This window comes from Pseudotenacibaculum sp. MALMAid0570, assembly GCF_040151415.1.
GTDB lineage: Bacteria > Bacteroidota > Bacteroidia > Flavobacteriales > Flavobacteriaceae > Polaribacter.
In genome coordinates this window covers 1-56,843 of the sequence record NZ_JBDKWF010000049.1, presented here as the reverse complement: position 1 = coordinate 56,843, position 56,843 = coordinate 1, and the positions used below count along the sequence as shown (strand labels likewise).

The following is a 56,843-nucleotide window of genomic DNA, read 5'->3' as shown; positions in this document are numbered from 1 at the left end:
AGAAATAAAATATCCATCAGGATTCCAAGAGTGTAAATCTTCAAAGCTAGCATTGTAAGGATATACTTTTATATAAGCTCCTCTTTTCGCTAAATTTCTTAATATGTTTTTCTTAATTCCAATATCTAATGCAGCAATTTTAACTTCCGCATTTTCATCTCCAACAAAATAGGGTTCTTTAGTAGATACTTTTGAAGCCAACTCTAAACCTTCCATACTAGGAACTTCAGCTAATTTTGCTTTTAGTTCTTCTATATTATCAACTTCTGTAGAAATAATAGCATTCATAGCTCCATTATCTCTAATATATGCTACTAATGCTCGCGTATCGACATCAGAAATTGCTACAAGATTGTGCTCTGTAAACCAATCTTTCAAGTTTCCATTAGAATCAACTCTAGAATGTTCAAAACTAAAGTTTCTTACAACTAATCCAGAAATTTTTATTCCATCAGACTCTACTTCACGGTAATTAATTCCATAATTTCCAATGTGTGCATTGGCTGTTACCATAATTTGCCCAAAATAAGAAGGGTCTGTAAAGATTTCTTGGTACCCAGTCATTCCAGTGTTAAAACAAATCTCTCCAGTTGCAGTTCCTTCTATTCCTACAGATTTTCCGTAGAAAATAGTTCCGTCTGCTAATAAAACTAGTGCTTTTTTTCGTTGTTGGTATTTCATTTTTTCTCTGATAAAATTCCTCCTATTGAGGAACAAAGTTTTGCAAAAATAATGATTGTGTCTTTTTCTGTTTTAAACAATTGCAAAAGTTTTTAACTATTATTGGTTAACAATGTTAAATAATAGCTTCAAGTCTCTTTCTTTCTTATATGAAAGCTTTTTCTCTTTGACCATTTTTTTAATTTTTGCTACTTGTTCTTTAGTAAAAAGTTTTAAAATATTTTTTTTCTTTAGTTTAATAGTTTTAGGAGATTGTCCTTTATTTAAAGTAAAGTACAATTCCTTAATAACGTATTTGTCGGGTGTTACCTTTTCCTTAGACAATGGATCAACTGAACCGTTAACTACATCTAATTTGTACTTTTTAAGAAAACTGATTTCTCCTTCGGAAAGGAAAGCATAGTATTCTCCATCTATTTTTTTAAAGCTGTTTCCTAAAAAAACCACCTCCTTGACAAGAGAGTCATCTATAGCAACTAATTTCCCATCAGCTTTCTTTACTATAAACTGTCCTGTTTTAACATTAAATGTTCCTTGCGAATATTTCCCTACTTTATTACCAATGGTTTTAACGATAATTGGTTTGAAATCTTTAGCCGTTAAAAATGTAGAACCTTTTATGTTTTTATCTTCTCCATTGCTCAAAGAATTTACATGCCCTGTGTTTGATATTACGTTATCCAAAGGCAAGTTTTGTCCAAAAATGTTGAATGAGAGAAAGCAAAGAAAAAGTATAGATATTATAACTCGCATGATGATAGCTTTTTAAGGTTGAATAGTAAATATAAAAAAAAGGGATAAACGTAAACGCCTATCCCTTTTATATTTTTGAATGCTAACATTCTATTCTTCAGATTTTTCTTCTGTTGGAGTTTCAACTGTTTCTGTTGTTTCAGCAACTTCTTCAACCACAGCTTCAGCAGATTTCTTTCTTCTACCTCTACGGGTAGATTTTTTAGCTTTTTTACCTTTAGGGCTGTATAATTCGTTGTAATCAACTAATTCTATCATAGCCATAGGAGCATTATCTCCTTGACGATTTCCTAATTTGATGATACGAACATAACCTCCTGGTCTGTCTCCAACTTTTACAGAGATTTCTTTGAATAATTCTGTAACAGCATATTTGTTTCTAAGGTAACTAAATACAATTCTTCTATTGTGTGTAGTATCTTCTTTTGACTTGGTAATTAACGGCTCAACGAATTTACGTAATGCCTTAGCTTTAGCCTCGGTAGTGTTAATTCTTTTGTGCTCTATTAATGAACAAGCCATGTTAGCTAACATCGCTTTTCTATGCGCTGTTTTTCTTCCTAAATGATTAAACTTTTTTCCGTGTCTCATGACCGATGTGTTTTAGCTCCCATCTTGCTTCAATCCTCTTTACTGGGAGAGCAAAATATGGAAGGGTTAATCTTAATTATTATTAATCTCTGTCTAATTTATATTTACTTAAATCCATTCCGAAGTTTAAGCCTTTTACATTCACTAACTCTTCTAATTCAGTTAATGATTTTTTACCAAAGTTTCTGAACTTCATTAAGTCGCTTTTGTTAAAAGAAACTAAATCTCCTAATGTATCTACTTCTGCAGCTTTTAAACAATTTAAAGCTCTTACAGAAAGATCCATATCGATTAATCTAGTTTTTAATAACTGACGCATGTGCAATGATTCTTCATCATACGTTTCAGTTTGTGCAATCTCATCTGCCTCTAAAGTAATTCTCTCATCAGAGAATAACATGAAGTGGTGAATTAAGATTTTAGCAGCTTCAGTTAACGCATCTTTAGGATTGATAGAACCATCAGTATCGATATCAAAAATTAACTTTTCGTAGTCAGTTTTCTGCTCTACACGGAAATTCTCGATAGCGTATTTTACGTTTTTGATTGGCGTATAAATAGAATCTGTAAAGATAGTTCCGATTGGTGCTCCTGCTTTTTTATTTTCTTCAGCTGGTACAAATCCTCTACCTTTTTCTATAGTAAGCTCCATGTTTAATTTCACGGTGCTATCCATGTTACAGATTACTAATTCTGGATTTAACACTTGAAATCCTGAAATAAATTTCTGTAAATCACCAGCAGTTAATTGATCCTGACCAGAAACGTTAATAGATACAGTTTCTCTATCAGATTCTTCAATCTGCTTCTTAAAACGAACTTGTTTTAAGTTTAAGATGATTTCTGTTACGTCTTCTACAATTCCTTTGATTGTTGAAAATTCGTGCTCTACTCCATCAATTCTTAATGAAGTAATCGCAAAACCTTCTAAAGAAGACAATAATACCCTTCTTAAAGCATTTCCTACTGTTAAACCAAATCCTGGTTCTAGAGGTCTGAATTCGAATCTTCCAGAAAAATCTGTAGATTCAATCATAATTACTTTGTCGGGCTTTTGAAAATTTAAAATTGCCATATTTTTTCTTCGTTTTGATTGTTATTTAGTTGCGCGGTTTATAAGTGTGAAGAAGTACGAACAAACCCTTTGGCTAAATACCAATATGATTAATTTATTATTTAGAATATAATTCTACGATTAATTGCTCTTTGATATTTTCAGGAATTTGTAATCTTTCAGGAGATTTTACAAATGTTCCTTCTTTTTTATCAGCGTTCCAAGTTAACCACTCGTACACAGCACTGTTAGATGCTAATGCATTTTCAATTGCTTGTAATGATTTAGACTTCTCTCTTACTGCAACAACATCACCTTCTTTTAATGAATAAGAAGGAATGTTTACGATTTCTCCGTTTACAGTAATGTGTCTGTGAGAAACTAATTGACGTGCTCCTCTTCTAGAATTAGAGATACCTAAACGGTATACTACATTATCTAAACGAGCTTCACATAATTGTAATAAAACCTCACCTGTAATTCCTTTAGAACGAGAAGCTTTTTTAAATAAGTTACTGAACTGACGCTCTAATATACCATAAGTATATTTAGCTTTTTGCTTTTCCATTAACTGAACAGCATATTCAGATTTTTTACCTCTTCTTTTCGCATTTCCATGCTGTCCTGGAGGGTAATTTCTTTTTTCGAAGTTTTTGTCTTCTCCGAAAATTGCTTCGCCAAACTTACGAGCAATTTTAGTTTTTGGTCCTGTATATCTTGCCATTTCTAATTGATTATGATAGGGATTATGAATTCAGGCTTATATCCTTCGATAATCTTCTTCCTATCTAAGTTAAAATTTAATTATACTCGTCTTCTTTTTGGTGGACGACAACCATTGTGAGGAATAGGAGTTACGTCAATGATTTCTGTAACTTCGATTCCGTTATTGTGAATAGATCTGATTGCAGACTCTCTACCATTTCCAGGTCCTTTCACATACACTTTTACTTTACGTAAACCTGCTTCGTGTGCAACTTTTGCACAATCTTCTGCTGCTAATTGAGCTGCATAAGGAGTATTCTTTTTAGAACCTCTAAAGCCCATTTTTCCAGCTGATGACCAAGAAATAACGTCACCCTTCTTATTGGTTAAAGAAATAATGATATTATTAAATGATGCAGTTACGTGAGCTTCTCCGATAGACTCAACGATTACTTTACGTTTTTTTGAACTTGTTTTTGCCATAATAATTTGGTTTTAGCAATAGCTTACTAGTAAATTGTGTTGTAAAACACGGCACACTAGCAGCATAAAGCTATTTGTAACTTATTTTTTCTTGTTAGCTACTGTTTTTCTCTTACCTTTTCTGGTTCTAGAGTTGTTCTTAGTTCTTTGTCCTCTTAAAGGAAGACCAACTCTATGACGAATTCCTCTCTGACATCCAATATCCATCAAACGTTTGATGCTTAATTGTACTTCAGAACGTAATTCACCTTCAATAGTGTAAGTTCCAACTTGTTCTCTAATTGCAGCAATTTGAGCATCTGTCCAATCTTGAACTTTAATGCTTTCATCTACTTTTGCGTTCGCTAAAACTTCTTTAGCTCTACTTTTTCCTATACCAAAGATGTAAGTTAAAGCAATAACTCCTCTTTTATTCTTTGGAATATCTATACCTGCTATTCTTGCCATTACCCTTGTCTTTGTTTAAATCTAGGATTCTGTTTGTTAATTACATATAATCTACCTTTTCTGCGTACTATTTTGCAGTCGGCACTTCTTTTTTTGATTGATGCTCTTACTTTCATCAGTTCTAATTTTTAATATCTGTAAGTAATTCTAGCTTTTGTTAAATCGTAAGGACTCATTTCTAATTTTACCTTATCTCCAGGTAATAATTTGATATAATGCATACGCATCTTTCCTGAAATGTGAGCCGTTACGATATGCCCATTTTCTAATTCTACACGAAACATTGCATTTGATAATGCTTCTGTAATAGTTCCGTCTTGTTGAATTGCTGGTTGTTTAGCCATATTACTTTGATGATTTTCTATTACTAGTTCCAGTCTTCATTAAACTATCATAATGACGGTTTAACAAATATGAATTCACTTGTTGAATGGTATCGATTGCAACTCCTACCATAATAATTAATGACGTACCTCCATAAAACAATGCCCAACTTTGTTGTACTCCAAACTGAACAACGATTGCTGGAAGTATTGACAATCCTGCCAAGAATAATGATCCTGGGAATGTAATTCTAGACAAAACAGTATCTAAACGATCTGCTGTATCTTTTCCTGGTCTTATTCCTGGTATAAATCCACCACTTCTTTTTAAATCCTCTGCCATTTTATTGGTAGGAATAGTAATAGCGGTGTAGAAATAACTAAATACAATAATCAAAAAGGCGAATAGTACATTGTACCATAAACCATTGATATCTTGTAATTCTGCTAATGCAGGGTATTTCTGACCAATGTATGCTGGTAAAAACATAATTGCTTGTGCAAAAATGATTGGCATTACACCAGCTGCATTTAATTTCAATGGAATGTATTCTCTAGATCCAGCTACATTTTGGATATTCCCTGCAACTGTTCTTCTTGCATATTGTACAGCAATTTTACGAACAGCGGTAACTAGATATACACTCAATAAGATTACAACAAACCAGATAATGATTTCTATCAAGATCATCATAATTCCTCCAGCTCCAGCATTTGTTGTTTTAGCAAAAAACTCTTGCAAGAAAGCAGCAGGGAAATTAGCAATAATACCTACAGTAATTAATAATGAAATACCATTACCAACTCCTTTGTCTGTAATACGCTCTCCAAGCCACATTGCAAAAATGGTACCTGCAGTTAATAAAATCATTGATGAAATCCAGAAAGTTGGCCCAGTTACTAAGAAAGCTTCAGCTGGTAATCCAAACTGAGTTTTAATAGCAGTAATATACGTTGGTCCTTGAACCATTGTAATAAGGATGGTCAACCATCTTGTGATTTGTGTAATTTTCTTTCTACCACTTTCTCCATCTTTTTGTAGTTTTTGTAAATAAGGAACTGCAATTCCCATTAATTGTACTACAATAGATGCAGAAATGTAAGGCATAATTCCAAGTGCCATAATAGACGCTCTTGAAAATGCTCCTCCCGTAAATGCGTTTAATAATCCTAAAAGACCTCCTTGAGTACTATCTTTTAATGCTGCTAACTGTAATGGATCTATCCCAGGTAATGGAACTCCAGCCATAAAACGGTATACAGCGATTAAACCAAGAGTTAAAAGAATTTTATTCTTTAACTCTTCTATTTTCCAGATATCTTTTAACGTATTTATAAAATTCATCATTTACGTAATCTTATAAAGTAACAGCTTCTCCTCCAGCAGCTTCGATAGCCGCTTTTGCAGTTGCAGTAAATTTATGAACAGTAATATTTAATTTAGCCTTTAACTCTCCTCTTCCTAAGATCTTTACTAGATCATTCTTTCCTACAACTCTGTTAGCAACTAAGATATCTAAAGTAACTGTATCAGTAATTTTCTTGTTATCTACTAATTCTTGTAATTTGTCTAAGTTGATTCCTGCATATTCCTTACGGTTGATATTTTTGAAACCAAACTTAGGCACACGTCTTTGAAGTGGCATCTGACCTCCTTCAAATCCAACTTTTCTAGAATAACCTGAACGAGATTTAGCACCTTTGTGACCTCTGGTAGCTGTACCGCCTTTTCCAGAACCTTCACCTCTTGCTATTCTTTTCCCGCTTTTAACAGATCCTTCTGCTGGTTTTAAGTTATGTAAACTCATCGTATATCTTTATTAAATTTCCTCTACGGAAACTAAATGTTTAACTTTATTTACCATACCAATAATTGTAGGCGTTGCATCATGCTCTACAGTTTGGTTCATTTTACGTAAACCTAATGCCTCTAAAGTTCTCTTTTGATTTTGAAGGCGTCCGATTTGACTTTTTACTTGTGTAACTCTAATTTTTGCCATCGTTTTAGATTTATCCGTTAAATACTTTCTCTAAAGAGATTCCTCTTTGTTTTGCAATAACTGCAGCACTTCTCAATTGTAATAAAGCATCAAAAGTTGCTTTTACTACGTTATGAGGGTTAGAAGATCCTTGAGATTTTGATAATACATCATGAATTCCAACAGACTCTAATACTGCACGTACAGCACCACCTGCGATAACTCCGGTACCATTTGAAGCTGGCTTGATAAATACTCTAGCTCCTCCAAATTTTCCTTTTTGTTCATGAGGTAATGTTCCGTTTAAAATTGGAATTCTTACCAAATTCTTTTTTGCGTCTTCAACTGCTTTTGCAATCGCTGAAGAAACGTCTTTAGATTTTCCTAATCCGTGACCAACTACTCCGTTACCATCTCCAACAACAACAATTGCAGAGAATCCGAATGCTCTACCACCTTTTGTTACTTTGGTAACACGTTGTACACCTACAAGTCTATCAACAAGCTCTAATCCGCTTGGTTTAACTCTTTCTACGTTTTTATATTTATGATACATAATAATAGACTAATTAAAATTTTAAACCAGCTTCTCTAGCAGCGTCTGCTAAAGTTTTAACTCTACCATGGTATAAGTAACCATTTCTATCGAAAGCAACAGTTTCTACTTTAGCTTTAGTAGCTAATTCAGCAATTGCTTTACCAACAGCAGCAGCTGCTTCTTGTTTAGTACTTGCTTTAATATCTTTATCTCTTGATGAAACTGAAGCAATTGTTACTCCGTTTACATCGTCTACTAATTGAGCATAGATTTCTTTATTACTTCTAAACACTGATAATCTTGGTTTAGCTTCAGTTCCAGAAACGATTTTTCTGATTCTATGCTTAATTCTAGTTCTTCTTTCAAGCTTTGATAATGCCATAACTCTATAAATTATGCAGATTTACCTGCTTTTCTTCTTAATTGTTCACCTACAAACTTAACTCCTTTACCTTTATATGGCTCTGGCTTACGGAAAGAACGAATCTTAGCCGCAACTTGACCAACTAATTGTTTATCATAAGAAGTTAATTTAACGATTGGATTTTTTCCTTTTTCAGAAATAGTTTCCACTTTTACTTCTGGAGCTAATTCTAAAACTATGTTATGAGAAAAACCTAATGCTAAATCTAGTTTTTGACCTTGATTTGAAGCTCTGTAACCAACTCCTACTAATTCTAACTCTTTAGTAAAACCTTTGCTTACACCTTCAATCATGTTATAAATCAAAGCTCTCATCAAACCGTGTTGCGCTTTGTGAGTTTTGCTTTCAGATGCTCTTTTTAAAGTGATAGTAGCATCTTCAATTTCTAATGCAATTCCTTCAGAAATAGTTTGAGTTAATTCTCCTAACTTTCCTTTTACTGTAATTACATTGTTGTCTACGTTTACATCTACACCTTGTGGAATGCTAACTGGATTGTTTCCTATTCTACTCATTTCTACAATTTTTTAGTAAACGTAACATAATACTTCTCCTCCAACATTCTCTTGACGTGCTTTCTTGTTAGTCATCACACCTTTAGAAGTTGAAACGATAGCAATACCTAGTCCGTTTAATACTCTTGGCATTTCTTTTGCGCCAACGTATTTACGTAAACCTGGTGTACTAATTCTTTGAATTTTTCTGATTACGGACTCTTTTGTGTCTCTGTCATACTTTAAGGCAATTTTGATAGTTCCTTGTACAGAATTATCATTGAATTGATAACTTAAAATATACCCTTGATCAAACAAAATTTTAGTCATCTCCTTCTTCAAATTTGAAGCAGGAACCTCAACTACTCTGTGTCCGGCAGAGATTGCATTTCTAACTCTTGTTAGAAAATCTGCGATTGGATCTGTGTACATTATAAACAGTTTGCGATTTCGGTTTTCAATTACCTCTATTTACCTACAGATTTCTCTGTGATAATTGAACCTAAAATCAATTAATAATTATATACTCAAAAAAATAGAGCGTGCAAAAATACACATTCTATTTTTAATTTTGAGCTTTTTGTTTGATTTCTACCAACTTGCTTTTTTCACACCTGGTATCAATCCTTGATTTGCCATCTCACGGAAAGTCACACGAGAAATTCCGAATTGACGCATATACCCTTTAGGTCTTCCAGTTAATTTGCATCTGTTGTGCATTCTAATTGGAGAAGCATTCTTTGGCAACTTTTGTAAACCTTCATAGTCTCCAGCTTCTTTTAAAGCTTTTCTCTTTTCAGCATACTTAGCAACCATTTTTGCTCTTTTTACCTCACGGGCTTTCATTGATTCTTTAGCCATCTCTTAATTTTTTTTGAATGGTAATCCTAATTCTTCTAATAGTGACTTTGCTTCTTTATCAGTAGCAGCAGATGTTACGAATGTAATATCCATACCGTTGATTTTTTTCACTTGGTCAATATTGATCTCTGGATAGATAATTTGCTCAGTAATTCCTAAATTGTAATTACCTCTACCATCAAATCCATTAGCTTTGATTCCGTTAAAGTCTCTTACACGAGGTAAAGAAGCTGTAATCAATCTATCTAAAAACTCATACATTTTGTCTCCACGTAAAGTAACTTTTGCCCCAATTGGCATTCCTTTACGTAATTTAAACGACGCAACGTCTTTCTTAGAGATTGTTGCAATTGCTTTTTGACCTGTAATTGTAGTCAACTCTTCAATAGCGTAATCAATTAATTTCTTATCAGCTATCGCAGCACCAACACCTTTACTTACTACAATCTTTTGTAGTTTAGGTACTTGCATTACGTTGTTATAACTGAATTCTTCAGTAAGAGCTTTTACTACTCTTTCTTTATATTCTGCTTTTAATCTTGGTACGTAACTCATGATTATATCGCGTTTTTAGTTTTTTTAGAAATACGTGTTTTCGTATCTCCTTCAACTTTATATCCTACTCTTACAGCTTCTCCATTTTCTACCAAACCTAAGTTTGAAATATGAATAGAAGCTTCTTTCTTTACAATACCTCCTTGTGGGTTTTGAGCATTTGGTTTCGTGTGCTTAGAAACTAAGTTTACACCTTCTACTAAAGCTCTGTTTCTATCTCTAAGGATTTGTAAAACTTTTCCTTCAGATCCTTTGTTATCTCCTGCGATTACTTTAACAGTATCTCCAACTTTGATTTTAAACTTTGTCATCATCTATACTTTTTAAAGCACTTCAGGTGCTAATGATACTATTTTCATAAATTGCTTCTCACGTAATTCACGAGCAACTGGTCCAAATACACGAGTACCTCTCATTTCCTCTGCAGGGTTTAAAAGCACACATGCATTGTCATCAAATCTGATATATGATCCGTCTTTACGACGTACTTCTTTCTTTGTACGTACAACTACGGCTCTAGATACTTGACCTTTCTTTACGGTTCCGTTTGGAGTTGCAGCCTTTACAGTTACTACAATTTTATCTCCAACGCTAGCATAACGTTTTTTAGTTCCACCTAAAACTCTAATCACTAAAACTTCTTTTGCTCCAGTGTTGTCTGCTACTTTTAATCTTGATTCTGTCTGTAACATATTATTTAGCTCTTTCTAGGATTTCTACTAATCTCCAACGTTTTGATTTACTCATAGGACGTGTTTCCATGATCCTAACCGTATCACCTTCGTTGCAATCATTCTTTTCGTCATGAGCAACGTACTTTTTCGTTTTTAATACGAACTTCCCGTACATTGGGTGTTTTACTCTCTTTACTTCTGAAACAACAATAGATTTCTCCATTTTGTTGCTAGAAACAACACCTATTCTTTCTTTTCTAAGATTTCTATTTTCCATCTTTAAAACTGACTTAGAATTATTGTAATTCTCTTTTGGTTAATTCTGTTGCAAGTCTTGCTACAGTTCTTCTTAAGCTTCTTAACTGCAAAGGATTTTCCAATGGAGTTATGGCGTGAGCCATCTTAAGATCAGTATAATTTTTTTGCAACGCTCCAAGCTTCTCTTGTAAATCAGCCGTTGATAATTCTTTAATTTCTGATTGTTTCATGTCTTTTAGAATTAAGCGTTATAATCAAAATCTCTTGCGATCACAAACTTCGTTCTTACTGGAAGTTTCTGTGCTGCTAAACGTAAAGCTTCTTTTGCAACATCCATTGGCACTCCACCAACTTCAAACAAAATTCTACCTGGCTTCACAACAGCTACAAAATGATCTGGTGCACCTTTTCCTTTACCCATACGTACCTCTAAAGGTTTCTTAGTAATTGGTTTGTCTGGGAAAATTTTAATCCAAAGTTGCCCCTCTCTTTTCATATAACGAGTTGCCGCGATACGAGCTGCTTCAATCTGACGAGAAGTTAATAGGTTTTGATCTAGAGATTTGATTCCAAACATTCCGTTAGAAAGTTGGTTTCCTCTTCCAGAAATACCTTTCATATTTCCTTTCGCCTTCTGTACCTTACGGTATTTTACTCTTTTTGGCTGTAACATCTTTTAATTTCTAATTTTTAAAAATTATTTTCTTCTACGAGGTTGACGTTTGTTATTACCTCCTTTATTACCACCTTGTTTCTTAGACAAGCCAACTAGTGGAGATAATTCTCTTTTCCCATAAACCTCACCTTTCATGATCCATACTTTCACACCAATTCTTCCGTATGTTGTATGTGCCTCAACAAGTGCATAATCGATATCTGCTCTAAAAGTAGATAAAGGAATACGTCCTTCTTTATAGTGTTCAGAACGTGCCATTTCAGCTCCGTTTAAACGACCAGAAATTTGTACTTTAATTCCTTCTGCATTCATTCTCATAGAAGCAGCAATCGCCATTTTAATTGCTCTCTTGTAAGAAATTCTATTTTCGATTTGACGAGCGATACTCGCAGCAACCAATTTGGCATCTAATTCTGGACGCTTGATTTCGAAAATATTGATTTGAACTTCTTTTCCTGTAATCTTTTTAAGCTCTTCTTTTAACTTGTCTACCTCTTGACCTCCTTTACCAATAATGATACCTGGACGTGCTGTAGTGATAGTAACGGTTACAAGTTTTAAAGTACGCTCGATAATTACACGAGAAACACTTGCTTTAGATAATCTAGCATTTACATACTTTCTTATCTTATCATCTTCAGCGATTTTATCACCGTAGTTCTTTCCTCCGTACCAGTTAGATTCCCATCCTCTGATAATTCCTAAACGATTTCCTATTGGATTAGTTTTTTGTCCCATTTCTACTAATGATTAATTACTGATATTTTTTGCACCTAACTCTAAAGTAACGTGATTAGATCTCTTACGAATTCTGTGAGCACGTCCTTGTGGAGCTGGTCTTAATCTTTTTAACATTCCTGCGCTATCTACACAAATAGATTTTACGAATAATCCAGCATCTTCAATACTTGCATCTTCATTCTTAGCTTGCCAGTTTGCAATAGCAGACAATAACAATTTCTCTAAGTTTCTTGATGCTTCTTTCGGGCTGAACTTTAAGATTTGCAAAGCTTTTTCAACTTCAACTCCTCTTACTTGATCCGCTACTAAACGCATTTTTCTTGGTGACGTAGGACAGTTAGTAAGCTTTGCAAATGCTCTTTGCTTTTTTGCTTCTTTTAACTGTTGTGCCATGTTGTGTTTACGACTTCCCATAATATCCTACTTATTTTTTTCCTTTATTTTTTGCACCAGCGTGTCCTCTAAAAGAACGTGTTGGTGAAAATTCGCCTAACTTATGACCTACCATATTCTCTGTAACATATACTGGTACGAATTGACGTCCGTTATGTACTGCAATAGTTTGCCCAACGAAATCAGGAGTAATCATACTTGCTCTAGACCAAGTTTTAATCACTGATTTTTTATTTGCTTCTACGTTAGCCAATACTTTTCTCTCTAACTTATAGTGAACGTAAGGTCCTTTTTTTAATGATCTTGCCATGACTTATTATTTCTTTCTACGTTCTATAATATATTTATTACTCGCTTTGGTCTTAGATCTTGTCTTATATCCTTTTGCAGGGATACCATTTCTAGATCTTGGGTGACCTCCTGAAGAACGTCCTTCACCACCTCCCATCGGGTGATCAACTGGATTCATTACAACTGCTCTGGTTCTTGGTCTTCTACCTAACCATCTACTTCTACCAGCTTTACCTGAAACAAGTAATTGGTGATCTGAGTTAGATACAACTCCAATAGTAGCCATACAAGTCAACAAGATTAATCTTGTTTCACCAGAAGGCAACTTTACTGTTGCATATTTACCATCTCTTGCCATTAATTGAGCAAATGAACCAGCAGAACGAGCCATAACAGCTCCTTGACCTGGGCGTAACTCAATACAAGAAATTGTAGTTCCTAAAGGAATTTCACTTAAAGGCATCGTATTTCCAATCTCTGGAGCAACTCCAGTTCCTGATACGATTGTTTGACCTACTTTTAAACCGTTTTGTGCAATCACATAACGTTTTTCACCATCAGTATAAACAACTAAAGCAATAAATGCTGTACGGTTTGGATCGTACTCAATAGTTTTTACTGTTGCAGGAATACCGGTTTTATCTCTTTTAAAATCGATAATACGGTATTTTTGTTTATGACCTCCACCGATGTTACGTGTAGTCATTCTACCCTGATTGTTTCGACCTCCAGATCTTTTTTTCGGAGCTAATAAGCTTTTTTCCGGCTTGTCAGTTGTAATGGTGTCGAACCCATTTACAACTCTAAAACGCTGACCTGGTGTTATTGGTTTTAATTTTCTAACTGACATTTCGTCTTTTCTTAAAGATTGTTATAAAAATCAATACTTTCTCCTTCGGCTAACTGAACGATAGCTTTCTTGTATCCACTTTTTGCTCCTGTTACTAAACCTTTTTTAGTGTATTTAGTATTTCTTTGCACAGGATAGTTTAAAGTTTTTACGCTCTCGATTGAAACTCCATAAGCTGTTTCTACAGCGTCTTTGATTTCAATTTTGTTAGCTCTTTTATCTACAACAAACGTATAGCGATTAAATAGTTCACTATCATTTGTAGCTTTTTCCGTAATAATAGGTTTAATTAAAATACTCATCCCTATTTGCTTAAATTGTTCTTAATTCCTTCTAAAGAGCTCTCAGAGATTACAATCTTATTGGCATTTAAAATACCGTAAGTACTTAATCTTGAGTTACTTACAACTTTAGAGCTTTTTAAATTGCGCGACGACAAATATACGTTATTATTTGACTCGCCCAACACAAACAACGACTTTTTAGAATCTAAGTCTAAAGCTTTCAATACGTTAACAAAGTTCTTTGTTTTTGGAGTATCAAAATTAAAGTCTTCAATTACTACTAAATTGTTGTCTTTTGCTTGAATACTTAAAGCTGATTTACGTGCTAAACGCTTTAAGTTTTTGTTCAATTTGAAAGAATAACTTCTTGGTCTTGGTCCGAAAATACGACCTCCACCTCTAAACACTGGAGATTTGATACTACCCGCACGAGCTGTACCAGTTCCTTTTTGTTTTTTAATCTTTCTTGTACTACCTGTAATCTCGCCTCTTTCTTTAGCTTTATGCGTTCCTTGTCTTTGATTAGCCAAGTACTGCTTTACATCTAAATAAATAGCGTGGTCATTAGGCTCTATTCCGAATACTTCTGCAGAAAGTTCAACTTTTCTACCAGTATCTTTTCCATTAATGTCTAAAACTGCTACTTTCATTATTTCTGAATAGTTATGTAAGAGTTTTTGTGACCAGGAATTGCTCCTTTTACAACAAGTAAGTTCTTCTCTGGAACTACTTTTAATACTCTTAAGTTTTGAACTTTTACTTTTTCACCACCCATTCTTCCTGCCATTCGCATTCCTTTGAATACTCTTGCAGGATATGAAGCCGCTCCAATAGATCCTGGAGCTCTTAAACGGTTGTGCTGACCGTGAGTTGCTTGTCCAACTCCACCAAATCCATGACGTTTTACAACCCCTTGGAATCCTTTTCCTTTAGAAACTCCTGAAACATCAACAAACTCTCCTTCTTCGAAGTGTTCTACTGTAATTGAGTCTCCTAATTTGTACTCTTCTTCAAACCCTTGGAACTCAACGACTTTTCTTTTAGCAGTTGTGCCAGCTTTCTTAAAGTGGCCGTCTAACGCTTTGTTAGAACTTTTTGCTTTTTTGTCATCGAAACCAAGTTGTAACGCATTGTATCCGTCAACCTCTTCGGTTCTGACTTGGGTTACAACGCATGGACCTGCTTCGATTACTGTACATGGAATGTTTTTTCCATTTTCATCGAATAAGCTGGTCATTCCGATTTTTCTTCCTATTAACCCAGACATATTTAATTAATTATTAATTGTTTACTTATTTATTTTCCTTCTTATTTCGTTTCAAAAAAAATGGGTCAAAATACTTTCAACCCTGAATGTATTTTTACCGTTTTTCCTTCGCGAAACCCTCCGGACATGTAAAATAGAGATATCTCATATGAGATATCTCTATTGAATATACTTATACTTTAATCTCAACTTCAACTCCACTTGGTAATTCAAGCTTCATTAAAGCATCAATAGTCTTAGATGAAGAACTATAGATGTCTAATAATCTTTTGTAAGCAGATAATTGAAATTGCTCTCTAGATTTTTTATTCACGTGAGGTGAACGTAAAACCGTAAAGATTTTTTTATTTGTTGGTAAAGGGATTGGACCATTTACTACAGCACCAGTACTCTTTACTGTCTTTACAATTTTCTCAGCAGACTTATCTACTAAGTTATAATCGTAAGACTTTAATTTTATTCTAATTTTTTGACTCATCTTTTCTTGAATTAACCTTTAGCGTTCGCAATTACTTCTTCTGAAATATTTGATGGAGTCTCAGCATAGTGAGAGAATTCCATCGTAGAAGTTGCTCTACCTGAAGACATTGTTCTTAATGCTGTTACATAACCAAACATTTCAGATAATGGTACAGTAGCTTTTACAACTTTAGAACCAGCTCTATCTGACATATCAGATACTTGACCTCTTCTTCTGTTTAAGTCACCAACAATATCTCCCATGTTTTCTTCAGGAGTTAATACTTCTAATTTCATAATAGGCTCCATAATAACAGCTCTTGCAGCTTTTGCAGCAGCTTTATAACCTAATTTCGCAGCCAACTCAAAAGATAACTGATCAGAATCCACAGGGTGGAAAGATCCATCTTTTAAGGTAATTTTCATTGAATCCATTTCGTATCCAGCTAAAGGACCATTCTTCATTGCTTCTTGGAATCCTTTTTCTACAGATGGTACAAATTCTTTAGGAACGTTACCTCCTTTAATGATTGACTCAAATTGTAATCCTTGAGTACCTTCATCAGCAGGCTCCATAGTAAATACAATGTCGGCAAATTTACCACGTCCACCAGATTGTTTCTTATAAACCTCTCTGTGATCAGCAGCAGCAGTAATTGCTTCTTTGTACTCAACTTGTGGTTGTCCTTGGTTTACATCAACTTTGAACTCACGTTTTAAACGATCTACAATAATATCTAAGTGAAGCTCTCCCATTCCAGAAATAATTGTCTGTCCTGAAGCTTCATCAGTACGTACTGTAAATGTTGGATCTTCTTCTGCTAATTTTCCTAAAGCTAAACCTAATTTATCCACATCAGCTTTTGTTTTAGGCTCAACAGCAATACCAATTACTGGATCTGGGAAGTCCATCGATTCTAATACGATTGGGTTCTTCTCATCAGATAATGTATCTCCTGTTTTGATAGATTTAAATCCTACAGCAGCTCCAATATCTCCAGCTTCGATATAATCGATTGCATTTTGCTTATTAGCGTGCATTTGGTAGATACGAGAAATACGTTCTTTTTTACCTGAACGGTTATTTAAAACGTAAGAACCTGCATCTAATCTTCCTGAATATGATCTAAAGAATGCTAAACGTCCTACGAAAGGATCAGTAGCAATCTTAAATGCTAACGCAGCAAACGGTTCTTTTGCATCTGGCTTACGAGAAATTTCTTCACCAGAGTTAGGATCTGTTCCAATAATAGCTTCTTTATCTAAAGGAGAAGGTAAATAACGACATACAGCATCTAATAAGAACTGAACACCTTTATTTTTAAATGCTGAACCACAAATCATAGGTATGATAGCCATATCCATAACCGCAGCTCTTAAAGCAGCATGTACTTCTTCTTCTGTAATAGAGTCTTCATCTTCCATGAATTTCTCTAATAAGTTCTCATCGTAACTTGCAACCTCTTCTATTAATAAAGCTCTGTATTCAGCAGCTTCTTCTTTTAATTCTTCAGGAATGTCAATAACGTCAAAAGTAGCTCCTTGAGTTTCCTCATGCCATACAATTGCTCTGTTCTTTACTAAATCAACAATTCCTTTAAAATCAGCTTCTTCACCAATTGGTAAAACGATAGGTACTGCATTAGAACCTAACATTTCTTTTACCTGTCTGTTTACATTCATAAAATCAGATCCTTGACGGTCCATTTTATTTACGAAACCAATTCTTGGTACTTTATAGTTGTCAGCTAATCTCCAGTTAGTTTCAGATTGAGGTTCAACTCCATCAACAGCAGAGAATAAGAACACTAATCCATCTAATACACGTAATGATCTGTTTACCTCTACAGTAAAATCTACGTGACCTGGAGTATCAATAATATTAAAGTGGTAACCTTTTGCTTCTGCAGTAGGTTTACCATTTTCAGTAGGAAACTGCCATTCACAAGTTGTAGCAGCAGAAGTAATTGTAATACCTCTTTCTTGCTCTTGCTCCATCCAGTCCATAGTAGCAGCTCCATCATGTACTTCACCAATCTTGTGTGATACACCAGTATAATAAAGAACACGCTCAGTAGTAGTGGTTTTACCAGCATCAATATGAGCGGCAATACCTATATTTCTTGTATATTTTAAATCTCTAGCCATTTCTATTAAAATCTAAAGTGAGAGAATGCTTTATTAGCTTCTGCCATTTTATGTGTATCAACTCTTTTCTTTACAGCAGCACCTTCTTCTTTAGCAGCAGCTAAAATCTCAGCAGCTAATCTTTGTGCCATTGTTTTTTCGTTACGCTTGCGCGCATATAAAATCATCCACTTGATTGCCATAGACACTTTACGATCTGGTCTAATTTGCATTGGAATTTGGAAAGTTGCTCCTCCTACACGTCTTGAACGAACTTCTACGTGAGGCATTACATTTGACAAACCATCTTTCCACACTTCAAGCGCAGTTTTTTCTTCGTCTTCTTTCTTTTGCTCTACGATATCTAACGCATCATAAAACACTTTGAACGCTACAGATTTCTTACCATCCCACATTAAGTTATTTACAAAACGTGTAGCTAACTGATCGTTAAACTTTGGATCCGGTAAAAGAACTCTTTTTTTGGCTCTTCTTTTTCTCATGTCTTTACATTAAAAAAGTTACTAATTAATTTACTTCTTTGGGCGTTTTGCACCGTACTTTGATCTACGTTGAGTTCTTCCCTCAACTCCCGCTGTATCTAAAGCTCCACGTACAACGTGATACTTTACACCTGGCAAATCTTTTACCCTTCCACCTCTAACTAATACTATCGAGTGCTCTTGTAAGTTGTGCCCTTCTCCTGGGATGTACGCGTTAATCTCGTTACCATTTGTTAACCTTACCCTTGCAACTTTACGCATTGCTGAATTAGGTTTCTTAGGCGTTGTAGTATATACACGCGTACAAACTCCACGTCTTTGAGGACAAGACGACAAAGCAGCCGATTTACTCTTCTTAGTTATTTTGGTTCTTCCTTTACGAACTAATTGTTGAATAGTTGGCATACTAAATTGTTACTATTTTTCGTTTGTACTTAAAATTTTACTCTTTTTTAAGAGTGCGCAAATGTACGATTAATTTCTTTCTATTCAAATACCAGCATGTTATTTTTTTGTAACACAGCTAGAAACATCATTTTTTTCTGATTTTACGCTACATTTGAAAGCTTTTTACAAACAATTTTGAACAAAAAAATTATACCATATATATATATCCTTTTTTTGACGTCGTCAATTCATGGAATTTTTTCCCAAGATTTATCACTATATTTAATTGGAAAAGACTCTACTGAAAATTCTGTTTTATCTCATATTGATTATCAAAAAAAGCATCGCTTAGAAAAGAGTATTTATGTCACTCTAGATTCTATTCATGAAATCCTAAAAAGAAAAGGTTATTTTACTTCAATAGTAGAGCAGGTAACTAAGGACAAACATAATTATACTGCTAAATTCTCTCTAGGCTCAAAAACAAAAAGAATTTTAATCCTTTTTCCTGAAGAAATAAAAAACACCTATAAAAACTACAGGTTTACACTTAAAGATTCTGTTTTCATTTCACCTTCAAAAGCTGAGGTCTTTATTAATTCTATACTCAACGAACTGGATGAAAATGGGATGTCATTTAACGAGGTATTTCTTGCGAATCCAAAACAGCAAAATGGTTTTTTTGCTTTTGATCTAAAAATAACCTCATCAAGACTTAGAGTAATTGATAAAATAATAACAAAGGGATATGAAGAATTTCCCGAACACTATTTTAAAAACTATTATAAGATTGGGAAAAACACTGTTTTTTCAAAAAAGAGATTAGAAGAAATCTCAAATCAAACCAAATCTTTATTTTTTTTAGACGAAAAAAAACCTCCTGAGGTTTTGTTCAAAAAAGATTCAACTATTCTTTATCTTTTTCTCAAAAAGAAAAACATCAGCAGTATTGACGGTAATTTAAGTTTTGCTTCTAAAGAAAATAACGATGGCGTCTTAATTAACGGAAATCTAGATTTAAAACTTAAAAACGTTCTAAATACTGGTGAGGATTTTGAATTGTTTTGGAATAGAATAAAAGAAGGAAATTCAGAATTTAGGGTTGGAACAAGGGTTCCTTATTTATTTAGATTACCGATATCATCAAGTTTACAATTCAATATTTACAGACAAGATTCTACTTTCCTGAACACTAAGTTTAATATAGCATTAGATTATGGAATTACTTCAAAATCTACATTATTTTTATCATACGCTTCTGAAAAGTCAGACTATTTATTGAATCAAGTAAGCAACTCAATTGATGATTTCTCCAACTATTTCTTCGGTGTTGGGTATTCATATTTTTTACCAAGTAAAAGAGCGTTGTTCAATGAAAAAATTTATTTTAAAACAAATGTTTCCCTTGGAAAAAGAAATCAAGACAACTTTAATAGTCGTCAGCTAAAAGTTGAATCTAACGCAACTTTTAACATCTACACATCGAAAGCCAGTTATATACACATCAACAATAAGATTGGATATCTTGATTCTAACAACTTCTTAACAAATGAAGTCTTCAGAATTGGAGGAATCAATTCCATAAGAGGGTTTAATGAACAGAGTATTTTTACAAATCGGTTTTCATCTACTAATATTGAATACAGATACCTGACATCATTTTCATCTTATTTATATACCATAAGTGATTTTGGAATTTTTAAAGAATCAATATCTAACAGCATGAAAAATGTTTTTGGAGTTGGTTTTGGCTACTTTTTCACGATGAAAAACAACGCCATAAATCTCGGATATGCTTTAGGGAAAAATTCGGACTCTACTTTTAATTTCAAAGATTCGAAATTCATTATATCTTGGAAATCTTTTTTCTAAAAAAACACTCTTAGGAGAACTTTAAATTTCATTTCTTTTTTCATGTGTTCTTTTTCAGTTAGAATTTTAAATTTCCTCAGGAAATACCGGTACGGAAAAAGAATTATTTCCTTACATTTTTAACACTTTTAATTATGTTTTTAAGATTTTATTATGTGTTAATTAACATTTGTCTTTGGTTTTTAACAGAAAATTAAGATATTTAACGCAAATAATTCAAATACTCAAATAAATGAAAACAAAGTTTAAAGGAATTTTGACGCTTTTTCTTGCGTTGATTGTGCAGGTTTCGTTTGCACAAGAAAAAACTGTTTCAGGAACGGTTTCTGATAGCTCTGGAGGCTTACCTGGGGTAAGCGTTTTGATTAAAGGAACGACTACAGGTGCTGAAACAGATTTTGATGGTAAGTATAGCATTAAAACTAAAGTTGGCGATGTTCTAGTGTATAGTTATCTAGGATACAAAACTGTGGAAAAAACGGTAGGCGCTTCTAACACCATAGATGTAAGTATGGAAGAAGATGCTAACGTTTTAGAAGAAGTAGTACTTACCGCATTAGGTACTGAAAAGAAAAAAGATGATGATCTTAGTTCAACAAGTGTTGTAAAAGTAGCTCAGCTTCAAAAATCAGGTGAAGCAGGGGTACTACAAGGATTATCTGGAAAGACTTCTGGTGTAAATATTACTAGAAACTCTGGAGATCCAGGTGCTGGTGCTTACATTCAAATTAGAGGTCAGAATACAATCTTAGGAGATAGTAGCCCACTTATTGTATTGGATGGAGCAATTATTTCTAACTCATCTATTGGAGGTGGTACAGCAGGTGTTGTACAACAATCTCGTTTAAATGACATCAACCCTGAAGATATTGAGTCTATTTCTGTATTAAAAGGTGCATCTGCTGCAGCTATTTACGGAACTGGTGCTGCAAATGGGGTATTAGTTATAAAAACTAAAAGAGGTAAAGGAATTCAAGGTCGCTGGAAAGTAGATGTGAAATCATCTATTTCTTTAGATCAAGTTAATAGAGAATGGGACAAGCAAGGTATCTATGGTCAAGGATGGAGAGGTGTTGATCACCTTACTGGATCTGGTCAATCTAATACTGGTTTCTCTTATGGAGCTAGAATTGCTGATAGATCTGGAGGACCTGATACTGTGAATACAACTGGAGCTTACTTCCAAGCAGATAATGGAACTCTTTACTATCCAATTACTCAAAAGAATTCTACTGAAGTATTTAATGATGCGAACAGAAATGCAGTTTTTAAAACTGGTGTTATATTAGAAAATAACTTAAGTCTTAGTTATACTGGAGAGAAGAGTAGAACTTTTGCTAGTATCTCTAATTGGGATCAAGACGGTATATACCGTGGAGCATCTGACTATAGAAGAACTAGTGTACGTTTAAACAACGATACTGATTTTTCAGACAAACTTACATTAAAGATGTCTGCATCTTATATTAATATAGAATCTAATCGTGTACAAACAGGATCAAACTTGAATGGTCTTTACTTAGGGTATTTAAGAACATCTCCTGATTTCGACATTAGAGATTATAAAGGAACTTATTTTAGTTCTACTGGTATTCCAACACCAAACTCGCATAGAGGTTATAGACAACATTTAGGTTCTTCAAGAACATTCAACCCAGCTACGGGTACGTTTAGCTATAATTCTCCTGCTTATAACAATCCATTATGGACAATTAATGAGCAGAAAAACCTTAACGATGTAAACAGATTTATCGTTGCTCCTGAATTAGTTTTCAAGATTAATGACAATATGGTTTTAACAGGACGTTATAGTGTAGATTATTACCAAGATAATAGAGTTCGTTATGAGCCAGCTGGATCTGCCGGAGGTGGAACTAACGGTGAATGGGGTGAAGACAGAATTACTGAGAGTAACCAAAACTACACTGTATTCTTAACTGGTAACTACAACATTAATACTGACTTGAGACTTGACTATACAGTAGGTACTCAATTTTTCCAAAATGCATACAGACGTTTAACAGTTGGTGAAAACAACTTTACAAACCCTGATGAAGTATTCTTAAATACTGGTAATGCTACTTCTTTAAATGCTACTAGAAGCTCTTTTACTTCTAAGACTAGAAAATCAGGAGCTTTTGCATTATTGAACTTTGATTACAAAAACGAGTTCTTATTAGAATTAACAGGTCGTGGTGAATATGTATCTAGCTTACCTAATGCAGGTATGATCTTTTATCCAAGTGCTTCTGCAGGTTGGAATTTCACAAAACACATAGAGGAATTAGATTTCCTTTCTTTTGGTAAAGTAAGAGTTTCTTATGGAGAGGTAGGTATTGAAGCTGCTCCATACTCTACTTCTACTGTAATTACTACAGGAGGTATTACTTCTGGATGGGGTGATGGTTATGACGGTTCTTTATTTGGGAATCCTTTAACTCAATCAGCTACTAGAGGAAATCCTAACCTTAAAGAAGAGCGTATTAAAGAAATGGAAATTGGATTCGATACTCGTTTCTTAGACAATAGATTAAGTCTTTCATTTACTTATTATAGTAGAACTTCTGATGATGTTCTTTTAAATCTTCCTTTAGCTCCTTCTACAGGATTTGGTTCTCAGTTAGTAAACGCTGCTGAAATCTCTAACAAAGGGGTTGAAATAGACGTTACTGGTAGAATCATTCAAAAAGAAGATTTACAATGGAACATGAATGTTAGCTTTACTAAAAACAAAAACTTAGTAGAAGACTTAGCGGGTAGTGCTTACTTCGGTTTAAATGGATTTACATCTAACTCTTCAGGTATTGCAGAAGGACAACCTTTCGCTGTATTAAGAGGAACTGCTTATGCTAGAGATGCAAACGGAAACTACATTTTAAATGCTAACGGTTTCCCAACTGCTGCTGCTACTGAAACTTACTTAGGTGATCCAAACCCAGATTGGAGAGGAGCACTTGGAACTTCTGTTTCATATAAAGGATTTACCTTATCTGCTTTATTAGAAACATCTCAAGGAAATGATGTTTGGAATGGTACTAGAGGGGTATTAAACTTCTTCGGTATTCACCCAGATACTGCTGTTGAAACTGTAGCTTCTCAAAATCTTACTACTGCTGGAGGTAATACAATTACTGCTGGAACTAGATTTAGAGGTTATGAAGTTGACTTTGGAGCAGGACCAGTTGCTGTTGACCAAGATTGGTGGACAACAAATGGAGGTGGATTTGGAGATGTAGGTGAGCCTTTCTACGAAGATGCTTCTTGGACTAGATTAAGAGAGATTTCTTTATTTTATGAATTCCCAAAGAGTGTAACTTCTAAGTTAAAAATTGACAATATTCAATTAGGTGTAACAGGAAGAAACTTATTATTATGGACTAAAATCGATGGTTTTGATCCAGACAATAACTTAACTGGTGCATCTAAAGGTAGAGGATTAGAGTATTTCAGCAACCCTGGAACTCAATCTATTATTACAACTTTACGTGTTTCTTTCTAATTATGAGAAAACAAATTAAAATATATAAAATGAAAAAAATATTAGCTTATAGTATTCTTTCAGTTCTCTTTTTAACACTTTCGTGTGAAAGTTACACTGAAGATCTTAACACAGATCCTAATAACTTTTCTAGTGCTCCACCAGAATTGATTATTGGTCAAGCCCAACTTGGATGGATGCAGCTAGTTACTTCAAATAGTGCTAGATATGCAGGTATCTTTATGAATCATTTTACAGGAGAAGACAGACAATACTTAACTGTAAATTCATATTCAACTACGGCTGCAGATTATGATGACACATGGGATGATGCCTATGTTGATGGTATAGAGCAAGCTCAATTAACAAGAGAATTAGCTTTAGAATCAGGTAATACACAATTAGCAGGAATTGCTCAGATTGCAGAAGCTGCTTTATATGGAGAAATGGCTGCTTTATTTGGAGACATTCCATTTAGCCAAGCAGGTAATGCAGATGAATTTCCAAATCCTGCTTATGATGCACAAGCTACTGTTCTTGCTGGGGTTCAAAGTTTATTAGATCAAGCAATTACGAATGTAGGTTCTGCTAGCGCTTCTTTATATGCTGGAAATCGTCTAGCTAGTGGTGCTACTTGGGCGGAAATTGCACATTCTTTAAAAGCTCGTTATTATTTAGTTGCTAAGGATTATCCTAATGCATTAGCTAGTGCTCGTCAAGGTATTGATACACCAGCTAAGAGTCTTACCACTATACATACTACAGCTACAAGAACTGAAAATTTATATTATCAGTTTATTGTAGACAGAAGAGATGGTTATCTTGGAGCTACAGATTCTCACTTAGTACATTTATTAAATGGTACTGTAGCTAGATTAATTGCTACTCCAGGTGATTCAGATAGATTTACATTCTATTTTAGCCCAGCTGGTACAGGACATGTTCCAAATACTTCAGCTACTGGAGTTTTTGCAGAAACTGCTCCAATGAATCTTATTTCTTATGTAGAAGTTAAATTAATTGAGGCTGAAGCAGCTAACCGTACAGGTGATGCTGGAGATGTAACTGCGTTCAACGAAGTTAGAACTCATTTAGCTGGTCAATTTGGAGGAAGCTTCCCTGCTACTGCATCTGCATCAGGTAGTGCAGCTTTATTAGCAGAAATTTTAGAAGAGAAGTACATTTCACTAGTTGGTGAATTACAACCTTTCCATGATATCAGACGTACGAATAATTTATTAAACGTACCTCCAAAAACTGGATCTGTAATTCCACAGCGTTTTATCTACCCACAAGTTGAAGTAGATACAAACCCTAACACACCATCACCAGTACCGGATTTATTTACAAAAACACCTATAAATCAATAATTTTAAAATTTTCATTGTATTTAGAGAGGCGTTGCAATTTGCAACGCCTCTTTATCTTTTCATAGTTTTTATCCTTTTAAACCATCATAATTTTAAATTACTAAAATTGCTTACACTTCAATAGGAGCCTTAGTTGCTTAACATTCTGTTAACCTTTTTAAGTTTTTTTTTGTTAAAAAATTGGAGTTTTAAGTTTATTTTAAGACTTTTGGCATTAATTAATTCAAATAATTATACAATGAAGACAAAGTTTAATGGAATTTTAACGCTGTTATTGGCGTTGGTTGTGCAGGTCTCTTTTGCACAAGAAAAGACTGTCTCGGGTACTGTAAGTGATGTTGACGGCACACTTCCTGGGGTTAGTGTTTTAATTAAAGGTACTACTAGTGGTACTGAGACCGACTTTGATGGAAAGTATTCTATCAAAACCAAAGTTGGTGATGTTCTTGTATTCAGTTATCTAGGTTATACTAGCGTAGAGAGAACTGTAGGTTCATCAAACACTATTAATGTTGTACTTAAAGCAGGTGAGGTACTTGATGAGATTATTGTAACTGCCGCTTATGACATTAAAAGAGCTAAGCCTACTGTAAACTCGTCAGTAACAACTTTAAGTGCTGAGACGATTGAAGGTAGACCTAATGCTTCTATTGTTCAAACATTACAAGGACAAGCAGCAGGGGTAAACATTACTACTGGATCAGGACAACCTGGTGCTAATAGTTTTATTACTATTCGTGGTATTGGTACTATTAATGGTGATACTGAGCCATTATTTATTATTGATGGGGTACCAGTTGATGGTGATAACTTTAGAAGTTTAAACCCAAACAATATTGCTTCCGTTAACGTACTGAAAGATGCTGGTGCGACTGCTATCTATGGAAATAGAGGTGCAAATGGGGTAATTATTATTACTACTAAAGGTGGTAAATTCAATAGTAAATTACAAGTTGAGTACAACTACTTAAACAGTTACTCTACTTTACAAAGCAATGATTTCAACTTAATGGGTTCTAGAGAGCAGTTAACTTTAGAGCAAACTTTTGGAGCTGGTAGAGGAGCTTCTTTAACTACTGCTGAGATCGATGCTTTAGCTAATGCTGTAGATACAGATTGGAGAGACGTATTCTTTAGAACTGCTGTAACACACAGTCACAACTTAAGATTATCTTCTGGTTCTGAAACTACTGCTACTAACGTATCTTTAGGATTCTTCGAGCAAGAAGGGGTTCTTCAAGATAGTGATCTTAAAAGATTTAACCTTGATATAAAAATCAACGGAACTAGTGAGAATAAAAAGTTCAACTACGGAATATCTTCTTCAATGAACTATTCTAAGAGTAACGAGCCTAACAGTATTGGCTCTGGAGCAATTAACAGAAACTATGTACTTGGTGCATTTATGTCTGTTCCTTACATCTCTCCAGATGAGTATACTAATGGAGCTGCATTATTATCTCCGCTATTATTCTCAAATACTCCATTATTCTTATTAGATAGATTAGCAACTTATACTCGTTTTGAGGAAGAAGTAAAAGTTATCATGGCATTAAATGCTAGCTATGAAGTATACGACGGATTAAAAATCAACTCTAGATTTGGTATGGATTATATCGAAGAGATTTTAACTAGAGCTGAGGGTCCTACTTCTTTTAACGCATTACTTTTTGCTGCTTCTGGAGACAACACTCCTGGTTTTGTTTTCCAACAATCAAATCGTTTTGCTTCTTTCAACTTAGTAAACTCTCTTAACTATTCTACTATTATTGATGACAAGCATACAATTGATGCTGGTTTATATATGGAGGTAGTTAAAACTCACTTTAGAAACTTCGGTTTCAGACAAAATGGTTTAGACCCAAGAACATTCTATCCTGGTGATGGATCTGGTTTCGTTGCAGATAATGCTACTAACGATTTCTACGTAGGTACGCAAAATGCAAACATTGGAGAAACTGGACTTTTATCTTATTTCGCAAACGTTGATTACGATTATGACAAGAGATTCGGATTTACAGGTACTGTAAGACGTGATGCTTCTTATAAATTTAGAACATCTAACCGTTGGGGTACTTTCTACTCTGTAGCTGGTAGATGGAATATCGATAAAGAAAGCTTTATGGAAGATTCAGCTTTCGGATTATTAAAATTAAGAGCTTCTTGGGGTAGAACGGGTAACCAATCTGCCGGTGGAGCTAACACAGTATTAGATTTATTCTTCACTGGAGGTGGTTATGGTGGATCTAATGCATTATTTGTAGGTAGTGTTGCTAACCCTGACTTTAAATGGGAAACAACTGAGCAATTTAATGCTGGGGTTGATTTCGAAGTTTGGGATAGAACTTTAACTGGTACTTTAGATGTATATAGAAGAAATACAACTGGTTTATTTGTACCGCTACCAACTCCATCTTACTTTGGTGTAACATCTATTAGTGCAAACAGTGATGGTAACTTAGTAAATAAAGGAATTGATTTAACTTTAGGATATACTCCTATTCAAACTGAAGATTTAAGATTAAAGTTAAACTTTACAGGTAACTACAATATCTCAGAAAGATATGGAGCTAACCAAACTGGTATCGAAGAAGGAGGGAAATTAGGACAATATTTTAATATTCCTTACGCAGGAGTTAACCCAGCTAATGGTAACTTATTATTCTTAGACATTAACGGAAATGTTACTGAAAACCCTGATGCTAATGCTGACAGAAGGTTTACAGGTAAAAATAGCCAGCCAGATGCAGTAGGTAGTTTTGGTTTTGAGTTAGATTATAAGAACTTCTTCTTAACTACTCAATTTAACTATACTATTGGAGTAGATCGTTTTGACTTTGATTATGACGATGCTATCGACCCAACTGCTATTGGACAGTTCAGACACTCAAGAGATTTATTAAGAGCTTGGACTCCTACTAACAGAGTAACTGATATCCCTGCTCTTAGAGCTACAAACTTAGGGGTAGCTGGATCAGACAGATTCTTATTTAATTCAGATTATGTAAGATTACGTTTCATTCAATTAGGATATAACTTTACGAAAGATTTATTAGACAAATTCAACTTAAGCAAGCTTAGAATTTTCTTCAACGGAGAGAACTTAGTTACTTTCACAGGATGGAGAGGATACGATGCTGAAGGATTTGCTAGTACTTCTAGAGGTTATCCTACTCCAAAAACAGTTTCTTTCGGTTTAGAGATTGGATTATAATAAGTAAAACACACAAGAAATTATGAAAAAATTATTAAGTATATTAACATTATCACTTTTCGTTTTCACGTCTTGTAATGATGTTATTGATATCGAGCAACCCGGTACATTACTTGCTGAAAATGCTTTCAAAACCGTTGAAGATTTACAGTTAGGGGTTTCAGGTATCTACAATAGATTAGACAACACAACTCAAATCCGATTCAACTCGGTTTACACAGATGAGTTAGCTATCGGTGATGATAGTGGAGGACAAAACGTTACTCAGTATTCGTTATTTTTAACTCCAACAAGTGGAATGGCCGCTACTCTATGGAATGGTAGCTATATCACATTGAACCAGATCAATAAGATCTTAGTTGCTGCCGAATCTATTCCTGTAGCAACAGGAGAGCAGGCAGACTATAATAACGCTATTGCTGAATTAAAAGCTATTAGAGCATATATACATTTTATGCTTACAACTTATTTCACTACTGATTATACAGATGATAGTGCTTTAGGAGTAATTGCTTTATCTACTATTCCTGGGTTAAATGAAGATTTACCTAGAAATACTAATGGAGAAGTATTCGCTATGATTGATGCTGACTTAACAGCTGCTGCTGCAGGTCTTTCTAATCAGTCTAGTAGAACTTTTATCAGTAGAGATTTTATTACAGCATTAAGAGCAAGAATGGCTGCTTACCGTGGTCAGTACACTGCTGCTGATGGATACGCTGCTACTTTAATGGCAAACTATTCTATCGCTAATCAAACACAGTTCTTCAACATGTGGAGTGATACTGATGATACAGAAATCATTTTTGAGTTAGAAAGAAACGTTGGTGATACTTATGACCGTCAGGCTACTGGTGGTGGTGGATGGGCAGGAAGCTTGTTTGCTTTCGTAAACAGTACTGCTTCTGGATCTCCATTCATGGAAATGAGTAGATCATTATACAACCAATTAGATGCTGTAGCTGGAGATGTTAGACTTGCTAGATACATTGACCCTTCGTCAACAATTAGCGCTACTCCTACTACTAGTACAGATGATTACTTAGTAACTAGAAAATATCCTGGTCACCAAAGTCAACCATTAATGAATGATATCAAACTTTTCAGAACTGCTGAAATGTTATTCATTAGAGCTGAAGCTGCCGCTGATGCTAATAACTTAGGTGGTGCTGCTACTTACATCAAGCAATTAAGAGATGCTCGTTTTGGAGCTGCTCAACCATTGCCAACATATGCTTCTCAACAAGAAGCTTTTGCAGCAATCTTAGCAGAAAGAAGATTAGAGCTTGCTTTTGAAGGTCACAGATGGGTAGATATTAAGAGATTAGGTGCGAGAGCAAATGTTTCTATTGATAGAGATCCTATAGACTGTACAGTTTTTAATGCTTGTTCATTAAGTAATTCGGATCACAGATTTACAATGCCAATTCCATTAGGTGCAATTGACGTTGATGCTGCATTGGTTCAGAACCCTGGATATTAATCTTTAAATTTAGAAAAAATGAAAAAACTTTCAATATTAGCATTTTTCCTAACGATAGGATTATTTTTTACAAGTTGTGAAGAGAATACAAATCCAATATTTGATAATGTTGGCGGTCAGACATTAGCTCAACTTTCTAGAAGCGCTGGAGTACTTTCTACTCCTGTTGCTGGAGCTTCAATGACTGTTGATGTAATGGTTACAACTGTTTCAAACAGTGATAGAACTATTTCTTTTGTAACTGGAGCTGATAATACAGCTACTGCAGATCAGTACCAAATTAGTGGTGCTGTTATTCCTGCTGGAGAGTATGTAGCAACTGTTACAATTTCAAGTGTTTTTAGTGGATTACCAGATTCAGGTAGTGTATTCTTAGATTTAGACCTAACAGGAATCGAAGGATCTGACACTTACGTTGAAAACGGAAGTATCTTAATCGAAATGTTTAGAAAATGTGATATCCCTGATGGGAATTACGTTATCGACATGCAAGATTCTTATGGAGATGGGTGGAATGGAGCTTCAATTACTGTTGTAGTTGATGGTGTAAGCACTGATTACACTGTATCCGCTGCTCAAGGTACAGCTGCTCAACATATTATAGCTGTTCCTTCAGGAACTCAAGAGTTAACGTTTGCATACTCAGGTTCTTGGGATAGTGAGATTACTTTCCAAATAACTTCGCCAAACAATGTTGTTTTCGCGAACCTTGGAACCTCACCTCCAATAGGAGATATTCCTTACAACCCATGTAATATTTAATATTACTTGAATTATATAAAAACCACTCTTTCTAGAGTGGTTTTTTTATGCAATAAAATGACTACTTTTGCCTCGTGAATCAGACTACAAATATTTTCGGACTAAGGGCTATTATAGAAGCTATAAATAGTGGATCTACTATTAATAAGGTTTACCTTCAGAAAGGATTAAGAGGAAATCTTTTCTTTGAGTTAGAATCTCTTATTAAAAAAGAAAGAATCGCTACAAGCTTTGTACCTGTTGAAAAGTTAGATCGTTTATCGAAGAATAAAAATCATCAAGGCGCAGTTGCTCAAATTTCTCCAGTAGAATTTGAAGATATCGATCTATTGATTGAGAATACACTAGAAAAAACCTCTTCTCCTCTATTCATTCTTCTAGACCAAATTTCTGACGTAAGAAACTTTGGTGCAATTATTAGAACTGCAGAATGCACAGGGGTAAATGGAATCATCGTACAGCAAAGTGGCAGCGCTCCTGTTAACGCAGAAACTATCAAAACGTCTGCTGGAGCAGCATTTAAAGTCCCAATTTGTAGGGTAAACCATATTAAAGATGCTATTTATACATTACAAGCATCTGACATATCTGTAATTGCAGCAACTGAAAAAACAGATAATTTGATATACGATTTAGATTTAAACAAACCATTAGCAATTGTAATGGGTTCTGAGCACAGAGGAGTAAATCCTTCTGTTTTAAAAATAGTTAATGAAAAGGCTAAGCTTCCTATGCTTGGTGAGATTGATTCTTTAAATGTATCAGTTGCTTGTGGTTCTTTCCTATACGAAATTATTCGTCAGAGATTGTAATACGATCATCTTCTTTATCTTCTTTTTTCTCTATTAAATTACCGTTTTCATCAAATAAAAGATCAAAATCAGTCTTACTAAATTGATATTCTTCTTTTATGATTCCCTTTTTACGATATAAGTATGCTAAAACTAACCCTACCATAAATCCTGAAAGGTGACCTTCCCAAGAGATTCTATCTTCCGTAGGAAATACAAACCAAATCATACTTCCGTAAAGAAAGATTGTTATTAACGATAGAGCTATTAAACGAAAATGATTTTTGAAAATTCCGCTAAAGAAAATAAAGCTAAACAATAAATATACAACCCCACTTGCCCCAATATGATATGACTCTCTCGCTATAAGCCAAGTGATTAATCCCGAAAATAAAACTCCAAATATTAAAACCCTTGCCGCAACGCTTTTATAGAAGTATAAAAGACTCAGAGAAAGCACAAATAAGGGAATAGAATTGTTAAAAAGATGAGATGTACTGCTATGAATAAATGGAGAGAATAGAATGCCTTTTAAGCCTCCCAATTCTCTCGGTAAAATTCCATATTTATTAAAATTATATCCATAAGTGATCTCAAACCAATAGACAATCCAAATAATCAGCACAAACAGTGTTGATGTCCAAAACATTCTCTGATTAAATTTTAAATAAACATTATCATTCATGACTATAATATATCAAAAACAAAACCATTAGTAAAATTGGGAAGTTCTGTCATAAATCTTTCTTACTTTTATCGTTATGAATGCACCTTTGGCAGAAAGAATACGTCCAAAATCTTTAGAAGATTATATAAGTCAGCGACATCTTGTTGGTGACAAGGGTATTTTAACCAAAAGTATTCAACAAGGAGTTATTCCTTCTTTAATTTTCTGGGGGCCACCAGGTGTTGGAAAAACTACATTGGCAAACATTATTGCTGAAGAATCTAAAAGGCCTTTTTTTACTCTTAGTGCTATTAGTTCTGGAGTGAAAGATGTTAGAGAAGTTATAGAAAAGGCTAAAAAAGGTAGTGGTCTTTTTACTACAAAAAACCCTATTCTTTTTATTGATGAAATTCACCGTTTTAGCAAATCTCAGCAGGATTCTTTGCTCGGAGCTGTAGAAAAAGGCTGGGTTACTTTAATTGGCGCTACAACAGAAAATCCAAGTTTTGAAGTAATTCCTGCTTTGTTATCTCGTTGTCAGGTTTATATTCTAAATTCTTTTGACAAAGATGATTTAATAGCGCTTTTAAAACGAGCTATTCAAAAAGATGAATTTCTCTCTAAAAAGAAAATACGATTAAAAGAAACTGAGGCTTTAATACAGGTTTCAAGTGGAGATGCTAGAAAACTATTAAACATATTTGAACTTATTGTAGAAAGTGAGGAATCTATTACTATTACCAATAAGTTGGTTCTAGAAAAAGTTCAAAAGAATACTGTTAGATATGATAAAACGGGTGAGCAACATTACGATATTATTTCCGCTTTCATAAAATCTATAAGGGGTAGTGATCCTAATGCAGCTGTATATTGGTTAGCAAGGATGATTGAAGGTGGAGAAGATGTTAAATTCATTGCTCGCAGGATGTTGATTTCTGCTTCTGAAGATATTGGAAATGCTAATCCAACAGCTTTAATTTTAGCCAACAATACATTTCAGGCTGTTTCTACAATTGGCTATCCTGAGGCAAGGATAATTTTGAGTCAATGTGCTATTTATTTGGCTAATTCTCCCAAAAGCAATGCGTCATATCTGGCTATTAAAAATGCTCAACAAAAAGTACGGGAAACTGGAGACCTATCTATTCCTTTGCATCTAAGAAATTCGCCAACAAAACTGATGAAAGACCTAGGATACGGCAAAAACTATCTGTATTCACATGATTATGAAAACAATTTTGTTGCTCAAGAATTTCTTCCTGAAGAAATAGCAGACACAAAACTCTATGAACCAGGCAAAAATGCTCGAGAAAATAAATTTAGAGAACGATTACAGCAATTATGGAAAGGGAAATATAAGTACTAAAATTTAACTTTATATTTTTTAGTAATTAGTTCGTTATTATCATAATATTCAGCCAACCAATAATCTCCTTTTTTTACTAATGTCCCGTTTTTATCTTTGATAATGAACTTTTCTGGGTCATTCGTTTTCAGAAGTTCAAAAACAATCTGAGTTTTTGAGTCAACTAACTCATAGATACTTCCGTTTTTTTGCGCAACTAATGTTGGAAAACTATTACTAGACTTCTTTTTTACAGTAGTTTTTTTAGAAACCATTATAGGTTCTTTTTTAACTTCATCCTTCTTCTTGGCAATAACTTCTTTTACAGGCTCTTTCTTACTTTTTTGTAAACTCTCATCATATGAGTGGTTTATATTTTTAAGTTCGCTAAAAGAGGCTGTAATCGATTGATGATATGCTCTTTTAAGATCTTTAGCTCTCCCCTCACCTGTTATGGAAGTATACACTAACTTACCTTTACAGTCTCTAAGTTCTATTTTGGTTCTGGTAACAAATAAACCTGACCCTTTTTTTACAGTTGCAAAAAGTCCTAAACATTTATTCGCTGCTAATTCATTAGGAATTTCTTCATTATCAAGATAAGATTTAAAACCTATTCTATTGAACCAATATTTTGTTAAAGAACTAGATTTATAAGCATCTACTCTTTTTAAAAAGTGAAATTTACTATCTACAATTATGTATTTATATTGATTAAAATCGATTAAATCTTGAGCCTGAGTTGAAACTCCTATAAATAAGAATAAGGCGATTGTTAGGATATTTTTCATAATTAGTCTATTACCATATTTATTCCAAAGTTAATGGAAATATTACTAGCACTAAGTAAATCTGAAGCTCCCAACATATTATCTACCAATCCAAACACATTTACTTTACCCCATTGAAAGGTAAATCCAGAACCTATAATTGTAGCTGAGTAATCATTAATAGTATGCGTAACTTTAGTGTGAATCTTCTCTGACAATGAAGTTTCAAAAAAACTAGTGTACGAAAACTTTGGCCCGCTAGGTCTAAAAACACTATGTACTTGAAAACCTATTGCGTTATAGTAATACTGTTTTCTTGTATTTGCATAACATCTTCTTCTTCTAATTTCTCCAAAACTATACTTTAATGCAGCATTAAGCTTTGTTGGTCTCCATGAAGTATAGGCTTCTGCAGTTTCATCTGTAGGAACTTTATCATCAAAATCATCTTCTAACTCTTGCCAATAATCTCTGGGATTATCAGGATCATGCTGAAAATTAATTCCATCAAAAGTATAATCTCCTTTAGCACTATATACTCTTGTGTTCTTAGAATGTCTAACAAATCCTAAATCCAAAATACTACCTGTAAATTCCAATTGAGGAGTGAAATGATATGTTAATCCAAAATCAAATCCTATTCCCAAATTTCCTCCTAAAAACGTCTTAGATAATATACTTGTACCGTTGTCCAATACTTTATCGTTTGCACCAACTAATCCTGAGGTATAAATATTAACATTAACATCATTCAAGGATTGTCTTAAGATATTTTGTGGATTAGCAAAAGTGGTGAAAGTACCCGAATTGTGATTGGTTTCTATATTAAGGCTAGAAGAATATATCTTAACTCTAGCTCCGATATTTAATTTTTCATCAACCTTTCTTGAAATTCCAGCATGAAGAACACCTAAAACATCGGCTTTGACAGATAATTGAGAAAATGAAAAAGAACGATTCAAAAAATTTACATTTCCATAATAAACTAAATCTGCAATGTCTTTAGGAAAATAAGCAATAACATCAACTTCTTCGTAAAAACCAAAACTTAAATAGGTTCTATCATCATATCTATAACCACCATTTAAAATATCGATTCTGGCATTTAAGTTTATATAATCGTCTTGATCAATTTTATCTAAGACTCTACGAAACTTATCTCTGAAGCTTTGATTATCAGCTAAAAACAATTCTGACAAATCAAAGCCAGTTAGTCCAACATTTAAGTTAAAATTAGAAAATACTGGAATTCCATAGTGGTACTTAAAATTTGTTTCTGCTCCAGGGTTTAACATTAATGTTTGTGGAGTTTCTCCGAAAGAATAGGCTAGTTGTTGTTGTGAATTTACGTTGACACTAGAAAATACAACAAATAATATGCTTAGGTATAAAATCTTCTTCATATTCACTTCTTATAAATCTAAATAGAATATACCTACAGATTCAAATTTGAATCTTCTTTCTATGGTTGGGTCTAAAACAACTCCCGTTGAAAGTATGTTTACTGTAACTCTTACTTTTGCTGTATTTAAAACTTGAGGATTATCAGCAATGAGAATATTTTGTCTTACTTGTAAATCACTAGTAAAAACACCAATAGGAATATCTGCAAAACTATATGTTATATTATCATCTATATCTAGGAAATCAACTTCTATTCTAAAAGCTCTATCAAATTGATTTGTTAACTCAAAAAGTAAATCAACTCTAGTTAAATTTTCTCTAACTGTAGTAGAATTAAAAAATTCAAGCTCAGTAACATCAGCTACTGCTTGTATTTCTATGGTACCTGTATCATCTAAAAAATCCGATTGATCTAACTCAAAATAAACTAATGGAAAGTTCAAAATAGGCTCTACATCTAAATTAACTTGATTGAAATCTGCATTGCTAACACATGAGTTTATAAAAGGAGAAAGAAGAAATAATAATATTAAGGGAGTATACTTTAATTTCATATCCTTTAAGGAATTCTATTGGTAATATATTATAAACGCTAAAGATATTGTTTTATTTCTAATAGGTGATTAACTGAGGTTACATTTTGAGGAATATTGTCTAAGTTTTCAGAATTATAATGAATTACATTCATTCCGCAATTAATTGCTCCTTGGATGTCAGCTTCTAAATTATCTCCTATCATCATAGAATTTGCGGCAACTGCATTGGTTTTTTCAATTGCATAATTAAATACTCTAGGGTTTGGTTTTTTTACACCAACAGATTCTGAGGTGATGATTTCTTTAAAATAATCTATGATTCCTGATTTTTGCATTTTTATTGTTTGTACCTCTTCAAATCCATTTGTTATGATATGCAAAGCATATTTTTCTTTCAAATATTCTAACAGCTCTGTCGTTCCTTCAAATAGATGATTGAAATTAGGAAGTTGTAAAATATATTCTTCAGAAAGATGATAAATCAAATCGTCATCAATAGAATATTCTAGTGCATCAAACGTATCTTTTAACCTAGAATATCTTAGGTTCTTTTTTGATATTTTTTCTTCTCTATATAGTTTCCAATACCCAACATTAATTGGAGAGTAAGCTTTCATAAAGTTATCAAACTCTAAACTAACACCGGCTTCGGGTAAGATTTTTTTAAATGCTAATGCCGAATTTTTTTCAAAATCCCAAAGCGTGTGATCTAAATCGAAAAATACATGTTCAATTCTCATTGTAATATTCTATTTTTGAAATAGATAAATATCTATGATTCTATCTAAATCGAAATTAACTGATTATATTTTTGTTAGTACTTTTTTTGGTATTCTAACAACTCTTTTGAATTACTCATTTGGAAATGGCGATCATTTAGAACAACTTCCAATCATTTACAAGTTTTATGACTCAAACTACCTAGTTAATGATTTCTTTGTAACTAGTAACTCTAATTTTTCTCCAAGGTACTATTACGCAAATTTAATAGCTTTCCTTGCTTCCTTTATTAATATTCCTACTTTATTTTTCTTTGGCACCCTGTTTAGCAATATTAGTGTTTCTATACTAACTTTTTTATGTGGAGAACACCTTTTTAATAGTAAAAAATCAGGAATCATTGCAGCAGCTATGATAATGACTATACCAACGCTGTATATGGGAAGTAGTGCAGTTTTATACGCAAGTATGTTCACTCCTACTACTCTGGGTTTTCCTCTATTATTACTATCATTCTATTTTCTTTTAAAAAAGAAAATTATTTATAGTCTACTAATTACTGGATGCATTTCTATTTTTCACATACTGATTGGTTTTGAATTCGGAATGCTTTTTCTTATTACTTATTTATTAGCTGATTACACTGATAAAAAAAGTTGGATTTCTATTGTTAAAAAAGCAAGCTTTGGACTTATCATTCTTGTTTTTCTATTGCCCAATATCGTTCCTCATTTTCAAAATAATCAAACAATTGAAAATAATCTTTTTATAGAAATATTAGCCAATTTTAGACATCCTCATCATTATGTATTGAGTGACATTCTTGCCAAGAAAGAATTATTACGTCTTGTGATTTTCTTAATTACCTTTTATTTTATCTATAGATTTTGGAGAAAAAATTCTGGAAACTCATATCACAAAGTTTCTATTTCTTTCATCATATTATCTTTGTTTCTATGCATCCTTTTTAATTGGATTTTTGTAGAATTAATTCCTGTAAAACTATTTACTAGTCTGCAATTATTACGTCTTTTAGATATTGGAAAATGGCTATTTATTCTCCTTCTAGCTAATTATATTTTTAAAGAATGGAAGCGTCAAACAATACATTTTAGCATTGTTATACTAGGTTCTATTGTGCTTGTTACTATATCTAGTTTATCGCTTATCAAAATGTTATTTATCACTTTGATTTTTTTTGCTATTATTTACTTGCTCTTCAAAAGAAAAAGAACAGCTCTAATGTTGTTTAGTTTCATAGCAATTAGTTTAGTTTTAATTACAAATAATCTTGAGTATGATTCATTAAAAAACTATCAAAAAACGTACTTTAAATCAGCTTACTTAACTAATCACCAAAAAAATATTTCTACATACATTCAAAAAAACACAGATAGTCAAAGCATTTTTCTTGTTCCTTATAACTTTGGTTTTCTTAGAACAGAGTCAAAAAGAGCAATTGTAACAGACTTTAAAGCTTTTCCTTTTCAAGAAACAGCTATGCTTGAATGGTATAACAGAATAAAGAATTGCTATGGTTTAAATAAAAAAGAGTTTACTAAAAGGTATAAAGAAATTTACGATGAGCATATTTTGAATTTAAAAGAGTTATATGAATTTGATTATGCTATCTTACACAAAGAAACAATAACAAAATTTCCTGTAATCTATTCCGATTTAGAATATAAAATCATAGATTTAAATTCCTATGCTCAGTAAACCAAACTTTTCTTCTATCTACATTAAAGGAACTATATCTCTTTTTAAGGGAAATTTTTGGGCGCAACTTATTGGGTTAGCAGGAACATTTTTTATTGCTGACCTTTATGGCTCAGATCTTTTGGGTGTCTTTTCAAAGTTTGTTAGCCTTTCTTCAGTTTTAGCAATTTTTTTAACACTCCGCTTAGAATCTGTATTTGTACTAAGTGAAAAAGGAAAAGATTTAAAAACAATTTTTTCATCAATTATTTACAGCATTTTTATTGGCTCTGGTATTTGTTTACTATTTATGCTTTTTCTACCTAATTCTTTTTTTCAAGGTATAAACTTCCTTAAAATCTATGTTGTTTTTAGTGTTATAGGGGCAATTCTAAAAGCTCTTGAAAGTTCTTATTTATCTTACTTGTTAAGTCAGAAATCATTTAAAGAAATAGCTTTCTCTAGAGTCCTTTTTACACTTATTAGATATACCATTCAAATAGGAATTTTCTTTTTTATTCCAGATTTTGGATTGATACTAGGTTTTATTACTGCTGCTGTTATTTTATTATTTTATTTTTATCAAAAAACTGGAAACCTCTTTACTCTCATATCTTTTCATGATTTTAAAAAGACTCTTAAAGACAATTTAAACCTTGTTTCTTACGGGGTTTTGTCTGATAATTTAAATGCTATCAATTTGAATTTAATTCCTATAATAGCAGGGATTTATTTTAGCGATTCTGAAATTGGCTGGTATTTCTTAGCCGTTGTATTGTTGTCTGCTCCAGTAACATTTATTAATACTTCTTTTTCTAAAGTCTTTTTTTTAAGAGCTTCAGAAATTAAGAATGATGATCAAACTCAGCTATACGGATTTGTAAAAAAATACACCTTCCAACTTTTTATTGGGCTGTTGATTCCTTTTCTATTAATATTCTTTTTATCTAATCCTTTCATAGATTTTCTTTTAAAAGATGAATGGTTAAAGGTTGGTTATTACATTCAACTTCTTTCAGTATTATACTATTTTAGAGCTATTTACAATCCTATTAGCTATTTAGAAGAAGTATTAAAAAAGAACCATATTGGACTTATTTTTAACATCTTTCTGTTACTAGGAAACTTATCGGCTATTTTTTATGGAGTATATATAAATAGCTTCTCCACTACTATAAAGATTATCTCTTTTATACTGCCTATTGGATATGGGTTGATGATTTTATATTTCTTACTTACAACTCGTCAATTACGATTTCAAAAAGCGCAGTAGAAAAGGTAAGTTGTTCATTTTTAAAAATGGATATTCAACTTGAGTAGCTCCAAAACTAAAAAAGTATTTTGCTACAGATGACATAGAAGATCCTCCAAAGTTAAACGTAGTAAACTCTTTACAATATTTCTCTATAGCTTTATCAATCAAAAAGGTATTTGCCCCGTTTTTTCTGTTTGAAAAATCTGTTGAGGAGCACAAAATAGTAACTTCTCCTTTATGCTTTAGAAAAAAAGCCGAGGCAACAAGTTGATCTTTATCATATACATTTAAGAGCTCTCCTACATCTTTCTTAATGGAAAGTTTTATTAATGCTTTCAAACTCAAATAATCTCTTTCTTTAATTGTTGGAATTCTCTTCCCTACATTGTTTTTAAAAAGTTCAATGAGCACTTCTTCATTATTAGTCCATTTTGCAGTAAGCTCATTTTTTTGCGCTTTATTAAGATCTTTCCTTCTATCTTTCTGATACAACTCTCTAACAGATGTATGATTCTTATTTAAATCTAATTTCTGAAAATATTTGAGGGGTTGATTTGCAACAGAATTTCCATAATTCATTCGAGATTCTACGTAATTAAATTTGTTTTTTAATTCGCATATAAAATCATCCTCATGAATCTTTTTGATTCTAGAAAAAATTCCTAATTGAAGTATCCATAAAGGAGGATAAACATATTTTATTAAATATTTTTGTCTAAAAGGAACAGGCATTACAGCTTCATAATCATTCAAAATAAATACTCCCCAATTTTCAACTGCTGTATCTAAATACCAAGAATAAGCATACAATAAACTCTGGTGAGATTCTTCTATACAAGCATCATACTTCTTGTCGTCAAGACTATCTCTATCAATATACTTAATCATCAATTGGTTTAATAATTTTTAGCATTGTTTCATAAACTCTTTGCCAACCTCTCCATCTAAGATAACCGCTAATGCTTTCGTTATGAAATAGAGTAATAAAAACCCCATCTACCTTTTTAACCTCTTTGTATAAATCTTTAATTCTTCCTAAAGATTGTTTAGGTGTTAAGCCCATATAGTCATTTAAGGTTGTATCCATTAAAGCAAAAGGAAAAACTTTTAACGGTGTTTGAATTTCAAAATCTAAGTCATAGAAATAGAATGGCGTACAAGTACTTGCTCTAAAACCCACATGACTTGCATATCCCATAGAATAGTCCTCTTCAATCTCTAAATCAATTAAATTCTGATACGTTTCAGGCAAACTGAATCTTAAAAAATGTTGTCTTGATTTAACAGTAGATATATTTGTAATACTCTCCAATCTCTCTTTCTCTTTCTTTAGCATATTACTATTCTTCATTGTAAAATATGATGGATGTAAACCTACTTTTGCATAATCTGCTATGTGTTTGATAAGCAACCTAAACTTATTTTTTGAAGCAGACACATTAGTGTCAAACGTTGTATAATCTGCTAGTAAAAAGAAAAAAATTGTTTTTATTTTATGTGTTGAACTTAAACTTAAAATCTTCTCAAAAACATTGTAAGGATCTTTTTTTATTCTAAGCAACACCATCAATCGATCCCAAAAACTTTTCAGCTTTAACTTGAAGAAATCATTAACAAACCCTCCTGAAGATCTAACAAAACTCTTATGCTTATAAGCATATGCATTGTCTACATCAATCGTAGATATATAAGTAAACTTTCTTTCTGGAAACTCATAATCTGTAAATCTTTCTTCTAATACTCTTTTAAGTTTTATTGCCCATATGTCTACAATAGGCTTTTCCAAAAAACGATATTTGTATGCCAAACTTTGCTCTGCATTAAATCGTTCATGAACATCTCTTACATGAGGTAAATATTCTTCATATCTAGAAATTAAGTAAAAACTTGCCGCGAAAATATCATACGGAATTGCTGATTTTGGTCCTGCGCTGAAAAAACAAGGGGTTTCCTCCCACTTTTGAATATTTATTTCTAAATCACTAACTCCTTGGTCGAATAACAAATCATGGCTTCTTATAAAAAACTCATTTCCTAATGGAACTTTTGTATAGCTTAATTTGGGGCCATTGTGAGCAACAAACTCTTCTACCTTAGAAGTAAAATCTATTGAAACTAATAAAATTCTTGAGAAAACATGTTTAAATATATACCGAACTCTAGGTGTAATTTTATGTGTGTAAACAAGAATCAAAACAACAACTGGGTTTAAATTTCACCATTATCGGCAAAGCTAAAATAAGACTTTTCGGCAACTATCAAATGGTCTAATAGTTTTATATCTAAGCTATCGCCTGCTAGTTTAATTTTCTTTGTCATTTCTTTATCTGAAAGACTAGGATTTATATCTCCTGATGGGTGGTTATGACAAAGTATAATTCCAACTGCAGAAAGCTCTAATGCTCTCTTATAAAGTAACCTTACATCTACAATTGTAGATGTAATTCCTCCTTTACTTATAAAATCTTTAGAGAGTATTTTATTCGAATTATTTAGATATAATACCCAAAATTCTTCATGTAACTTATTTTCCAACAAAGGTTTCATAAGATCAAAAACATTTTTACTGTTTTTGACCTTAACAACATCCATACTATTCTCTAACTGTCTTCTCTTTCCTAACTCTAAGGCTGTTAAAATTGTGATAGCTTTCGCTTCTCCAATTCCTTTGAAGTGCATCAATTTTTCAACCGACAACTTAGCAAGCTCATTGATATTTTGATCAACAGATTGTAAAATTTTCTTAGAAAGATCAACAGCGCTTTCTTCTTTATTTCCAGACCTTATTAAGATGGCTATTAGTTCTGCAGTGCTTAAGGCAGATTCTCCTTTGGTGAGTAGTTTTTCTCTTGGGCGATCATCTATAGCCCAAGATTTAATGGTCATTTTTTTCATAGCTTAAACTTTCTTTTAAAGATACGAAAGATGATTAAATCTTGTTAAGAAATAGTATTTTTTGCCAAAACTACTCAAGTTTATATCTTTGTACTACATTTTGAGTCAATCTTATGAAGATTATTATAGCGGGAGCAGGTGATGTTGGATTTCATTTAGCAAAATTATTATCATACGAGTCGCAAGACACTTACATTATAGATTTTGATGGAGATAAACTAAACTACATCAACAATCATTTAGACGTAATTGCCAAGAAAGGAGATGCTACTTCTATAAGCCTACTGAAAGAAGTTGGTGTAGATTCTGCAGATCTTTTATTAGCTGTTACCGAATCTCAAAACACAAATTTCACCATTTCAGTTATAGGAAAATCTTTAGGAGCAAAGAAAACTATTGCTCGTATCAACAATCCTGAATTTCTAAAAAACGATGATATTGATTTTAAAGCTTTTGGTGTAGATTTTATGATTTCGCCAGAAGAATTAGCAGCTGAAGAGATAAAAATGTTGCTAAATCAATCATCATTTAACGATACAGTGACTTTTGAGAATGGTCTTTTTAATGTTATGGGAACAACCCTGGATTATAAGTCGCCACTCTTAGATATGACAGTAAAAGACGCTAAAGACACTTTTTCTAATGTAGATTTTATTACCATAGCTATCAAAAGAGAAGGAGTTTCTCAAACTATAATTCCTAGAGGAGACACAGAATACAAATTGAATGACCAGGTTTACTTTTCTGTACCCCATTATAGTGTAGATGATCTATACCCAATTGTTGGAAAAGAACATCTCAATATTAAAAACGTAATGATATTAGGTGGTAGTTCTATTGGTTCTAAAACTGCAAGAAACCTTTGTAAAGAAAATTTCAAAGTGAAGCTTATTGAAAAAGGAAAAGAGAAATCACTTTCTCTAGCCGAAGAACTTCATGATACACTTCTAATTAACGGAGATGGTAGAGATATTGAACTTCTAGAAGAGGAAAATATTAGAGAAATGGATGCTTTTGTTGCAGTAACAGGAGATTCTGAAACTAATATTATGTCTTGTTTGGTTGCGAAATCTAAAGGTGTGAAAAAAACTATTGCATTAGTTGAAAACATGGATTATATCAACATTTCTCAAACCATTGGTATTAATACTTTGATAAATAAAAAACTAATTGCTGCTAGTAGTATTTTTAGACATATTAGAAAAGGAGAAATACTGGCGCTAGCAAATCTTCATAATATTGATGCAGAAGTTTTTGAGTACGAAGTACTTCCTAATGCTAAAGTAACTAAAAAGCCTATTAAAGAATTACGTTTCCCAAGAGATGCAGTTTTTGGAGGAATTATTAGAGATGGGAAAGCTCTTATGTCGTTTGGGGATTTTCAAATTAGAACAGGAGATAAAGCCATTGTCTTTTGCCTTCCTGAAGCTATCAGTACAGTAGAAGACTTATTCCGTTAAACGTGGGAACTCTAAACTTCAAAATAATTTATCGTTTTTTAGGACTCACTGCTGTCCTGAATGGATTATTCATGTTTATTGCTGTTCCATTTAGTTTATACCATAATGAAGATGAGTATACAGGAATCATTATTGCGGGGATCATCACTGTCTTTTTAGGGTTACTATTATATTTCTTTAATAAACCTACAAACACCAATATTCAAAAAAAAGAAGGGTATCTTATTGTTACCTTAGGTTGGTTAATTCTTTCTTTTACAGGGATGCTTCCTTATTTGTTTACTGAAACTATACCTAATGTAACAAATGCCTTTTTTGAAACAATTTCTGGATATTCTACTACAGGTTCTTCTATCCTAACCGATATAGAATCTATGCCTAAAGGAATCTTATTTTGGCGTAGTGCAACTCATTGGATTGGTGGAATGGGAATTATTGTTTTAACAATTGCCATTTTACCTTTACTTGGAATTGGTGGCATGCAGTTATTTATGGCAGAAGCTCCTGGCCCATCCGCAGATAAATTACACCCTAGAATTACAGACACAGCTAAGCGTTTATGGCTAATATACGTTACCTTAACTTTTGCCGAATTCTTTTTATTAAAGTTTGCTGGAATGTCTTGGTTTGATGCAATTAATCATGCAATGGCAACTGTAAGTACAGGAGGTTTTTCTACCAAGAACGATAGCCTTTCTTACTGGAATCATATGCCAACAGTGCAATACATTGTAATTGCATTTATGCTCATTGCTGGGACCAATTTTGTCTTAACGTATTTTGCTTTAAAAGGAAAAATTAGAAAAGTTATTCAAAGTGAAGAATTTAAATATTACCTATTTGGAATTCTAAGTGTAACAGCTATCATAGCTGTAGTAATCTTATTTTTTAAAGATAATTCTTTGGTTTCAACAGTAGCACACCCAATGGTTTTAGGAGAAACTGAAAGTGCTATTAGGCATGCTTTATTTCAAGTAACTTCCATTATAACTACTACTGGTTTTGTAAGTGCAGATTTTACTATGTGGAGTTTCTTTGCTACTGGTATTTTCTTTGCTTTATTTTTTGTTGGTGGTTCAGCTGGTTCAACAAGTGGGGGTATAAAGATTGTTCGTCATATTGTAATGTTAAAAAATAGTTTCTTAGAATTTAAAAAGACTTTACATCCAAATGCAATTATCCCAGTAAGGTATGATGGCAAAGCTGTTTCACAAACAATTGTATTTAACATTCTTTCTTTTTTTGTTATTTACATGTTCATTTTTGTAATTGCTTCTGTAATTCTAACCTTCTTAGGTTTAGATTTTATTTCTGCTTTAGGTGCTGCCGCTTCAAGTTTAGGAAATATTGGGCCGGCCATAGGTTCTGTGAGTCCTGTAGATAATTTTGCGCACCTTTCTCAAGGAGCTAAATGGTTTTGTTCTTTCTTAATGTTAATTGGACGTCTTGAGTTATTTACCGTGCTAATTCTACTTACTCCTTTCTTCTGGAGAAAGAATTAATAATCGCTTTAATCGTGAGTTATTAATTTAATTGGTTTAATAGGGATAAGTAACACTCATTATTTTAAGAGAGAAGTACTTTAATAATATTATACCAAATTTTTAACTTCCTCAAAATCCAACCCTCCATAATTTCCAGAACTCATTAGCAAAACAGCTTTGTCATTCAAATCCTCTGAAAACAAAAAATTTTTAAATTCTTCTGGGTTTGTATAAATAATCAAATCATCTCTTTGAAAAGCTTCAGCTATTTGCTTTTCAGTGACTTCTTCTAATTGTTTAATTTTCACAGCATGAGGCGAGTAAAAAACTACGGCTTTATCTGCTTTGTCTAAAGCTCCTTGATATTCTTGCAAAAACTCAGCATTTAAACTGCTATAGGTATGTAATTCTAAACAAGCTAGCAACTCTCTTTCTTTATACTGATTCTTTACAGCTTTAGTAGTTGCTTTTACTTTACTAGGACTATGAGCAAAATCTTTAAAAACAACTGTTTGTTTATTTTCAGCAATCTTTTCTAATCGTTTACTGGCTCCTTTGAAAGTAGCTATGGCTTCATAAAAATCATCTTCATCAATACCCATATGTTGGCAAATCCATTTAGCTCCAGCTAAGTTTTGTAGGTTGTGATTACCAAAAATTTCTAGTGGCATATCGCCGTCTGGAGTGTCTATATAAGTAATTCCGTTATCTATAAAATACTCTGGAGTAGTATAAGGGTATTTTTTTATAGGATGTTCCGAACTTTCTACTACTTCTTTAACTGTATTATCTTCTTCATTGTACACCATAATCCCTCCATTAGTCAACGAATCCGTAAAAATTCGAAATTGATCAACGTAATTGTCAAATGTGGGAAATACATTGATGTGATCCCAAGCAATTCCACTGAGTAAAGCAATATTAGGTTTATACAAATGAAATTTTGGGCGCATATCAATAGGAGAACTTAAATACTCATCTCCTTCTAAAACAATAAACTCATTTTCTTTGGTTAAATGTACCATCGTATCAAAACCTTCCAATTGAGCTCCTACCATATAATCAACCTCTCTTTCGTGGTAATTTAAAACATGAAGAATCATCGATGTAATAGTCGTTTTACCATGAGAGCCGCCAATAACAACTCTTGTTTTATCTTTAGATTGCTCGTATAAAAATTCGGGATAAGAATAAATTTTCAATCCTAGTTCTTGAGCTTTCAAGAGTTCAGGATTGTCTTTTTTAGCATGCATTCCTAAGATAATAACGTCTAGGTTGCTAGAAATTTTATCAGGAAACCATCCAAACTCTTCAGGAAGCAGTCCTCTCTTTTCTAAGCGAGACTTTGAAGGATCATGAATTGTATCGTCACTACCTGTAACGTGATATCCTTTGTTATGAAGAGCAATAGCTAAATTGTGCATTGCACTTCCTCCAATGGCAATAAAATGGATATTCATTAGTGCTAAAGATTTAATAGCGAAGGTAAAAAAAGTAGACCTCTTAGACTACTTCTTCTTTTTCTTTTTACTAGCTTTCGCTTTTGGGTTAAAATCAAGAGCCAATTGCAACCAATCGTACAAATCGTCATCAAGATCTGTTGCTTCATCTGTAAGGAAAACAAATCCTTTCATAGGTCTTCCCGTAAAATTCATTTCTATACAACCTGGTTTTAATAATGAGATTTCATAAACTTCAGGATCTATCCTTGCCATCACTTGATCCTTATTTACACCTACACACATTTTTCCATCAACCATAAAACACAAACCTCCCATCATCTTGCGAGCTTCAAAAGGAATGCTTTTTTCTCGAAAAAATTGAGTTATTCTATCTGCCAAGAACTCGTTATAAGCCATTATTTCTTTGGAGGATATTTGCTTAACATTTTTTTCACCACTTGATCAACTAAAATTACACGTTCCTTTGGCTTTATTTTTTCTCGAACCTTAACATCTAGAACTCCTTGCCAAAAAAGTTGATTGTCTTTAGCATCTACAAAATCAATAGTAATCCTTTCATTAATTTTTCTTCCTCCTAAATTGATTCCTGTTGAAATTCCTATTCCAACATTTCTCCCTCCACTTCCTATTCCAATTCCTACATTATTTCCATTCAGAAGTTCACTTTTTTCAGAAAGGATATTGATAAAAACATCTGGTTTTTCAGATTTTTTAAGACCCAAAGAATCTAGATGGGATTCTATTGAAGACATAAATCGTTTTACATCCAACTCATTCATTCCATCTCCAACATCCTCAAAAAAATGATAGGTCTTATATTGAGAAAAATTAGTCTTTACATCATAATCATATACTACTTTGGGTGCAGAACACCCAAAGCAGATTAATACTATAATGTAGTTTAGTTTGTTCAATTTTTATTTCTTCTTCTCTTCAATAACAACTCTAGTAGGTGTGTCTTTACCCATAATAATGCTTTCTGTTCCTTTAGCCACAGCTCTAATTGTTTCTGTAAGAACATTCATATCTAAAGTCTCAGCTTCATCTGTTACCTGGTGATAGTATTCTCCATCTTTATCTAACGGAGTTGTAGAAAAGGTATGAGAAGGAACTCCTAATCGAGCTAATGAAGCATTGTCTGATCTGAAGAACAAACCAAATTGCGGATATGGATCTGGAAATAATTTATATCCTGTTCCTTCTAAGTTCTTTTGAACAATTTTTCCAAAATCTGAACGCTCAAAACCTGTTAACCAAGCTGTTTTTGGCCCTGTGTTAGGTTCTTTACCCATCATTTCTAAATTAATTCCAGCAACAAATTTACTAGCGTCAATTCCTTTTCCAAAATGTCTTGAACCAACTAATCCCATTTCTTCAGCTGTGAAAGCAATAAAAACAATAGTTCTTTCATTATCTCCTCTTTTAGCATAATATTCTGCTAAAGCTAATACTCCTGTTACACCCGAAGCATCATCATTAGCACCATTAAATATCAAATCTCCTTCTCCTTCTTTTTTCATTCCCAGATGATCATAATGCGCTGAAATAATTACGTATTCATCTTTTTTACTTTTACCTTCCAAAACACCGATAATATTACTTGCGGTAATGTCTTCATTCGTTCTTCTATTTTTAAACGTAAAAGTTTGTCTATAAGATGTTAAATTCTCATATGTTTTTAAGCCTATCTTTTTAAACTCTCCTTCTATATATTTAGCGGCTTTCTCTATTCCTTCTGTTCCTGTTCTCCTACCTTGCATTTCATCAGAAGCAAGTGTATACAGATGCTTTTTTACTGTTTTCTTTTTAATTTTTTGCGCTTCAACTGATGGAAAAACCAATAGTAATCCCAAAGCAATCATTGCTATTTTCCTAAGATTCATTCTTTCTTTTTTTGATTATTAATGGTTTAAAGATACCAAAGATTGGCAACAATTATTTTGTACTTTTGTTAAAATTTTTTTTGATGGATTTATCTCTAGTACCAAAGATTAAAAACACAGATTCTAACAACTTTTTTTTATTGGCAGGACCTTGTGCTATTGAAAGCGAGGATATGGCTTTGCGAATTGCTGAAAAAGTTGTGAAAATTACAGGCGATTTAAAAATTCCTTATGTCTTTAAAGGAAGTTTTAGAAAGGCTAATAGAAGTAGAATTGATAGTTTCACAGGTATTGGTGATGAAACAGCATTGAAAATTTTACAAAAAGTTTCTCAAACTTTTGATGTTCCTACAGTTACAGATATTCATGAAGCTTCTGATGCTGATTTTGCAGCTCAATATGTTGATGTATTGCAAATCCCTGCTTTCTTAGTTCGTCAAACAGATTTAGTAGTTGCTGCTGCAAAAACTGGAAAAGTTGTGAATTTAAAGAAAGGGCAATTCATGAGTCCTTCTTCTATGCAACACGCTGTTAAAAAAGTGAAAGATTCTGGAAATAATCAGGTAATGGTTACTGATAGAGGAACTATGTTTGGTTATCAAGACATGATTGTTGACTTTAGAGGAATTCCTGAAATGAAATCTTTTGCTACAACAGTATTAGATGTCACCCATTCTTTACAACAACCAAATCAATCATCTGGCGTTACTGGAGGTAGACCAGAAATGATTGAAACCATCGCTAGGGCCGGAATTGTAAATCAAGTTGATGGGCTTTTTATTGAAACTCATTTTGATCCAGCCAATGCTAAAAGTGATGGAGCTAATATGCTACATTTAGATCATCTGGAGAAACTTCTCTCTAATTTAGTAGCCATAAGACAGACTGTAAATAATTTGTAGGCACAATTTTTGATAGAAAAGGTTGTTATATCTTTAATAATATGAAACGCCTTTTTCTTCTCTTTTTTTTGATAAGTTCTGTTGCCTTTTCACAAGATTTTTCTGCAATAGACAATAAAGTAAAAACTTATCCTAGGTATACTAGTCCGGAAAAATTAGCTGCTAAAATTTCAAACGACTTTAAAGATGACATGAGTAAAGTTCGTGCTGCTTTTCGATGGCTGACTCTGAATATTCGATATAACCTAGAAGAATACTATCAACCCAGAAAAGTAATTCAGTTTAGTTATAGTACAGAAGAAGAGCGTCAAAGAAAGCTACAAGGAATAAAGGACAAAATAATTAAGGATGCTTTTTTAACAAAAATGGGAGTTTGTGAAGAATATGCCCAATCGTTTAAAAAGCTTGCTGATTTAATGGGTATTGAAGCTCAAGTGATTAAAGGATATGTAAGAAATTCTGCCTATGAAATAGGAAGAATTCCTCGTTCAACAAATCATGCTTGGAATTCAGTAAAAATCAACAATCGTTGGATATTATTGGATGCGACTTGGGCTGCCGGTTATGTTTTTAACGGAAAATGGGTAAAAGACTTTAATGAATATTATTTTGGTATAGATCCTAAAAAAGTAAGTAGAACACATTATCCTGATGATAAAAAATGGCAAATTGTATTGAATTATAATTCACTTGAAGACTTTTATAATCAACCCATTTATTCTCAAGGATTTTTGAGGAAAGACATTCAACTTTTATCTCCCAAAAAAGGAACCATTGTAGTTGATAAATCTAAAAATGTTGTGATCACATTTCAGAATCTAACCTCTGCAGATCAATTGTTTTATAATTATCAAGGACAACGTTATTCCAAACGTCCACAGATCTCTTACGAAGGGAAAAAAGCTACGGTTTCAATTGAAAATCCAGGTAGAGATAGCGAACTCTATTTATTTTTAAATAGAAACCTTGCTTTAGAATATAAAGTGTCCATTAAATAAAAACATTGCTATGAAAAAAATTACGCTGCTATTCTTTTTTTTATCGCTAAATATAGTTTCTCAAGAGAGTAAACTAAAACGAGTCGATAAGATTGTGAAGTCTTATAGAGATTTCAACACAATAGAAGCTTTAGCTAAACAGATTGACAATGATTATAGCACCGCTATAGAAAAAGCTAGAGCAGCCTACAGCTGGATTTCCATGAATCTAACTTATAACAATAAAAATCCTTTTGAGATTTCTAATACAACAATTTATGTTGTAAGTGATCAAAATGATTATATAAGAAGAGTGCAAAAAAATGATGAAAAAATCATGATGAAAGCCTTTAAGACAAAAAGTGCAGTTTGTAAAGGTTATGCATTACTTTTTAAAAGAATTTGTGATCTTTTAAAAATAGAAAATCAATTGGTTTTAGGTTATATTAAAAACTCTTCCTATCAAATTGGATATATGCCTTCTCAAAAGAATCATGCTTGGAATGTAATTAAAATTGATGGGAAATGGATATTTATTGACCCTACTCAGGGTTCAGGTTATTCCATTAAAAATGTATGGCAACCAAAATTTAATCCTGACTTTTTCAACATCAAAAAAGATATTTTAAAAAATACTCATTTTGCTGAAAAAACCTATTGGCGTAATTATGTTAATCAAATGCCCTTAAAGGAATTTAGCAGATTACCCGTTTTTTCAAAAGCTTATTTTAATTCAAGTTTTGATATAGTAAGTCCTTCCAATGGTCTTATAGAAGCTAAAAAGAAAAGACCAATACAGTTAAGGTTTAAAGACATTGATTTTGACACAAAGATTCATTATAAATTTGGGGAATACAGCAAGCTTAAAAAAGCAAATGTAACCTATTCTAATTCAATATTTTGGATACAAATCCAGAGCCCAAGAGAAGATAGTACTCTTAAAATATATGTTGACGGAGAGGAAGCTTTATCTTATTTGGTTTACGTTAAGTGAAAAATTAATCTTTCCAAAAACCTTTATGACTTACGTTAACAAGTTCTTTAAGGATTGAAACTAGTAACTCCTGATCAATATCGTTAACACTATAATATCTAAGCGATTTTATAACTTTTCTTTTTTCGGTAATAAGATATTCATCAAAACCTTCTAAATGAGCACTGGCCCAAAAACCAAGATCTACATATTTTTTTGTAGCATTTAAATAGCAAAAGGGATTCCTATTATAATAGTAATACGGAACCTTCCATTTATACTTCAACTCTAGTTCAGGTATTGCAGATTGAATAATCATTTGCAATTGCAATAGAATTGATTTGAAAGGTTCCGGTTGTTTTAATATATAATTTTCAGCAGGGTTCATTTTTAGTATCTTAGCAAGATGAGTAAATATAAAAACTTAAAGACAAACTCTTCTCAAAATTTCATTCTTAAAGGATTCAATAGTATTCAAATAGGGCTATACATTGTGTTGGGAGCTTACCTTTTTAAATTGTTCTTACAAGGGTTTCTTTCTGATGACAGTTTATTAGGGATGATGTCTATAGAAATTATTGAAATGATAGGTCTAGGAATTACCTCCCTTGTTTTTATACTTTCTGCTTTAGCCATTTTTTTCTCAAATCGCAGGAGATTGAGGAAAACCGGCAATAAAGTTTGGAACTCAAATTCTAAAAAACACTTTTTAAAGTTCTTCTTAACAGTTGTTGTTGGCATTGTTGTTCTTACGCTTTTTCAAAACCTCGGATTCACTGCTTATTTAGCTCCTTTTCTTTTGACTTTCTTTGCTTTATTATTACTTATTCTTAACAGTAAAAAAAAACAAGCTTACTACTTCATAGCTATTATTGGTTTTGTCTTAGCAATCTTATCTATTCTGATTCCTAGCTATTGGTATTCTTCTTTATTAATTGTTGGAGCTACCTTTTTTGTTTATGGAGTTGTAGTTAAAGAGTAATTCTCTTTCAAGATTTGTTCTTTTTAAAATTATTAATTTACTTTGTATTTCAAAGTTCTTTTAAAATGAATAAAGAAAAATACTTAGATGACATTTCTGAAATTAAAATGTTGATGACTAAATCTTCAGGGTTTTATTCACTAACTAGTCTTTCTGGCATAGCTACAGGACTTTATTCTCTTGTAGGTTCATCGATCATATACTGGTTATTCAAATACAAATACAATTCAGATTATTTACATCCTGACATATTGAAATATGCTCTTGTAGATTTAATTATAGTAGGTTTATTAAGTATTGCAACTTCAATTTTACTGACAAAGAGACAAGCTAAACTAAATCGTGAACTAGTTTGGAGTACTCCATTCAGAAAAATGATTAAAACATTTTCTGTAATCTTTGGAATAGGCTGCATTGTAATCTTAAATTTTCTACTTAAAGAAGAGTATGAGAGGTTTGGAGCTTTAATGTTGATTTTCTATGGATTGGCCTTAATAAGCTCATCTAAATACACATTTAAAGAGGTTATGATTATAGGGTATATTCATATTCTATTAGGAATACTAGCAACATTTATACCTGAGTATAGCTTTTGGTTGTGGGTAACTGGGTTTGGAATTGTTCATTTACTCTTTGGAATAGTCATGTTTTTGAAAAATGGCAATTAATTTTTGGTTTTAAAAAACGAAAAGTTGAAAAATATCATTTCTGAAATACATAAAATTTTTGATCATAGAGTAAGACTTGGCATTATGTCTATTCTTATGGTTAATGAATATGCAGATTTTAAAATGTTAAAACAACAATTAGGTATTACAGATGGAAACTTGGCTAGTCATATTAAAGCATTGGAAAAGGAAGAACTTATTCGATTTGAAAAACAATTCATAGGAAGGAAACCCAACACAAGATATTTTTCAACGGAAAAAGGGAAAACAGAATTTAAAAAACATATCCAAGCCTTAGAAAAGTTAATTAATAACTGTTAAGCTTGGTAAAACATTAATGAAAAAGAAAACAAAAAATTGTTATGAAAAAGACTCTCTTCACATTCGTAATTTTATTAGCTCTTAGCTTATCATCATGCGACTTTAGCTCGTTATATGAATCTTCAGTAACCGTAAGATTTAATCATAATTGGGATGGAGAACCAGTACATTGGACTGACTTTGGCGAGCTGAAATACCAAACAGAAAACGGTGACCTTATTAGTATAGATAGCTTGAATTACGTTATTTCACGCATCCATCTTAAAAAGGAAAATAGCGATCTTATTTATGTAATTTCAGATGTTAAATTTATCGATCTTAGCTCAGGTTCAACTTGGGTAGAGCTTGGTGATGTTCCTGATGGCAGATATGAAATTTCATTTGTTTTTGGTTTAAGAAATGAAGACAACATCAGTCATATTCATTCTGAAATACCAGCATCTTTTTTGGTTCCAGAAATCTATGGTGGTGGTTATCATTTTATGCATTTTGATGGCAAGTATCTTGCTGCTAACAATACAGAAAATCCATACTCTTTTTATGCAACTAAAGCAGTTGATTCTAGTAATCCAAATAATTTAATAATGCAAGACACTTCTTTTGAAATTAACCTAGGGACTCATTATTTAGGCGGAGCTCCTTTTCTATCTCAGATTAATATAGAAGTAAATTTAGCAGAGTGGTTTAAAAACCCCACAACATGGGATCTTACTACTCAGAATCAAAATTTAGTAATTGATTTTAACGCTCAACTCCTCATAAAAGAAAATGGAAAAAACGTTTTTACTTTGGGTGAAATTTATTACGATTAATTCCCTTCCACAAAATCTTGCAAGTAACTATATCTTTCGGTTAATTGGCCATTTTCAGTCATTTTAGCTCTTTTCAAAACCCCATCTTTATCGTTGTTGTAAAAAGCTGGAATCACATGCTCTAAAAATAACTCACCAAACCCTTCGCTTGCATCCTTTGGTAGTTCACAGGGTAAATTATCAACAGCCATTACTGTGATAGCTTTTTCATCTTTAAAATCTATTTCAGATTCTGTTTGAGGATCGTATCCATAAATCGGATCTGCTATGGTAGAAGGTCTTATTGTAGAAGCCACAGGCCCATCAATATCACAAGATACATCTGCCACTAATTTAATATTAAAATCTTCAGATTTTGCGTCTTCTCTTGTGTATAAAAACGGAGCTCCATCACCATAAAAATGCCCTGCAATAAAATAATCTGTCTCCTTAGCAAAACGCATAAAATTAGATTCATATTTTTCAGGATAATTATAAAAGTCCTTTCTTCCTAATTCTTGTCCGTCTTTACGTTTGTTATAATCCAAAACATCTATCAAACAGTATACAGGTTCATCAAAACTTTGAGCTAAATATTCAGTAACAGAAACTTTTCTGATGGACATTGCATCCAACATTTCTTTGGCTCCTTTAGCTACTTTTCCACTTCCAGTTAATAGAATTTTTATGTTAGATAATTCAATATCATTCAATTCATTAATTAGTGCCTTTTGATCTGGTAATGTTTCTGCTTTTGGCAATTCGAAAGTTTTATGTTTCAATCCCCAAGCTCTAAATCCATTATACGCGCCAACAATACCTGCATAACGCCCAAAGCCTATTAATCTAGCTCCAGATGACTTTGTAATCACTTCATGATCATACAGCTCTATGTTTTTCTCAAGAATTGCTTGCAACAACTTTCTATTGTAGGGTTGTTTTTTGATGGTATGGCTAAAGAAAAAATATTTTTTATTTGGAGTCAATGCATCAACAGGAACTTCTTTTACACCAAGCATAACATCACAATCAGAAATTTCATCAGAAACTTCAATTCCTAACTCAGAATATTTTTCATCTTTAAAAATCCTTATCTCAGAACTTTCTACTTTTACTTCAGCTTTTGGGAATTTTTCTTGTAATTCTTTTAATTTTTCCGGTGAAAAAACAACTCTTCTATCTGGTGGATTCTTACGTTCTTTAATGATTCCGAATTTCATATACTAGTGTTTGTTTTAAGACGGCTCGAAATTACTAGAATTCTCAACGTCTTGCAAATGCAACTTCGTTTGTTTTTATTACTTTTGCCTTCCTGTTCATTGAAATAGTTCCTGAACATGGTTCAGGAATTGGGGACGACTGGTTTTGACAGCAAGATCAGTGAAAATGTAAGCATACCGAGGATTGAAATGACTACTCGTTAAACTTATTTCAACATTTTAAACGGCGAAAATAATTACGCTTTAGCTGCTTAATATCTGAATTATAGTAAGATCAAGCCTCGGCGCATAAGATGCGCAAGCTAAATGTTTCTTGAAAGCGTTGATTTACCGCGTTCAGTTTAGAAGCATCGTAAAAGTAAAGATAGAAACTCAAATACTTCGATTGGGTTTTGAAACTTAAGAAGATAAGCTTGTGATGGATTGTTTTTAGTCAGCTACAAGTCGAAAATCAAATAGAAACTAAGTATGTAGAAAGCCTTTTGGCTGCTTGTTTGGACCCGAGTTCGATTCTCGGCGTCTCCACAAAAGAACCTAAAACACTGAGAACTGAAGCGACTGTAAAGGCGCGGTTCTCGGTGTTAATTCTTTACTTCAAACAACCCTCAAACTCACTATTTACAGATAACAAGACTCAATTCAATGAGTTCTTTAATAGAGT

At 32.9% G+C, this 56,843-nt stretch carries 67 protein-coding genes and 1 other RNA gene (1 of these 68 running past the window's edge); 20 read left to right on the top strand and 48 right to left on the bottom strand.

What is annotated here, in order from left to right; all coding sequences use genetic code 11:
- The 34 genes from carA to rpsL all read right to left on the bottom strand — a co-directional run.
- A protein-coding gene (gene carA, locus AAON49_RS10480; protein ID WP_349554478.1) for a glutamine-hydrolyzing carbamoyl-phosphate synthase small subunit crosses the window boundary here: on the bottom strand, positions 1-681 show its 5' portion. Its footprint begins 438 nt before the window's first position; only the first 681 of its 1,119 coding nucleotides appear in the window; it begins with the start codon at positions 679-681; the stop codon falls past the left edge of the window.
- Between the two features lie 99 nt (positions 682-780).
- On the bottom strand, positions 781-1,365 hold the full coding sequence (locus AAON49_RS10475) for a hypothetical protein (protein ID WP_349554477.1): 585 nt from the start codon (positions 1,363-1,365) through the stop codon (positions 781-783).
- 159 nt (positions 1,366-1,524) lie between these two features.
- Positions 1,525-2,025, bottom strand: a complete 501-nt coding sequence (gene rplQ, locus AAON49_RS10470; protein WP_349554476.1) for a 50S ribosomal protein L17 — start codon at positions 2,023-2,025, stop codon at positions 1,525-1,527.
- An 82-nt stretch (positions 2,026-2,107) separates the two neighbouring features.
- Positions 2,108-3,100 (bottom strand): DNA-directed RNA polymerase subunit alpha, encoded by a 993-nt coding sequence (locus AAON49_RS10465; protein WP_349554475.1) that lies wholly within the window; start codon positions 3,098-3,100, stop codon positions 2,108-2,110.
- A 97-nt stretch (positions 3,101-3,197) separates the two neighbouring features.
- A complete protein-coding gene (rpsD, locus tag AAON49_RS10460; RefSeq protein ID WP_349554474.1) occupies positions 3,198-3,803 on the bottom strand; it encodes a 30S ribosomal protein S4 in 606 nt (201 codons plus the stop codon).
- Positions 3,804-3,883: 80 nt separating this feature from the next.
- On the bottom strand, positions 3,884-4,267 hold the full coding sequence (rpsK, locus tag AAON49_RS10455) for a 30S ribosomal protein S11 (protein WP_349554473.1): 384 nt from the start codon (positions 4,265-4,267) through the stop codon (positions 3,884-3,886).
- An 81-nt stretch (positions 4,268-4,348) separates the two neighbouring features.
- Complete coding sequence (rpsM, locus tag AAON49_RS10450; RefSeq protein WP_349554472.1) at positions 4,349-4,714, bottom strand: 30S ribosomal protein S13; 366 nt, start codon at positions 4,712-4,714, stop codon at positions 4,349-4,351.
- Positions 4,714-4,830: a type B 50S ribosomal protein L36 gene (gene ykgO, locus AAON49_RS10445; protein ID WP_072554239.1), complete on the bottom strand. Its 117-nt coding sequence runs from the start codon at positions 4,828-4,830 to the stop codon at positions 4,714-4,716. The genes rpsM and ykgO overlap by 1 nt, the downstream gene beginning before the upstream one ends.
- A 12-nt stretch (positions 4,831-4,842) precedes the next feature.
- Positions 4,843-5,058, bottom strand: coding sequence for a translation initiation factor IF-1 (infA, locus tag AAON49_RS10440; protein WP_068206835.1), 216 nt, complete (start codon positions 5,056-5,058; stop codon positions 4,843-4,845).
- Position 5,059: 1 nt separating this feature from the next.
- The gene (gene secY, locus AAON49_RS10435) at positions 5,060-6,382 is read right to left on the bottom strand and encodes a preprotein translocase subunit SecY (RefSeq protein ID WP_349554984.1); all 1,323 of its coding nucleotides are present in this window, start codon (positions 6,380-6,382) and stop codon (positions 5,060-5,062) included.
- Positions 6,383-6,395: 13 nt separating this feature from the next.
- The gene (rplO, locus tag AAON49_RS10430) at positions 6,396-6,845 is read right to left on the bottom strand and encodes a 50S ribosomal protein L15 (RefSeq protein WP_349554471.1); all 450 of its coding nucleotides are present in this window, start codon (positions 6,843-6,845) and stop codon (positions 6,396-6,398) included.
- A 12-nt stretch (positions 6,846-6,857) separates the two neighbouring features.
- Complete coding sequence (gene rpmD / locus AAON49_RS10425) at positions 6,858-7,037, bottom strand: 50S ribosomal protein L30 (protein WP_349554470.1); 180 nt, start codon at positions 7,035-7,037, stop codon at positions 6,858-6,860.
- A 10-nt stretch (positions 7,038-7,047) separates the two neighbouring features.
- Complete coding sequence (rpsE, locus tag AAON49_RS10420; RefSeq protein ID WP_349554469.1) at positions 7,048-7,572, bottom strand: 30S ribosomal protein S5; 525 nt, start codon at positions 7,570-7,572, stop codon at positions 7,048-7,050.
- Positions 7,573-7,585: 13 nt separating this feature from the next.
- Positions 7,586-7,936, bottom strand: a complete 351-nt coding sequence (gene rplR / locus AAON49_RS10415; protein ID WP_349554468.1) for a 50S ribosomal protein L18 — start codon at positions 7,934-7,936, stop codon at positions 7,586-7,588.
- Between the two features lie 11 nt (positions 7,937-7,947).
- Positions 7,948-8,493: a 50S ribosomal protein L6 gene (gene rplF / locus AAON49_RS10410; RefSeq protein WP_349554467.1), complete on the bottom strand. Its 546-nt coding sequence runs from the start codon at positions 8,491-8,493 to the stop codon at positions 7,948-7,950.
- A gap of 12 nt (positions 8,494-8,505) precedes the next feature.
- Positions 8,506-8,904 (bottom strand): 30S ribosomal protein S8, encoded by a 399-nt coding sequence (rpsH, locus tag AAON49_RS10405; protein ID WP_349554466.1) that lies wholly within the window; start codon positions 8,902-8,904, stop codon positions 8,506-8,508.
- Between the two features lie 159 nt (positions 8,905-9,063).
- Positions 9,064-9,333: a 30S ribosomal protein S14 gene (rpsN, locus tag AAON49_RS10400; protein WP_349242019.1), complete on the bottom strand. Its 270-nt coding sequence runs from the start codon at positions 9,331-9,333 to the stop codon at positions 9,064-9,066.
- Between the two features lie 3 nt (positions 9,334-9,336).
- Positions 9,337-9,888: a 50S ribosomal protein L5 gene (gene rplE, locus AAON49_RS10395; protein ID WP_349554465.1), complete on the bottom strand. Its 552-nt coding sequence runs from the start codon at positions 9,886-9,888 to the stop codon at positions 9,337-9,339.
- 2 nt (positions 9,889-9,890) lie between these two features.
- Positions 9,891-10,199, bottom strand: a complete 309-nt coding sequence (gene rplX / locus AAON49_RS10390; protein WP_349554464.1) for a 50S ribosomal protein L24 — start codon at positions 10,197-10,199, stop codon at positions 9,891-9,893.
- Positions 10,200-10,211: 12 nt separating this feature from the next.
- Positions 10,212-10,580 carry a 50S ribosomal protein L14 gene (gene rplN, locus AAON49_RS10385; RefSeq protein ID WP_349554463.1) on the bottom strand — a complete coding sequence of 123 codons (369 nt, stop codon included), beginning with the start codon at positions 10,578-10,580 and terminating at the stop codon, positions 10,212-10,214.
- A 1-nt stretch (position 10,581) separates the two neighbouring features.
- A complete protein-coding gene (rpsQ, locus tag AAON49_RS10380; protein ID WP_349554462.1) occupies positions 10,582-10,839 on the bottom strand; it encodes a 30S ribosomal protein S17 in 258 nt (85 codons plus the stop codon).
- Positions 10,840-10,858: 19 nt separating this feature from the next.
- Positions 10,859-11,050, bottom strand: a complete 192-nt coding sequence (gene rpmC, locus AAON49_RS10375) for a 50S ribosomal protein L29 (RefSeq protein WP_349554461.1) — start codon at positions 11,048-11,050, stop codon at positions 10,859-10,861.
- Between the two features lie 11 nt (positions 11,051-11,061).
- On the bottom strand, positions 11,062-11,493 hold the full coding sequence (rplP, locus tag AAON49_RS10370; protein WP_349554460.1) for a 50S ribosomal protein L16: 432 nt from the start codon (positions 11,491-11,493) through the stop codon (positions 11,062-11,064).
- A gap of 24 nt (positions 11,494-11,517) precedes the next feature.
- Entirely contained in the window at positions 11,518-12,234 is a 717-nt protein-coding gene (gene rpsC, locus AAON49_RS10365) for a 30S ribosomal protein S3 (RefSeq protein ID WP_349554459.1), read from the bottom strand.
- Between the two features lie 12 nt (positions 12,235-12,246).
- A complete protein-coding gene (gene rplV, locus AAON49_RS10360) occupies positions 12,247-12,651 on the bottom strand; it encodes a 50S ribosomal protein L22 (protein ID WP_349554458.1) in 405 nt (134 codons plus the stop codon).
- Between the two features lie 10 nt (positions 12,652-12,661).
- Positions 12,662-12,940: a 30S ribosomal protein S19 gene (gene rpsS / locus AAON49_RS10355; protein ID WP_349554457.1), complete on the bottom strand. Its 279-nt coding sequence runs from the start codon at positions 12,938-12,940 to the stop codon at positions 12,662-12,664.
- A gap of 6 nt (positions 12,941-12,946) precedes the next feature.
- Positions 12,947-13,771: a 50S ribosomal protein L2 gene (gene rplB / locus AAON49_RS10350; RefSeq protein WP_349554456.1), complete on the bottom strand. Its 825-nt coding sequence runs from the start codon at positions 13,769-13,771 to the stop codon at positions 12,947-12,949.
- An 11-nt stretch (positions 13,772-13,782) separates the two neighbouring features.
- A complete protein-coding gene (gene rplW / locus AAON49_RS10345) occupies positions 13,783-14,073 on the bottom strand; it encodes a 50S ribosomal protein L23 (RefSeq protein ID WP_349554455.1) in 291 nt (96 codons plus the stop codon).
- 2 nt (positions 14,074-14,075) lie between these two features.
- Complete coding sequence (gene rplD, locus AAON49_RS10340) at positions 14,076-14,705, bottom strand: 50S ribosomal protein L4 (RefSeq protein ID WP_349554454.1); 630 nt, start codon at positions 14,703-14,705, stop codon at positions 14,076-14,078.
- A complete protein-coding gene (gene rplC / locus AAON49_RS10335) occupies positions 14,705-15,322 on the bottom strand; it encodes a 50S ribosomal protein L3 (RefSeq protein ID WP_349554453.1) in 618 nt (205 codons plus the stop codon). The genes rplD and rplC overlap by 1 nt, the downstream gene beginning before the upstream one ends.
- A gap of 172 nt (positions 15,323-15,494) precedes the next feature.
- On the bottom strand, positions 15,495-15,800 hold the full coding sequence (rpsJ, locus tag AAON49_RS10330) for a 30S ribosomal protein S10 (protein WP_024740605.1): 306 nt from the start codon (positions 15,798-15,800) through the stop codon (positions 15,495-15,497).
- Between the two features lie 11 nt (positions 15,801-15,811).
- Complete coding sequence (gene fusA / locus AAON49_RS10325; RefSeq protein WP_349554452.1) at positions 15,812-17,929, bottom strand: elongation factor G; 2,118 nt, start codon at positions 17,927-17,929, stop codon at positions 15,812-15,814.
- Between the two features lie 5 nt (positions 17,930-17,934).
- The gene (gene rpsG / locus AAON49_RS10320) at positions 17,935-18,411 is read right to left on the bottom strand and encodes a 30S ribosomal protein S7 (protein WP_349554451.1); all 477 of its coding nucleotides are present in this window, start codon (positions 18,409-18,411) and stop codon (positions 17,935-17,937) included.
- 30 nt (positions 18,412-18,441) lie between these two features.
- Complete coding sequence (rpsL, locus tag AAON49_RS10315; RefSeq protein WP_018943587.1) at positions 18,442-18,816, bottom strand: 30S ribosomal protein S12; 375 nt, start codon at positions 18,814-18,816, stop codon at positions 18,442-18,444.
- 216 nt (positions 18,817-19,032) lie between these two features.
- On the opposite strand from rpsL, the gene AAON49_RS10310 reads away from it, so the two are divergent.
- The 7 genes from AAON49_RS10310 to rlmB all read left to right on the top strand — a co-directional run bounded on the left by AAON49_RS10310 (position 19,033) and on the right by rlmB (position 31,789).
- Positions 19,033-20,670, top strand: coding sequence for a BamA/TamA family outer membrane protein (locus AAON49_RS10310; protein ID WP_349554450.1), 1,638 nt, complete (start codon positions 19,033-19,035; stop codon positions 20,668-20,670).
- A 232-nt stretch (positions 20,671-20,902) separates the two neighbouring features.
- On the top strand, positions 20,903-24,169 hold the full coding sequence (locus AAON49_RS10305; protein WP_349554449.1) for a SusC/RagA family TonB-linked outer membrane protein: 3,267 nt from the start codon (positions 20,903-20,905) through the stop codon (positions 24,167-24,169).
- Between the two features lie 29 nt (positions 24,170-24,198).
- On the top strand, positions 24,199-25,518 hold the full coding sequence (locus tag AAON49_RS10300) for a SusD/RagB family nutrient-binding outer membrane lipoprotein (protein WP_349554448.1): 1,320 nt from the start codon (positions 24,199-24,201) through the stop codon (positions 25,516-25,518).
- A gap of 238 nt (positions 25,519-25,756) precedes the next feature.
- The gene (locus tag AAON49_RS10295) at positions 25,757-28,732 is read left to right on the top strand and encodes a SusC/RagA family TonB-linked outer membrane protein (RefSeq protein WP_349554447.1); all 2,976 of its coding nucleotides are present in this window, start codon (positions 25,757-25,759) and stop codon (positions 28,730-28,732) included.
- 22 nt (positions 28,733-28,754) lie between these two features.
- Complete coding sequence (locus tag AAON49_RS10290) at positions 28,755-30,215, top strand: RagB/SusD family nutrient uptake outer membrane protein (protein ID WP_349554446.1); 1,461 nt, start codon at positions 28,755-28,757, stop codon at positions 30,213-30,215.
- A gap of 18 nt (positions 30,216-30,233) precedes the next feature.
- Positions 30,234-30,977 (top strand): hypothetical protein, encoded by a 744-nt coding sequence (locus AAON49_RS10285; protein ID WP_349554445.1) that lies wholly within the window; start codon positions 30,234-30,236, stop codon positions 30,975-30,977.
- A gap of 74 nt (positions 30,978-31,051) precedes the next feature.
- Positions 31,052-31,789 carry a 23S rRNA (guanosine(2251)-2'-O)-methyltransferase RlmB gene (rlmB, locus tag AAON49_RS10280; RefSeq protein WP_349554444.1) on the top strand — a complete coding sequence of 246 codons (738 nt, stop codon included), beginning with the start codon at positions 31,052-31,054 and terminating at the stop codon, positions 31,787-31,789.
- Here rlmB and AAON49_RS10275 read toward each other — a convergent pair.
- Positions 31,770-32,453 carry a rhomboid family intramembrane serine protease gene (locus tag AAON49_RS10275; protein WP_349554443.1) on the bottom strand — a complete coding sequence of 228 codons (684 nt, stop codon included), beginning with the start codon at positions 32,451-32,453 and terminating at the stop codon, positions 31,770-31,772. The genes rlmB and AAON49_RS10275 overlap by 20 nt on opposite strands.
- Before the next feature lie 76 nt (positions 32,454-32,529).
- On the opposite strand from AAON49_RS10275, the gene AAON49_RS10270 reads away from it, so the two are divergent.
- On the top strand, positions 32,530-33,801 hold the full coding sequence (locus AAON49_RS10270) for a replication-associated recombination protein A (protein ID WP_349554442.1): 1,272 nt from the start codon (positions 32,530-32,532) through the stop codon (positions 33,799-33,801).
- Here the strand turns inward: AAON49_RS10270 and AAON49_RS10265 are convergent.
- From AAON49_RS10265 to AAON49_RS10250, 4 genes are read right to left on the bottom strand one after another with little or no spacing between them, the layout of a single operon-like run.
- A complete protein-coding gene (locus AAON49_RS10265; RefSeq protein WP_349554441.1) occupies positions 33,798-34,571 on the bottom strand; it encodes a hypothetical protein in 774 nt (257 codons plus the stop codon). The two genes, AAON49_RS10270 and AAON49_RS10265, sit on opposite strands and share 4 nt — an antisense overlap.
- Positions 34,572-34,573: 2 nt before the next feature.
- Complete coding sequence (locus AAON49_RS10260) at positions 34,574-35,953, bottom strand: DUF5723 family protein (protein WP_349554440.1); 1,380 nt, start codon at positions 35,951-35,953, stop codon at positions 34,574-34,576.
- Between the two features lie 9 nt (positions 35,954-35,962).
- Positions 35,963-36,508: a hypothetical protein gene (locus AAON49_RS10255; protein ID WP_349554439.1), complete on the bottom strand. Its 546-nt coding sequence runs from the start codon at positions 36,506-36,508 to the stop codon at positions 35,963-35,965.
- A 38-nt stretch (positions 36,509-36,546) separates the two neighbouring features.
- Positions 36,547-37,230 (bottom strand): YjjG family noncanonical pyrimidine nucleotidase, encoded by a 684-nt coding sequence (locus AAON49_RS10250; protein ID WP_349554438.1) that lies wholly within the window; start codon positions 37,228-37,230, stop codon positions 36,547-36,549.
- Between the two features lie 34 nt (positions 37,231-37,264).
- On the opposite strand from AAON49_RS10250, the gene AAON49_RS10245 reads away from it, so the two are divergent.
- Together AAON49_RS10245 and AAON49_RS10240 are read left to right on the top strand one after the other, a co-directional pair.
- Positions 37,265-38,929: a DUF6798 domain-containing protein gene (locus tag AAON49_RS10245; RefSeq protein WP_349554437.1), complete on the top strand. Its 1,665-nt coding sequence runs from the start codon at positions 37,265-37,267 to the stop codon at positions 38,927-38,929.
- A complete protein-coding gene (locus AAON49_RS10240; RefSeq protein ID WP_349554436.1) occupies positions 38,919-40,181 on the top strand; it encodes a lipopolysaccharide biosynthesis protein in 1,263 nt (420 codons plus the stop codon). The genes AAON49_RS10245 and AAON49_RS10240 overlap by 11 nt, the downstream gene beginning before the upstream one ends.
- On the opposite strand, the gene AAON49_RS10235 is transcribed toward AAON49_RS10240, so the two are convergent.
- The 3 genes from AAON49_RS10235 to radC are packed head-to-tail and all read right to left on the bottom strand — an operon-like array spanning position 40,158 to position 43,058.
- The gene (locus tag AAON49_RS10235; protein WP_349554435.1) at positions 40,158-41,051 is read right to left on the bottom strand and encodes a GNAT family N-acetyltransferase; all 894 of its coding nucleotides are present in this window, start codon (positions 41,049-41,051) and stop codon (positions 40,158-40,160) included. The genes AAON49_RS10240 and AAON49_RS10235 overlap by 24 nt on opposite strands.
- Positions 41,044-42,357: a polysaccharide deacetylase family protein gene (locus AAON49_RS10230; RefSeq protein WP_349554434.1), complete on the bottom strand. Its 1,314-nt coding sequence runs from the start codon at positions 42,355-42,357 to the stop codon at positions 41,044-41,046. Before AAON49_RS10230 ends, AAON49_RS10235 begins: the two co-directional genes overlap by 8 nt.
- 14 nt (positions 42,358-42,371) lie before the next feature.
- On the bottom strand, positions 42,372-43,058 hold the full coding sequence (radC, locus tag AAON49_RS10225) for a RadC family protein (RefSeq protein ID WP_349554433.1): 687 nt from the start codon (positions 43,056-43,058) through the stop codon (positions 42,372-42,374).
- A gap of 113 nt (positions 43,059-43,171) precedes the next feature.
- Between radC and trkA the strand changes: the two genes are divergently transcribed.
- The gene (trkA, locus tag AAON49_RS10220) at positions 43,172-44,518 is read left to right on the top strand and encodes a Trk system potassium transporter TrkA (protein ID WP_349554432.1); all 1,347 of its coding nucleotides are present in this window, start codon (positions 43,172-43,174) and stop codon (positions 44,516-44,518) included.
- A gap of 2 nt (positions 44,519-44,520) precedes the next feature.
- Positions 44,521-46,020: a TrkH family potassium uptake protein gene (locus AAON49_RS10215; RefSeq protein WP_349554431.1), complete on the top strand. Its 1,500-nt coding sequence runs from the start codon at positions 44,521-44,523 to the stop codon at positions 46,018-46,020.
- An 89-nt stretch (positions 46,021-46,109) separates the two neighbouring features.
- Here AAON49_RS10215 and AAON49_RS10210 read toward each other — a convergent pair whose 3' ends face one another.
- The 4 genes from AAON49_RS10210 to AAON49_RS10195 are packed head-to-tail and all read right to left on the bottom strand — an operon-like array spanning position 46,110 to position 49,348.
- Entirely contained in the window at positions 46,110-47,462 is a 1,353-nt protein-coding gene (locus tag AAON49_RS10210) for a UDP-N-acetylmuramate--L-alanine ligase (protein WP_349554430.1), read from the bottom strand.
- 48 nt (positions 47,463-47,510) lie between these two features.
- Positions 47,511-47,861, bottom strand: coding sequence for a TfoX/Sxy family protein (locus AAON49_RS10205; RefSeq protein ID WP_349554429.1), 351 nt, complete (start codon positions 47,859-47,861; stop codon positions 47,511-47,513).
- A complete protein-coding gene (locus tag AAON49_RS10200; protein WP_349554428.1) occupies positions 47,861-48,379 on the bottom strand; it encodes a DUF4136 domain-containing protein in 519 nt (172 codons plus the stop codon). The genes AAON49_RS10205 and AAON49_RS10200 overlap by 1 nt, the downstream gene beginning before the upstream one ends.
- A 3-nt stretch (positions 48,380-48,382) precedes the next feature.
- A complete protein-coding gene (locus AAON49_RS10195) occupies positions 48,383-49,348 on the bottom strand; it encodes a M20/M25/M40 family metallo-hydrolase (protein ID WP_349554427.1) in 966 nt (321 codons plus the stop codon).
- Between the two features lie 83 nt (positions 49,349-49,431).
- Between AAON49_RS10195 and kdsA the strand changes: the two genes are divergently transcribed.
- From kdsA to AAON49_RS10180, 3 genes are read left to right on the top strand one after another with little or no spacing between them, the layout of a single operon-like run.
- Positions 49,432-50,250 carry a 3-deoxy-8-phosphooctulonate synthase gene (gene kdsA, locus AAON49_RS10190; protein WP_349554426.1) on the top strand — a complete coding sequence of 273 codons (819 nt, stop codon included), beginning with the start codon at positions 49,432-49,434 and terminating at the stop codon, positions 50,248-50,250.
- Between the two features lie 41 nt (positions 50,251-50,291).
- Positions 50,292-51,248 carry a transglutaminase domain-containing protein gene (locus AAON49_RS10185; RefSeq protein ID WP_349554425.1) on the top strand — a complete coding sequence of 319 codons (957 nt, stop codon included), beginning with the start codon at positions 50,292-50,294 and terminating at the stop codon, positions 51,246-51,248.
- 10 nt (positions 51,249-51,258) lie between these two features.
- Positions 51,259-52,221, top strand: a complete 963-nt coding sequence (locus tag AAON49_RS10180; RefSeq protein ID WP_349554424.1) for a transglutaminase domain-containing protein — start codon at positions 51,259-51,261, stop codon at positions 52,219-52,221.
- A gap of 4 nt (positions 52,222-52,225) precedes the next feature.
- Here the strand turns inward: AAON49_RS10180 and AAON49_RS10175 are convergent, their stop codons facing one another.
- Positions 52,226-52,588 (bottom strand): DUF1801 domain-containing protein, encoded by a 363-nt coding sequence (locus AAON49_RS10175; RefSeq protein WP_349554423.1) that lies wholly within the window; start codon positions 52,586-52,588, stop codon positions 52,226-52,228.
- Positions 52,589-52,606: 18 nt separating this feature from the next.
- On the opposite strand from AAON49_RS10175, the gene AAON49_RS10170 reads away from it, so the two are divergent.
- The 4 genes from AAON49_RS10170 (at position 52,607) to AAON49_RS10155 (ending at position 54,983) form a co-directional block, all read left to right on the top strand.
- Positions 52,607-53,182, top strand: coding sequence for a hypothetical protein (locus AAON49_RS10170; RefSeq protein ID WP_349554422.1), 576 nt, complete (start codon positions 52,607-52,609; stop codon positions 53,180-53,182).
- A gap of 113 nt (positions 53,183-53,295) precedes the next feature.
- Positions 53,296-53,850 carry a hypothetical protein gene (locus tag AAON49_RS10165; protein ID WP_349554421.1) on the top strand — a complete coding sequence of 185 codons (555 nt, stop codon included), beginning with the start codon at positions 53,296-53,298 and terminating at the stop codon, positions 53,848-53,850.
- A gap of 24 nt (positions 53,851-53,874) precedes the next feature.
- Positions 53,875-54,171 (top strand): winged helix-turn-helix domain-containing protein, encoded by a 297-nt coding sequence (locus tag AAON49_RS10160; RefSeq protein ID WP_349554420.1) that lies wholly within the window; start codon positions 53,875-53,877, stop codon positions 54,169-54,171.
- Between the two features lie 41 nt (positions 54,172-54,212).
- Positions 54,213-54,983 carry an MbnP family protein gene (locus tag AAON49_RS10155; protein WP_349554419.1) on the top strand — a complete coding sequence of 257 codons (771 nt, stop codon included), beginning with the start codon at positions 54,213-54,215 and terminating at the stop codon, positions 54,981-54,983.
- Here the strand turns inward: AAON49_RS10155 and AAON49_RS10150 are convergent.
- The gene (locus AAON49_RS10150) at positions 54,980-56,182 is read right to left on the bottom strand and encodes an NAD(P)-dependent oxidoreductase (RefSeq protein ID WP_349554418.1); all 1,203 of its coding nucleotides are present in this window, start codon (positions 56,180-56,182) and stop codon (positions 54,980-54,982) included. The two genes, AAON49_RS10155 and AAON49_RS10150, sit on opposite strands and share 4 nt — an antisense overlap.
- Positions 56,183-56,313: 131 nt before the next feature.
- Here AAON49_RS10150 and ssrA point away from each other — a divergent pair.
- Positions 56,314-56,710: a transfer-messenger RNA gene (gene ssrA, locus AAON49_RS10145) on the top strand.
- Positions 56,711-56,843: the final 133 nt, after the last annotated feature.

Coding starts and splice junctions, on each gene's coding strand:
- rplQ (WP_349554476.1), bottom strand. CDS start 2,025: ATGAGACACGGAAAAAAGTTTAATCATTTAGGAAGAAAAACAGCGCAT.
- AAON49_RS10465 (WP_349554475.1), bottom strand. CDS start 3,100: ATGGCAATTTTAAATTTTCAAAAGCCCGACAAAGTAATTATGATTGAA.
- rpsD (WP_349554474.1), bottom strand. CDS start 3,803: ATGGCAAGATATACAGGACCAAAAACTAAAATTGCTCGTAAGTTTGGC.
- rpsK (WP_349554473.1), bottom strand. CDS start 4,267: ATGGCAAAAACAAGTTCAAAAAAACGTAAAGTAATCGTTGAGTCTATC.
- rpsM (WP_349554472.1), bottom strand. CDS start 4,714: ATGGCAAGAATAGCAGGTATAGATATTCCAAAGAATAAAAGAGGAGTT.
- ykgO (WP_072554239.1), bottom strand. CDS start 4,830: ATGAAAGTAAGAGCATCAATCAAAAAAAGAAGTGCCGACTGCAAAATA.
- infA (WP_068206835.1), bottom strand. CDS start 5,058: ATGGCTAAACAACCAGCAATTCAACAAGACGGAACTATTACAGAAGCA.
- secY (WP_349554984.1), bottom strand. CDS start 6,382: ATGAATTTTATAAATACGTTAAAAGATATCTGGAAAATAGAAGAGTTA.
- rplO (WP_349554471.1), bottom strand. CDS start 6,845: ATGAGTTTACATAACTTAAAACCAGCAGAAGGATCTGTTAAAAGCGGG.
- rpmD (WP_349554470.1), bottom strand. CDS start 7,037: ATGGCAAAAATTAGAGTTACACAAGTAAAAAGTCAAATCGGACGCCTT.
- rpsE (WP_349554469.1), bottom strand. CDS start 7,572: ATGTATCATAAATATAAAAACGTAGAAAGAGTTAAACCAAGCGGATTA.
- rplR (WP_349554468.1), bottom strand. CDS start 7,936: ATGGCATTATCAAAGCTTGAAAGAAGAACTAGAATTAAGCATAGAATC.
- rplF (WP_349554467.1), bottom strand. CDS start 8,493: ATGAGTAGAATAGGAAACAATCCAGTTAGCATTCCACAAGGTGTAGAT.
- rpsH (WP_349554466.1), bottom strand. CDS start 8,904: ATGTACACAGATCCAATCGCAGATTTTCTAACAAGAGTTAGAAATGCA.
- rpsN (WP_349242019.1), bottom strand. CDS start 9,333: ATGGCTAAAGAATCAATGAAAGCCCGTGAGGTAAAAAGAGCAAAAATG.
- rplE (WP_349554465.1), bottom strand. CDS start 9,888: ATGAGTTACGTACCAAGATTAAAAGCAGAATATAAAGAAAGAGTAGTA.
- rplX (WP_349554464.1), bottom strand. CDS start 10,199: ATGACAAAGTTTAAAATCAAAGTTGGAGATACTGTTAAAGTAATCGCA.
- rplN (WP_349554463.1), bottom strand. CDS start 10,580: ATGTTACAGACAGAATCAAGATTAAAAGTAGCAGACAACACTGGAGCA.
- rpsQ (WP_349554462.1), bottom strand. CDS start 10,839: ATGGAAAATAGAAATCTTAGAAAAGAAAGAATAGGTGTTGTTTCTAGC.
- rpmC (WP_349554461.1), bottom strand. CDS start 11,050: ATGAAACAATCAGAAATTAAAGAATTATCAACGGCTGATTTACAAGAG.
- rplP (WP_349554460.1), bottom strand. CDS start 11,493: ATGTTACAGCCAAAAAGAGTAAAATACCGTAAGGTACAGAAGGCGAAA.
- rpsC (WP_349554459.1), bottom strand. CDS start 12,234: ATGGGACAAAAAACTAATCCAATAGGAAATCGTTTAGGAATTATCAGA.
- rplV (WP_349554458.1), bottom strand. CDS start 12,651: ATGGGAAGTCGTAAACACAACATGGCACAACAGTTAAAAGAAGCAAAA.
- rpsS (WP_349554457.1), bottom strand. CDS start 12,940: ATGGCAAGATCATTAAAAAAAGGACCTTACGTTCACTATAAGTTAGAG.
- rplB (WP_349554456.1), bottom strand. CDS start 13,771: ATGTCAGTTAGAAAATTAAAACCAATAACACCAGGTCAGCGTTTTAGA.
- rplW (WP_349554455.1), bottom strand. CDS start 14,073: ATGAGTATTTTAATTAAACCTATTATTACGGAAAAAGCTACAAATGAT.
- rplD (WP_349554454.1), bottom strand. CDS start 14,705: ATGAAAGTAGCAGTTTTAGACATTAATGGAAAAGATACTGGTAGAAAA.
- rplC (WP_349554453.1), bottom strand. CDS start 15,322: ATGTCTGGGTTAATAGGAAGAAAAATCGGAATGACCAGCTTATTCGAT.
- rpsJ (WP_024740605.1), bottom strand. CDS start 15,800: ATGAGTCAAAAAATTAGAATAAAATTAAAGTCTTACGATTATAACTTA.
- fusA (WP_349554452.1), bottom strand. CDS start 17,929: ATGGCTAGAGATTTAAAATATACAAGAAATATAGGTATTGCCGCTCAT.
- rpsG (WP_349554451.1), bottom strand. CDS start 18,411: ATGAGAAAAAGAAGAGCCAAAAAAAGAGTTCTTTTACCGGATCCAAAG.
- rpsL (WP_018943587.1), bottom strand. CDS start 18,816: ATGCCAACTATTCAACAATTAGTTCGTAAAGGAAGAACCAAAATAACT.
- AAON49_RS10305 (WP_349554449.1), top strand. CDS start 20,903: ATGAAAACAAAGTTTAAAGGAATTTTGACGCTTTTTCTTGCGTTGATT.
- AAON49_RS10300 (WP_349554448.1), top strand. CDS start 24,199: ATGAAAAAAATATTAGCTTATAGTATTCTTTCAGTTCTCTTTTTAACA.
- AAON49_RS10295 (WP_349554447.1), top strand. CDS start 25,757: ATGAAGACAAAGTTTAATGGAATTTTAACGCTGTTATTGGCGTTGGTT.
- AAON49_RS10290 (WP_349554446.1), top strand. CDS start 28,755: ATGAAAAAATTATTAAGTATATTAACATTATCACTTTTCGTTTTCACG.
- AAON49_RS10285 (WP_349554445.1), top strand. CDS start 30,234: ATGAAAAAACTTTCAATATTAGCATTTTTCCTAACGATAGGATTATTT.
- AAON49_RS10275 (WP_349554443.1), bottom strand. CDS start 32,453: ATGAATGATAATGTTTATTTAAAATTTAATCAGAGAATGTTTTGGACA.
- AAON49_RS10270 (WP_349554442.1), top strand. CDS start 32,530: ATGAATGCACCTTTGGCAGAAAGAATACGTCCAAAATCTTTAGAAGAT.
- AAON49_RS10265 (WP_349554441.1), bottom strand. CDS start 34,571: ATGAAAAATATCCTAACAATCGCCTTATTCTTATTTATAGGAGTTTCA.
- AAON49_RS10260 (WP_349554440.1), bottom strand. CDS start 35,953: ATGAAGAAGATTTTATACCTAAGCATATTATTTGTTGTATTTTCTAGT.
- AAON49_RS10255 (WP_349554439.1), bottom strand. CDS start 36,508: ATGAAATTAAAGTATACTCCCTTAATATTATTATTTCTTCTTTCTCCT.
- AAON49_RS10250 (WP_349554438.1), bottom strand. CDS start 37,230: ATGAGAATTGAACATGTATTTTTCGATTTAGATCACACGCTTTGGGAT.
- AAON49_RS10245 (WP_349554437.1), top strand. CDS start 37,265: ATGATTCTATCTAAATCGAAATTAACTGATTATATTTTTGTTAGTACT.
- AAON49_RS10240 (WP_349554436.1), top strand. CDS start 38,919: ATGCTCAGTAAACCAAACTTTTCTTCTATCTACATTAAAGGAACTATA.
- AAON49_RS10235 (WP_349554435.1), bottom strand. CDS start 41,051: ATGATTAAGTATATTGATAGAGATAGTCTTGACGACAAGAAGTATGAT.
- radC (WP_349554433.1), bottom strand. CDS start 43,058: ATGAAAAAAATGACCATTAAATCTTGGGCTATAGATGATCGCCCAAGA.
- trkA (WP_349554432.1), top strand. CDS start 43,172: ATGAAGATTATTATAGCGGGAGCAGGTGATGTTGGATTTCATTTAGCA.
- AAON49_RS10210 (WP_349554430.1), bottom strand. CDS start 47,462: ATGAATATCCATTTTATTGCCATTGGAGGAAGTGCAATGCACAATTTA.
- AAON49_RS10205 (WP_349554429.1), bottom strand. CDS start 47,861: ATGGCTTATAACGAGTTCTTGGCAGATAGAATAACTCAATTTTTTCGA.
- AAON49_RS10195 (WP_349554427.1), bottom strand. CDS start 49,348: ATGAATCTTAGGAAAATAGCAATGATTGCTTTGGGATTACTATTGGTT.
- kdsA (WP_349554426.1), top strand. CDS start 49,432: ATGGATTTATCTCTAGTACCAAAGATTAAAAACACAGATTCTAACAAC.
- AAON49_RS10185 (WP_349554425.1), top strand. CDS start 50,292: ATGAAACGCCTTTTTCTTCTCTTTTTTTTGATAAGTTCTGTTGCCTTT.
- AAON49_RS10180 (WP_349554424.1), top strand. CDS start 51,259: ATGAAAAAAATTACGCTGCTATTCTTTTTTTTATCGCTAAATATAGTT.
- AAON49_RS10175 (WP_349554423.1), bottom strand. CDS start 52,588: ATGAACCCTGCTGAAAATTATATATTAAAACAACCGGAACCTTTCAAA.
- AAON49_RS10170 (WP_349554422.1), top strand. CDS start 52,607: ATGAGTAAATATAAAAACTTAAAGACAAACTCTTCTCAAAATTTCATT.
- AAON49_RS10165 (WP_349554421.1), top strand. CDS start 53,296: ATGACTAAATCTTCAGGGTTTTATTCACTAACTAGTCTTTCTGGCATA.
- AAON49_RS10155 (WP_349554419.1), top strand. CDS start 54,213: ATGAAAAAGACTCTCTTCACATTCGTAATTTTATTAGCTCTTAGCTTA.
- AAON49_RS10150 (WP_349554418.1), bottom strand. CDS start 56,182: ATGAAATTCGGAATCATTAAAGAACGTAAGAATCCACCAGATAGAAGA.